Source organism: Corynebacterium sp. MSK012, assembly GCF_030232435.1.
Lineage (GTDB): Bacteria > Actinomycetota > Actinomycetes > Mycobacteriales > Mycobacteriaceae > Corynebacterium > Corynebacterium jeikeium_D.
The window spans coordinates 1-54,074 of sequence record NZ_JASPJU010000014.1; the positions used below are offsets into that span (position 1 = coordinate 1).

47 protein-coding genes and 4 tRNA genes are annotated in these 54,074 nt (G+C 60.4%); 39 read left to right on the forward strand and 12 right to left on the reverse strand.

What is annotated here, in order from left to right:
* Positions 1-199 precede the first annotated feature (199 nt).
* Both QP977_RS09945 and orn read right to left on the reverse strand, forming a co-directional pair.
* A tRNA-His gene (locus tag QP977_RS09945) sits at positions 200-275 on the reverse strand.
* Positions 276-417: 142 nt separating this feature from the next.
* Positions 418-1,071, reverse strand: a complete 654-nt coding sequence (gene orn / locus QP977_RS09950) for an oligoribonuclease (protein WP_016422281.1) — start codon at positions 1,069-1,071, stop codon at positions 418-420.
* On the opposite strand from orn, the gene QP977_RS09955 reads away from it, so the two are divergent.
* Both QP977_RS09955 and QP977_RS09960 read left to right on the forward strand, forming a co-directional pair.
* Positions 1,070-1,258, forward strand: coding sequence for a hypothetical protein (locus tag QP977_RS09955; RefSeq protein ID WP_042388509.1), 189 nt, complete (start codon positions 1,070-1,072; stop codon positions 1,256-1,258). The two genes, orn and QP977_RS09955, sit on opposite strands and share 2 nt — an antisense overlap.
* Before the next feature lie 95 nt (positions 1,259-1,353).
* Entirely contained in the window at positions 1,354-1,998 is a 645-nt protein-coding gene (locus QP977_RS09960; RefSeq protein ID WP_016422282.1) for a TetR/AcrR family transcriptional regulator, read from the forward strand.
* A 58-nt stretch (positions 1,999-2,056) separates the two neighbouring features.
* Here the strand turns inward: QP977_RS09960 and QP977_RS09965 are convergent.
* Positions 2,057-2,129: transfer RNA gene (locus tag QP977_RS09965), tRNA-Arg, on the reverse strand.
* Between the two features lie 86 nt (positions 2,130-2,215).
* Between QP977_RS09965 and QP977_RS09970 the strand changes: the two genes are divergently transcribed.
* The 5 genes from QP977_RS09970 to QP977_RS09990 all read left to right on the forward strand — a co-directional run bounded on the left by QP977_RS09970 (position 2,216) and on the right by QP977_RS09990 (position 8,501).
* The gene (locus QP977_RS09970) at positions 2,216-4,363 is read left to right on the forward strand and encodes a bifunctional copper resistance protein CopD/cytochrome c oxidase assembly protein (RefSeq protein ID WP_049170976.1); all 2,148 of its coding nucleotides are present in this window, start codon (positions 2,216-2,218) and stop codon (positions 4,361-4,363) included.
* A gap of 232 nt (positions 4,364-4,595) precedes the next feature.
* Positions 4,596-5,156 (forward strand): single-stranded DNA-binding protein, encoded by a 561-nt coding sequence (locus tag QP977_RS09975; RefSeq protein WP_049170979.1) that lies wholly within the window; start codon positions 4,596-4,598, stop codon positions 5,154-5,156.
* Between the two features lie 285 nt (positions 5,157-5,441).
* A complete protein-coding gene (ettA, locus tag QP977_RS09980; protein WP_016422285.1) occupies positions 5,442-7,112 on the forward strand; it encodes an energy-dependent translational throttle protein EttA in 1,671 nt (556 codons plus the stop codon).
* A 135-nt stretch (positions 7,113-7,247) separates the two neighbouring features.
* The gene (locus tag QP977_RS09985; protein WP_016422286.1) at positions 7,248-7,691 is read left to right on the forward strand and encodes an acyl-CoA thioesterase; all 444 of its coding nucleotides are present in this window, start codon (positions 7,248-7,250) and stop codon (positions 7,689-7,691) included.
* A gap of 6 nt (positions 7,692-7,697) precedes the next feature.
* Positions 7,698-8,501, forward strand: coding sequence for a DUF8185 domain-containing protein (locus QP977_RS09990; RefSeq protein ID WP_049189871.1), 804 nt, complete (start codon positions 7,698-7,700; stop codon positions 8,499-8,501).
* Positions 8,502-8,519: 18 nt separating this feature from the next.
* Here QP977_RS09990 and QP977_RS09995 read toward each other — a convergent pair whose 3' ends face one another.
* Both QP977_RS09995 and pepN read right to left on the reverse strand, forming a co-directional pair.
* The gene (locus QP977_RS09995; protein ID WP_049193747.1) at positions 8,520-8,918 is read right to left on the reverse strand and encodes a globin; all 399 of its coding nucleotides are present in this window, start codon (positions 8,916-8,918) and stop codon (positions 8,520-8,522) included.
* A gap of 67 nt (positions 8,919-8,985) precedes the next feature.
* On the reverse strand, positions 8,986-11,688 hold the full coding sequence (gene pepN / locus QP977_RS10000; RefSeq protein ID WP_284847275.1) for an aminopeptidase N: 2,703 nt from the start codon (positions 11,686-11,688) through the stop codon (positions 8,986-8,988).
* A 129-nt stretch (positions 11,689-11,817) separates the two neighbouring features.
* On the opposite strand from pepN, the gene QP977_RS10005 reads away from it, so the two are divergent.
* Positions 11,818-12,462, forward strand: coding sequence for a mycothiol-dependent nitroreductase Rv2466c family protein (locus QP977_RS10005; RefSeq protein ID WP_016422291.1), 645 nt, complete (start codon positions 11,818-11,820; stop codon positions 12,460-12,462).
* A 27-nt stretch (positions 12,463-12,489) separates the two neighbouring features.
* Here QP977_RS10005 and QP977_RS10010 read toward each other — a convergent pair whose 3' ends face one another.
* Positions 12,490-13,692 (reverse strand): TIGR04053 family radical SAM/SPASM domain-containing protein, encoded by a 1,203-nt coding sequence (locus QP977_RS10010; protein WP_070827903.1) that lies wholly within the window; start codon positions 13,690-13,692, stop codon positions 12,490-12,492.
* Between the two features lie 232 nt (positions 13,693-13,924).
* Between QP977_RS10010 and QP977_RS10015 the strand changes: the two genes are divergently transcribed.
* On the forward strand, positions 13,925-14,398 hold the full coding sequence (locus tag QP977_RS10015; protein ID WP_070857118.1) for a ribose-5-phosphate isomerase: 474 nt from the start codon (positions 13,925-13,927) through the stop codon (positions 14,396-14,398).
* Between the two features lie 111 nt (positions 14,399-14,509).
* Positions 14,510-15,127, forward strand: coding sequence for a DJ-1/PfpI family protein (locus QP977_RS10020; RefSeq protein ID WP_147719139.1), 618 nt, complete (start codon positions 14,510-14,512; stop codon positions 15,125-15,127).
* Positions 15,128-15,143: 16 nt separating this feature from the next.
* Here QP977_RS10020 and QP977_RS10025 read toward each other — a convergent pair whose 3' ends face one another.
* Complete coding sequence (locus QP977_RS10025) at positions 15,144-16,022, reverse strand: DUF1542 domain-containing protein (protein WP_284847276.1); 879 nt, start codon at positions 16,020-16,022, stop codon at positions 15,144-15,146.
* A 146-nt stretch (positions 16,023-16,168) separates the two neighbouring features.
* The gene (locus QP977_RS10030) at positions 16,169-16,402 is read right to left on the reverse strand and encodes a hypothetical protein (protein ID WP_048734899.1); all 234 of its coding nucleotides are present in this window, start codon (positions 16,400-16,402) and stop codon (positions 16,169-16,171) included.
* A gap of 372 nt (positions 16,403-16,774) precedes the next feature.
* Between QP977_RS10030 and QP977_RS10035 the strand changes: the two genes are divergently transcribed.
* The 4 genes from QP977_RS10035 (at position 16,775) to QP977_RS10050 (ending at position 21,384) form a co-directional block, all read left to right on the forward strand.
* Positions 16,775-16,921: a hypothetical protein gene (locus QP977_RS10035; RefSeq protein WP_242451370.1), complete on the forward strand. Its 147-nt coding sequence runs from the start codon at positions 16,775-16,777 to the stop codon at positions 16,919-16,921.
* Between the two features lie 43 nt (positions 16,922-16,964).
* Complete coding sequence (locus QP977_RS10040) at positions 16,965-18,299, forward strand: glycoside hydrolase family 1 protein (protein ID WP_242458658.1); 1,335 nt, start codon at positions 16,965-16,967, stop codon at positions 18,297-18,299.
* Positions 18,296-19,603, forward strand: a complete 1,308-nt coding sequence (locus tag QP977_RS10045; RefSeq protein WP_016422298.1) for an MFS transporter — start codon at positions 18,296-18,298, stop codon at positions 19,601-19,603. The genes QP977_RS10040 and QP977_RS10045 overlap by 4 nt, the downstream gene beginning before the upstream one ends.
* Positions 19,604-19,863: 260 nt before the next feature.
* Positions 19,864-21,384 (forward strand): alpha/beta fold hydrolase, encoded by a 1,521-nt coding sequence (locus QP977_RS10050; protein WP_141764319.1) that lies wholly within the window; start codon positions 19,864-19,866, stop codon positions 21,382-21,384.
* 38 nt (positions 21,385-21,422) lie between these two features.
* Here the strand turns inward: QP977_RS10050 and QP977_RS10055 are convergent, their stop codons facing one another.
* Positions 21,423-21,635 (reverse strand): hypothetical protein, encoded by a 213-nt coding sequence (locus tag QP977_RS10055; protein ID WP_048735147.1) that lies wholly within the window; start codon positions 21,633-21,635, stop codon positions 21,423-21,425.
* A 186-nt stretch (positions 21,636-21,821) separates the two neighbouring features.
* Positions 21,822-21,896 (reverse strand) — tRNA-Gly (locus tag QP977_RS10060).
* 563 nt (positions 21,897-22,459) lie between these two features.
* On the opposite strand from QP977_RS10060, the gene QP977_RS10065 reads away from it, so the two are divergent.
* The 5 genes from QP977_RS10065 to clpX all read left to right on the forward strand — a co-directional run bounded on the left by QP977_RS10065 (position 22,460) and on the right by clpX (position 26,791).
* Positions 22,460-22,536: transfer RNA gene (locus tag QP977_RS10065), tRNA-Pro, on the forward strand.
* Positions 22,509-23,972 (forward strand): trigger factor, encoded by a 1,464-nt coding sequence (gene tig, locus QP977_RS10070; RefSeq protein ID WP_083295680.1) that lies wholly within the window; start codon positions 22,509-22,511, stop codon positions 23,970-23,972. Before QP977_RS10065 ends, tig begins: the two co-directional genes overlap by 28 nt.
* 140 nt (positions 23,973-24,112) lie before the next feature.
* Entirely contained in the window at positions 24,113-24,685 is a 573-nt protein-coding gene (locus QP977_RS10075; protein WP_016422302.1) for an ATP-dependent Clp protease proteolytic subunit, read from the forward strand.
* A 46-nt stretch (positions 24,686-24,731) separates the two neighbouring features.
* On the forward strand, positions 24,732-25,355 hold the full coding sequence (locus QP977_RS10080; protein WP_369707172.1) for an ATP-dependent Clp protease proteolytic subunit: 624 nt from the start codon (positions 24,732-24,734) through the stop codon (positions 25,353-25,355).
* A gap of 173 nt (positions 25,356-25,528) precedes the next feature.
* Positions 25,529-26,791 carry an ATP-dependent Clp protease ATP-binding subunit ClpX gene (gene clpX, locus QP977_RS10085; RefSeq protein WP_042388518.1) on the forward strand — a complete coding sequence of 421 codons (1,263 nt, stop codon included), beginning with the start codon at positions 25,529-25,531 and terminating at the stop codon, positions 26,789-26,791.
* Between the two features lie 63 nt (positions 26,792-26,854).
* Here the strand turns inward: clpX and QP977_RS10090 are convergent, their stop codons facing one another.
* On the reverse strand, positions 26,855-27,640 hold the full coding sequence (locus QP977_RS10090; protein ID WP_016422305.1) for a TetR/AcrR family transcriptional regulator: 786 nt from the start codon (positions 27,638-27,640) through the stop codon (positions 26,855-26,857).
* Positions 27,641-27,870: 230 nt separating this feature from the next.
* Here QP977_RS10090 and QP977_RS10095 point away from each other — a divergent pair, with 230 nt between their 5' ends.
* From QP977_RS10095 to holA, 20 genes are all read left to right on the forward strand, one after another.
* On the forward strand, positions 27,871-28,854 hold the full coding sequence (locus tag QP977_RS10095) for a malate dehydrogenase (protein WP_016422306.1): 984 nt from the start codon (positions 27,871-27,873) through the stop codon (positions 28,852-28,854).
* Between the two features lie 213 nt (positions 28,855-29,067).
* Positions 29,068-31,803, forward strand: coding sequence for a valine--tRNA ligase (locus QP977_RS10100; RefSeq protein WP_187406470.1), 2,736 nt, complete (start codon positions 29,068-29,070; stop codon positions 31,801-31,803).
* A 224-nt stretch (positions 31,804-32,027) separates the two neighbouring features.
* The gene (folC, locus tag QP977_RS10105; protein WP_231367219.1) at positions 32,028-33,533 is read left to right on the forward strand and encodes a bifunctional tetrahydrofolate synthase/dihydrofolate synthase; all 1,506 of its coding nucleotides are present in this window, start codon (positions 32,028-32,030) and stop codon (positions 33,531-33,533) included.
* Positions 33,530-34,045, forward strand: a complete 516-nt coding sequence (locus tag QP977_RS10110; RefSeq protein WP_049190860.1) for a DUF4233 domain-containing protein — start codon at positions 33,530-33,532, stop codon at positions 34,043-34,045. The genes folC and QP977_RS10110 overlap by 4 nt, the downstream gene beginning before the upstream one ends.
* Before the next feature lie 84 nt (positions 34,046-34,129).
* The gene (gene ndk, locus QP977_RS10115) at positions 34,130-34,540 is read left to right on the forward strand and encodes a nucleoside-diphosphate kinase (protein ID WP_038629458.1); all 411 of its coding nucleotides are present in this window, start codon (positions 34,130-34,132) and stop codon (positions 34,538-34,540) included.
* A 571-nt stretch (positions 34,541-35,111) separates the two neighbouring features.
* Entirely contained in the window at positions 35,112-39,200 is a 4,089-nt protein-coding gene (locus QP977_RS10120) for a translation initiation factor IF-2 N-terminal domain-containing protein (RefSeq protein ID WP_284847277.1), read from the forward strand.
* Positions 39,201-39,583: 383 nt separating this feature from the next.
* Positions 39,584-39,892, forward strand: coding sequence for a 50S ribosomal protein L21 (gene rplU / locus QP977_RS10125; RefSeq protein ID WP_005511541.1), 309 nt, complete (start codon positions 39,584-39,586; stop codon positions 39,890-39,892).
* A 40-nt stretch (positions 39,893-39,932) separates the two neighbouring features.
* Positions 39,933-40,190, forward strand: coding sequence for a 50S ribosomal protein L27 (gene rpmA / locus QP977_RS10130; protein WP_016422312.1), 258 nt, complete (start codon positions 39,933-39,935; stop codon positions 40,188-40,190).
* A 257-nt stretch (positions 40,191-40,447) separates the two neighbouring features.
* The gene (obgE, locus tag QP977_RS10135; protein WP_284847278.1) at positions 40,448-41,962 is read left to right on the forward strand and encodes a GTPase ObgE; all 1,515 of its coding nucleotides are present in this window, start codon (positions 40,448-40,450) and stop codon (positions 41,960-41,962) included.
* Between the two features lie 98 nt (positions 41,963-42,060).
* The gene (proB, locus tag QP977_RS10140) at positions 42,061-43,410 is read left to right on the forward strand and encodes a glutamate 5-kinase (RefSeq protein ID WP_070560958.1); all 1,350 of its coding nucleotides are present in this window, start codon (positions 42,061-42,063) and stop codon (positions 43,408-43,410) included.
* Positions 43,411-43,569: 159 nt separating this feature from the next.
* Complete coding sequence (locus tag QP977_RS10145) at positions 43,570-44,283, forward strand: class E sortase (RefSeq protein WP_038628118.1); 714 nt, start codon at positions 43,570-43,572, stop codon at positions 44,281-44,283.
* The gene (locus tag QP977_RS10150; protein WP_038628121.1) at positions 44,284-44,436 is read left to right on the forward strand and encodes a hypothetical protein; all 153 of its coding nucleotides are present in this window, start codon (positions 44,284-44,286) and stop codon (positions 44,434-44,436) included.
* 14 nt (positions 44,437-44,450) lie between these two features.
* The gene (locus tag QP977_RS10155) at positions 44,451-45,794 is read left to right on the forward strand and encodes a glutamate-5-semialdehyde dehydrogenase (RefSeq protein ID WP_284847279.1); all 1,344 of its coding nucleotides are present in this window, start codon (positions 44,451-44,453) and stop codon (positions 45,792-45,794) included.
* 21 nt (positions 45,795-45,815) lie between these two features.
* The gene (gene nadD, locus QP977_RS10160) at positions 45,816-46,586 is read left to right on the forward strand and encodes a nicotinate-nucleotide adenylyltransferase (RefSeq protein WP_101687695.1); all 771 of its coding nucleotides are present in this window, start codon (positions 45,816-45,818) and stop codon (positions 46,584-46,586) included.
* Between the two features lie 87 nt (positions 46,587-46,673).
* Positions 46,674-47,132, forward strand: coding sequence for a ribosome silencing factor (gene rsfS / locus QP977_RS10165; protein ID WP_048735108.1), 459 nt, complete (start codon positions 46,674-46,676; stop codon positions 47,130-47,132).
* A gap of 2 nt (positions 47,133-47,134) precedes the next feature.
* Positions 47,135-47,842 (forward strand): histidine phosphatase family protein, encoded by a 708-nt coding sequence (locus tag QP977_RS10170; RefSeq protein WP_115597832.1) that lies wholly within the window; start codon positions 47,135-47,137, stop codon positions 47,840-47,842.
* Entirely contained in the window at positions 47,832-49,193 is a 1,362-nt protein-coding gene (locus tag QP977_RS10175) for a DegV family protein (RefSeq protein ID WP_187406473.1), read from the forward strand. The genes QP977_RS10170 and QP977_RS10175 overlap by 11 nt, the downstream gene beginning before the upstream one ends.
* A gap of 126 nt (positions 49,194-49,319) precedes the next feature.
* Positions 49,320-50,114: a ComEA family DNA-binding protein gene (locus tag QP977_RS10180; protein ID WP_242458656.1), complete on the forward strand. Its 795-nt coding sequence runs from the start codon at positions 49,320-49,322 to the stop codon at positions 50,112-50,114.
* Positions 50,098-52,098: a ComEC/Rec2 family competence protein gene (locus QP977_RS10185; RefSeq protein ID WP_187406474.1), complete on the forward strand. Its 2,001-nt coding sequence runs from the start codon at positions 50,098-50,100 to the stop codon at positions 52,096-52,098. Before QP977_RS10180 ends, QP977_RS10185 begins: the two co-directional genes overlap by 17 nt.
* Before the next feature lie 65 nt (positions 52,099-52,163).
* Positions 52,164-53,153, forward strand: coding sequence for a DNA polymerase III subunit delta (gene holA / locus QP977_RS10190; protein ID WP_242458657.1), 990 nt, complete (start codon positions 52,164-52,166; stop codon positions 53,151-53,153).
* Between the two features lie 121 nt (positions 53,154-53,274).
* Here the strand turns inward: holA and QP977_RS10195 are convergent, their stop codons facing one another.
* Complete coding sequence (locus QP977_RS10195; RefSeq protein WP_070866548.1) at positions 53,275-53,709, reverse strand: OsmC family protein; 435 nt, start codon at positions 53,707-53,709, stop codon at positions 53,275-53,277.
* Positions 53,710-54,074: the final 365 nt, after the last annotated feature.

Sequence of the window (54,074 nt, forward strand, 5' to 3'; positions counted from 1 at the left end):
GTGCTCGACGGGTTAACTCCCCGGGAGGTAATCTCTGGTGTTATCCATGATGCAATGACCGCCTGACCCTACCAGGCCATTTTTGTCATAAACGCAGTCAGTAACTTGGATTGGCCCGCCGCCGCCAACCATAAACGCAGTTGCTAAGGCGGAAACACAAAAACCCTCGGCCCGGAAAAACCTGGCCGAGGGTTCTACTTGGGGTGACTGACGGGACTCGAACCCGCGACACCCAGGATCACAACCTGGTGCTCTACCAACTGAACTACAGTCACCATTACCGCATTAAAGGAGCTGTATTCTCAGCTCATCTCTGCAGCGAACTATATGGTAGCCCACAGTGGGCTGGAAACAAAAACAGCAGGTCAACCCGGATAAATTTGGGAAAGGGTGGGGTTTGGGTCGTCGTAAAGCGAGCTAGCCGCGAATCTCACCGTACTTTTCCGTCGATTCCTTGCTTGCGGCAGAAATAGCGTCGCCTTCGGGGCCGGGGTGGGGCAGAAGCATGGCGCGGCGGTAGTAGTCCAGCTCGCGGATCGACTCCTTGATATCTGCAAGAGCTCGGTGAGCGAGACCCTTTTCTGGAGCGCCCTTGAGGACCTGGGGGTACCAGCGGCGGGCAAGTTCCTTGAAGGAAGAGACATCAATCATGCGGTAGTGCAGGTGCTGGTCGAGCTCTGGCATGTAGCGGTGGATGAACTTGCGGTCGGAGGCAATCGAGTTGCCTGCCAGTGGGGCGGTGCGCGGCTCGGGAACCCACTGACGGATGTAGTCCAAAACAGCCTGTTCGGCGTCGGCGACATTAGTCTTGCTGTCGCGAATTTCCTGATCCAGGCCGGACTTCGCATGCATCTTGGTGACGAAATCATCCATCTGCGCCAATTCGGTCTCGGACGCGTGCACGACGATGTCCACGCCTTCCCCGAGGACGTTGAGGTTGGCATCGGTGACGAGAGCCGCGATTTCGACAATGACGTGGCGCTCGGGTTCGAGGCCCGTCATCTCACAGTCAATCCACACGATGCGGTCGAGCTCAGGGGAGAGCTGGAGGTCGGGATCGGGCTGAGCCATGATTTCACCTTTCGCTGAGATTCGGCATGATTCTGCAGTGCGCCTTATTTTGTGCCCGGACTGGGCTGTGGGGCACACGCTGACTACGCCCAGCTTAGCGATGTGGATTGTGCTGTGGTCGGGCGTGTGGATTGCCGTGTGGTTTGTGGAGCGAATTGTGGGGGAAACGAAATTAACTGGAAAGTAAGATCTTAGAATTGGACAACGGGGCATGAACTAAATCGACCTATTTGCCTGATAAAATTACTTCTGAGTTCGGATTCCAACGGGAGAAATAGTTACATGGATGAGACGAGGCGTGTTGGCGACGCTGCTCAAAGCACCACTGCGGCACAGAAACCATCCGTCGATGATGTCATCATTGCCGCTGCGCGCGAAAGCGTAATGACTGTGGGCTTGCGTAGGACTTCGATTGCAGAAATTGCTCGCAAGGCAGGAGTTTCGCGTCCGACCGTATATCGTCGATACGCTGACATTGGTGAGCTTCTGGGGGAAGTGACCAACCGCGAAATCCTGCACATGCTTGAGGGGCTCCGCTATGTCCCTGGCGATTCGCGCGCTCGCATGTTGCTGCGTATTCGAATCGTCGTTCAACGCATCATCGAAAGTGACTTTTTCCCTGGCCTGGTCAAGACAGATCCCGACCGTGTCTTAGAAGCGCTCACTGGAGAGATGAGCGATACACAGCTGGAAATTGTGGAGAAATTCATTCTCCCCGGTGTCCGTCACGGGCAGGAAGACGGCACTATTCGCGAGCACGATCCATATCTGCTGGCGCGCAACATTTACCGTCTGATTCAGACGATGGTGCTGGTGTGGCGCCCGGATGGCAAGGACGCGACGCTAGACAAGGAATCTGTCGAAGAGGTCGTCGACATGGTTGACCGCTACTTGCGCCCGGATCCTGCGGATAACAAGAAGAACTAAGAAGTAAAAACCCGCCTGCATCTGGTATAAAACCAGTTCAAGACGGGGGTAGAAAACGCGCCCCCAGAAGGATTCGAACCCTCGACCAATCGGGTAGAAGCCGACTGCTCTGTCCACTGAGCTATGGAGGCTAGCTAAGAAAAGCATTGTAGCGTCTCTAATGTAGCCAATCACAACCGGTTCTGTTCTAGGGACTTTGGTCGCTAAGCTTAGGGCTATGACTGCCACGACCAAGGCCGAGACCTCTCCGCCTGTTAGCAAGGATAAGAAAGTCCGTAAATCTGCTGGTTGGTACGTTGTTTTTGTACTTATCGGCGGCGTTCTAGCTGGTTTGCTCTCGATGGCGTTCAACATGGATTCGCGCGCCACGTTGGGTATTCCCGATCCCGGCACAATCACCACCTTCGGGTTCCCGTTCGCGAAGGCGGCCGGTGAGCTGCTCGCCTGCCTCGGTGTCGGTTCGTTTATGCTCGCCGCTTTCGGTACGAAGCAGCGTGCCGACGGCACTTTGGGCCTCGACGGCTACACGGCATCCCGCACGGGTATGTGGGCCATGCTCGGCTGGGGCCTCATGGCGCTGATGGAGATTCCGCTGGTGCTCTCCGATGTGTCGGGCCAGCCGCTGTCGACGACGATTCAGCTGAGTAACTGGGCTGTGTCGTTGGAGCAGACCAAGGAGGGCTTGGCGTGGCTGTGGGTAGCTATTTTTGCGGGCATTGTGGCGCTTGGTTCATCGCTGACTCGTAAGTGGATTTGGCAGCCGGTGTTCTTCGCCATCAGCTTGGTGTCGATGATGCCGCTGGCGGTTGTAAGCCACAATGCCTCCGGTGGTGCCCATGACTACGGCACTAACTCCTACATCTGGCACTTGACCTTCACTGTGTTTTGGGTCGGCGGTTTGATGGCGCTGGTTGGCCACGCGCGTCGTCGCGGTGAATGGATGCCAGAGGTAGTGAAGCGCTATTCTTTCGTGGCGTTGGTGGCTTTCATCGCCATGTCTGCCTCCGGCTTCATTAACGCAGCCATCAACATTGACTGGTCTGACCTGGTCAGCAACAACTACGGCATCATGGTGCTGGTCAAGGCCGTTCTCACTATCTTGCTGGGCCTATGCGGCTATGTGCACCGCAAGATCACCATTCCGGAGATTGAGCGCGCTCAGTCGAATCGTCCATTCTGGCGTCTGGCCATTGTCGAGGTCATCATCATGGCGCTGACAATCGGCGTTGCCGTAGCTCTGGGCCGTACTCCGCCGCCACCGAATTTCTCTGAGCAGGCCGGCGGTGAGGGCCTGCCGTCGATTACGCAGATGCAGGTCAAGCTAGGTTACAACCTGGAGATCCCATTCGGTTGGGAGGCCATGTTCACGCAGTGGCGCTTTGACATCTTCTTCGGCTCTGCCGCCATCATTGCCGCGTGGATTTACTTGTACTGGCTCTACTTGCTGAAGAAGCGCGGCGGTACCTGGCCGCTGTCCAACACCCTGTGGTGGCTCGCCGGCTGTGCCACGCTGCTGTTTACTTCGTGCAGCGCGCTGGGCGTGTACATGCCGGCTCTGTTCTCGGTTCACATGATCGCCCACATGCTTTACTCCATGGGCATTCCGGTCATGCTGGTCCTGGGCGGCCCAGTTACGCTCGCGCTGCGTGCGCTGAAGCCGGCCGGCCGCGATGGTCTGCCTGGTATTCGTGAGTGGCTGGTGGTCTTCATCAACAACCCGGTGTCGCGTTTCCTCACGCACCCGGTTGTGGCAACGGTGCAGTTCGTCGCGGGCTTTTACCTGCTCTACATGACACCGATTTACGACTTCCTGGCTGATGAGCACGCGGGCCACGTGTTCATGAACATCCACTTCTTGATCTCCGGTTACATCTTCTACTGGGTCATTATCGGTGTCGATGCTGCACCACAGCAGATTGAGCCGTCGGTCAAGCTGGTCACGCTGATGGGGTCGTTGCCGTTCCACGCTTGGTTCGGTATTTCGCTGATGCAGTCGCAGCAGGTGCTTGCCGAGACCTACTACGCCAGCCTGGATCTCCCTTGGGCAGTGAATCTCCTGGAAGATCAGAACGTTGGTGGTGCCGTCGCGTGGGCTGCCGGTGAGGTTCCGCTCTACATCGTCACCGTTGCGCTGTTTGTACAGTGGCGGCGTTCCGATGAAAAGGATGCAGCCCGCTACGACCGCGTCGCGGACCGCAACAATGATGAGGAGTTGGCCGCTTACAACGAAATGCTCGCTCGCATGAGCCAGCAGGTCGGTGTTGGCGGCGAGGATGAGCGCGATTACTACACCTCGGAGGTTGACGCGCAGCATCCGGTGCACATGGATAATCCGATTGATGCCTCGAAGAGGCGCGGAAGGTAGCGTCGTTAAGCTGATTTTGCATGCTTGACGACGAGGATTGCCGCGACTTCGCCCCTCAACTTCATACGTAGCCTGTGGATAGTTGTCTTTTCGACAAACTTATCCACAGGCTTTTTATGTACCTCTTTCATTTGTTTCTCGAAGCCGGAAAAGTAATTGGCACGGCACGAATGAGACACCTTCGAATTATTCGGCCGCAGTAGGTAAACGCTTTCTTTGGGGGAGGAGCCCGATGTCTGAGGCAGTTATTACCGTGGTGGGCAATGTGGTCCATCATGTGGAAAATCGAAATACCAATTCTGGGGCAAAGGTCTGCAAGTTTTCTGTGGCATCCAGCAAGTCATGGAAGGGGGAGAATGGTTGGGAGCAGTCGGAGACGTCATATTTTGATGTTGAATGTTGGGGCAAGCTCGCCGAGAACGTGAATAACACGGTGTGGAAGGGCCAAGCCGTCATTGTCCACGGTCACGTTCGTACGGATCGCTGGGAGGGCGATGATGGTACGAAGCATCAGCGCCAGAAGATCATTGCTAAGGCGGTAGGTCCGAATCTGCGCCGTCACCTGGCAACGGTGAAGACTATGACTGAGAAGCCGCATGAGTCGCCGACTGGTCTTGGTGAGTCATCGACTGGGGATTCGGAAGCTTCGGTTACTGAGACAGTTGCGTCTCAGGCCGGGGCCGTGCGCACCTTCACTGCTAGTACGGGCGGCGCTGGTGAGGCGGGGAACACAGGTGCAGCTAGTTCGGAGCAGCGAGAAATGGCTGATGCAGGAGTCAGTGCGCCGTTCTAACCCAGGAGCCAGTACATCGTTGTAGAGCGGAATGAGGGGGAGCCGCTGAAAGAGCGGAAAGAGGGGAGGGGTAATTACTGCACGTGAGGTGACGCTGCTGAGAAAGGGGAGGGATCGCATACGATTCGGCAGCGTTATCTCGCAGCTAGTTTTGCTAGGAGCCTGGCAGAGATTTTGGTGGGAAAGGATTGCGGGTACGCCCATGTAGATTGTGCCTTTTGGTTCCTATGCGTAACCTCTACAGGGATTGCTTATTTCCTTTCTACGAGGGGACGAAATTCCACCATGGGTGAGTTCATCTACCAGATGAAAAACGTGCGCAAGGCGCACGGCGATAAGGTTATTCTCGACAACGTCACCATGGCGTTTTACCCGGGCGCAAAGATCGGCGTGGTCGGTCCGAACGGCGCAGGTAAGTCGTCGATTCTGAAGATTATGGCTGGCCTTGATCAGCCGAGTAACGGTGAAGCTTTCCTGGAGCCGGGCGCCACTGTCGGCATCCTGCTGCAGGAGCCTCCGCTGAATGAGGAGAAGACCGTTCGCGGCAACGTCGAGGAGGGCCTCGGCGACATCTTCGAGAAGAAGGCTCGTTTTGAAGCCATCGCCGAGGAGATGGCCACCAATTACACCGACGAGCTCATGGAAGAAATGGGCAAGCTCCAGGAGGAGCTCGACGCCGCTGATGCTTGGGAGCTGGATTCCAAGATTGAGCAGGCAATGGATGCGCTTCGCTGCCCGCCGGCGGACGAGCCGGTTACTCACCTCTCCGGTGGTGAGCGTCGTCGTGTAGCACTGGCAAAGCTGCTGCTCTCCGAGCCGGACCTGCTGCTTCTCGACGAGCCGACTAACCACCTGGACGCCGAGTCTGTGCTGTGGCTCGAGCAGCACCTGGCTAAGTACCCGGGCGCTGTCCTGGCCGTGACTCACGACCGTTACTTCCTGGATCACGTCGCTGGCTGGATTTGTGAGGTCGACCGCGGCAAGCTCTACCCGTACGAGGGCAATTACTCGACTTACCTGGAGAAGAAGGCTGAGCGCCTTGAGGTTGCAGGTAAGAAGGACGCCAAGCTGCAGAAGCGCCTGAAGGATGAGCTGGCGTGGGTCCGCTCGGGGCAGAAGGCTCGCCAGGCCAAGAACAAGGCCCGTCTGGAGCGCTACGAGCAGATGGTGGAGGAAGCCGAGCAGTACAAGAAGCTCGACTTCGAAGAAATTCAGATTCCGACCCCGCCGCGCCTGGGTAACCAGGTTGTTGAGGTCAAGGACCTGGAGAAGGGCTTTGATGGCCGCGTCCTGATTAAGGACCTGTCGTTCACCCTGCCGCGTAACGGCATCGTCGGTGTGATTGGCCCGAACGGTGTGGGTAAGTCCACCCTGTTCAAGACCATCGTGGGTCTGGAGCAGCCGGATTCCGGTGAGGTCAAGGTCGGTCAGACTGTTCAGCTCAGCTACGTTGACCAGGGTCGTGAAAACATCGATCCGGAAAAGACCGTCTGGGAGGTTGTCTCTGATGGTCTCGACTACATCGTGGTCGGCCAGAACGAGATGCCGTCTCGTGCGTACCTGTCTGCATTCGGTTTCAAGGGTGCGGACCAGCAGAAGCCGTCGAAGGTTCTCTCCGGTGGTGAGCGCAACCGTCTGAACCTCGCGCTGACCCTGAAGCAGGGCGGTAACCTGATCCTCCTGGATGAGCCGACTAACGACCTTGACGTCGAAACCCTGTCTTCGCTGGAAAACGCACTGCAGAACTTCCCGGGCTGTGCCGTGGTCATTTCCCACGACCGTTGGTTCCTGGACCGCACCTGTACCCACATCCTCGCATGGGAAGGCAACTTCGAAGAGGGCAAGTGGTTCTGGTTCGAGGGCAACTTCGAGGGCTACGAGAAGAACAAGATTGAGCGTTACGGCGAGGAGGCTGCACGCCCGTCGCGCGTCACGCACCGTCGCCTGACCCGATAATCTGTTTCGCGCGAATCTGATTTTTGCCAACGGCAAAGTCCGGAACCTTGTGGACTGGCTCGCACCAGTGCACAGGTCCCGGGCTTTCGCGTATTCGCAGGCTCGTAGCTCCAGAAAACGCCTATAGTTCTGGGTATGACTGAATCAGCACCATTTCGTACCAACGTCGCTATCCGCTGGTCTGATTTCGATCAGTATGGCCACGCCAACAACACCGCTTTCCTGGAATACGCCCAGCAGGCTCGTCTGGACTTTGTGATGCGCGGTCTCGGCGGCGGGGCAGGGATGCCTGCGGCAGTGGTGCGTCGCCTGGAGATTGACTACGTCCGCGCTATTTTGCCGGACACCCAGGAAGTTGTGGTTGAGACCGAGATCATCAACTTCGGTCGCACCTCTTTCACACTTCGCCAGACAATCTCCGACCAGCATGATCACATCGTTGCTGTGCTCGAAACCGTGATGGTGATGTTTGATCTCAAGACTGCGAAGGCAGTCGAGCTCTCCCCGTCTGCCCGCCGTGAACTGGAGCGTTTTGCAGCTCCCGCAATCGAAGACAACAAGGAAGACCAGGACAAGTAATTCGCCGTGACCACTTCTCATCCCGCTGCCGAGCTGACCTTCGGCACTCCCGATGCCCTGAAGAACCTGGGCGTCCTGGCCCATAAGGCCTACGCCCTCGACGAGAGCACGTTGCTACGCATCCGAGTACGTAAGACCGCCGCCGCTGGTATCAGTTCCTCGTCCGCGCCTAACGCTGCGCCCGCAATGTCGCAGGTATGGGTGAAGACCCCAATCGGCCCGCTCGCCATGCGCACGATTGCGCTGCACGCGCTTCCCGACGACATCATCGTCACCGCCGCGGAGATTAAAGACATCGCAGTGCGTGCCTTTGCGCAGGCAAAAACTGCTGAGGACGGAGAGGAGAAAGAAGCTTCGCTCACCGCGATGCCATACCGCGTGCATGCGCAGTCGGCGTCCTCCTGGCCGGGATTCCTGCCAGTGCCGGAAGGATGGCAGGTTGTCGACTATGTTCCAGCCACTGCCTTCCGGACTCTCGAGAAGCAGGGGCGCGCGGTCGCCGTCGAATCTTCCGGCCCGATGGGCATGCCACCGTCTCTGCTGGACCAAAAGGTTCTCACTGTCAGCGGCGGTACCGGTGAAGCCACTGTTGATACAGGGGAAGGGCAGTCGCAGGAGACGTCGAAAAGCGTGGTGGACGTGACCATGCGGGACGTGTTTGCGCTGTGCACGATGGGCTTTATCCCGGAGCAACCGGATGAAAAAGAGCCGGTGCGCGTGTCCACAAAGGGACGGTGGCACCGGCTGGATGGGCGGTTTGGCTCGATCTTTACGCTCGAGTCCTTTGGCGTGCTGCCGCTGCTGAACTAGCGGCGCAGGGCCTAATTCCTACTGCGCGTCGAAGCGGTTGATGAGCATGTCAGCAACCTGCACCATGTGGTTCCACATGGCTTCGCGCTGGGGGCGGGGGAGCTCGTCATCGGAAATGTCTGCGAGTGAGGCACTCATGATCTCCAGCCAGCGGTCGCGTTCGGCTTCGCCGATGGAAAACGGCATGTGGCGCATGCGCAGGCGCGGATGACCACGCTGTTCGCTGTACGAACGCGGCCCGCCCCAGTACTGGACGAGGAACATGCGGAGTCGATCCTCGGCGCCCTCCCAGTCATCGCTGGGGTACATCGGGCCGATGAGGTCATCGGAACGCATGCGCGTGTAAAAACCATGGACGATGCGATTGAAGACATCCTCGCCGCCGACGGAGTCAAAGAGCGTCTGAGCAGTTGTCATGGCACCAAGTCTATCGACTTGATGCCACGAAAACGATAACGGCCAAAGTGCCGGCCGAAATCACTTGTTACTTCGCGTCGAACTCGCGGGCGCGAAGAGCGAGCTTCACCAGGAACTGCTGCTCAGAGATGATGCGCTTGACCGGCGATGCAGTCTCGTCGCTGTCGAGCAGACGTTGAGCGGCTGCAATTGCCTCATCACTGATCTCCCAGGTGGGGTAGAAGCCCTCGAGCAGCGTCTGTGCCGTCTCGGATGAGAACTGCTTCCACCAGCTGTTGGCAACAGCGAAGAAGTGCTCCGACAGTGAGGTTGCCGACTGCTCCGCGTTGATGGTGGCGCGGGAGTCGTCGTCAAGCGCCTGCGCGAGCACTGCACCCGAGCCCGGCGCGTTGAAGCCGGCCAGCAGGTGGCGAATGACAAGGTTCGATGGGGCGTCGTCGCCGGAGACAGTCGCCTCAGCCCAGACGCGGGACTTGTTGGCGAGCGTCGGCACGGAGGCGCGGCAGGCGATGGCGGCCTGTGCGCCGAGTGCTGAATTGTCGGTCTTTTCAAGCTCTGCGATGGCCTCCTCGCCTTCGAGACCAGCGGAAACCAGAGCCTTCAAGGCGCGCCACTGCATGTCGGTGTCGACAGTGACAGCGGGGAAGCCAGCCTTGTCGGCGTCGCCGGCGTAGATGGCGCGCAGTGCGTCGGCGACGTCGCTATTCGACGAGCCCACGGTAGCCAGAGCGTTAACGAAAACCAGGGCGCGGTCGGCGTCGGTTTCCTTCTTCGCGTAGTCCAACAGACCCTGAGCCAGCAGATCGCGGCCGGTGGACTCGGCCCACTGAGGATCGGCGTAGACGTTGACGGCGCTGACCGCCTGAGCGATGACGCGCTCCAAGACGGAGAGCTTATCCTCGCCCGGGATGCCGCGAAGCACCAGGTTGACGAAGTCGCGAGCGCGCATCTGGCCTGCGCGAACCATCTGCCAGGTGGCGGACCAGCACAGTGTGCGCGCCATCGAATCGGTGAAAGCGCCGATGTTGTCGATGACGGTGGCAAGCGAGCCTTCGTCCAGGCGAATCATGCTGTAGGTGAGGTCGTCGTCGTTAACCAGCACGACGTCGCCAACTGGTGTGTCGACCAGCTCTGGGACTTCGGTGCGTGCACCACGGACGTCGATTTCCACGCGCTTGGTGCGCTCGAGTACGGCATCCGATCCGGTGCCGCGCAGGTTGTAGATGCCCACGGCGACTCGGTGGTCACGGAGTTCACCAGCACCCGGCTCGGCACCTTCCTGCGTGACTGCGAAGGAAGTGTACTTGCCGTCCTCTTGCTGGAACTCCGGTGCCAAAGTGGTGATGCCGGTGGTGGTCAGCCACTGATCGGCCCAGCCGGACAGATCGCGTCCCGAGGCCTCGGAGAGCGCCTCCAAAAGGTCCGCGAAGGTGGCGTTGCCAAAGCGGTGGCGGGCAAAGTGAAGGCGGGCACCGGCGAGGAAAGCATCCTGACCAACGTAGGCGGCCAGCTGTTTGAGCGTGGATGCGCCCTTGGCGTAGGTGATGCCGTCGAAGTTCTGCTCGACGGTGTCAATGTCGCTGGCATCGGCGGCAATCGGGTGCGTCGACGGTAGCTGATCCTGCTTGTAGGCCCAGGCCTTCTCTACGTTGGCGAAGGTGGTCCAGGCGTGGCTGTAATCGGAAACTTCGACCTGAGCGGCGGCGGCCGACCAGGTGGCGAAGGACTCATTGAGCCAGAGGTCATCCCACCACTGCATGGTGACCAAATCACCGAACCACATGTGAGCCATCTCGTGCAGGATGGTGTCGTTGCGGCGTTCGTAGAGGTAGTGAGTGGGCTTGGAGCGGAAGACGTACTCGTCGCGGATGGTCACACAGCCGGCGTTTTCCATCGCGCCCATGTTGTACTCCGGGCAGAAGATCTGGTCGTACTTACCGAACGGGTAGGGCTCACCGAAATGCTTGGCGTAGAAGTCGAAGCCTTCCTTGGTTTCCTTGAACAAGGTGTCGGCATCGAGGTACTCGGCGATGGACTGGCGGCAGTAGAGCCCCAGCGGAATGGTCAGCTCGCCATCCGGCTGGTGCTCGGCAGGGGTCTCCGGGTGCGGTGCGACAGTGCCGGTCCACGAGTCAGTGACCTCGTGCCACGGGCCCGCACAGACTGCGACGAGATACGTCGACAGCGGAACATCCACCGAGAAGTCGAAGGTATCGGCCTCATTGCCGTGGACATCGGTGGTGGCGCCGGTCTTGGCCACCGAGTTGGAAACAACCTTCCAACCCTTCGGTGCCACGACGTGGATTGAGTACGTCGCCTTCAAATCCGGCTGGTCAAAGCAGGCGAACACGCGCTTGGCATCGGCAGTTTCAAACTGCGAGTACAGGTATGTTTCGCCGTCGGCAGGATCCTGGAACCGGTGAATGCCCTGGCCGTTGTTGGTGTAACGGCAGTCCGCGTCGATAACGACGGTGTGGTCGCCTTCGGTCAGGTCCACGTTAATACCGGTCTCGCTGGCATAACGAGCGGCCTCCGTGGCATCGACACCGTCGATGGTCACACTCTTAACAACCGCATCACGCAGGTCAATAAAGGTGGAACCAGCGCGCTTCGCCGTCAGAGAAATTGTGGTCTTGGAAGCGAATGTTGGTGCGCTGTGCGGCGCGCCAACAGGTGCGGTAGTGAGGTCGAGAGAGATGTCGTAGTGGGACACCTCGAGCATGGCCGCACGGTCGGCGGCTTCGGTCCTGGTTAGGTTCGTGGAAGTCATGCGACAAGTGTAACCACGACCCCGGATTGGAGTCAGACTCCGATTATGCGCGGAATGCATGAATGCGAGCCAAAAAATTCCGCCCTATAGTCGTTGATAAGTCAATCAATGCTTTAGGAGGACTTTCACATGAGCAATCGAGACAAGGTCACTTTCTACTTCGACGTTTCCTGCCCGTTTTGCTGGGTGACATCCCGCTGGATTAAGGAAGTCGAAAAGGTCCGCGACATCGAGGTCGAGTGGAAGCCGATGAGCCTGTCGGTACTCAATGAAGGCCGCGACGAGCTGCCGGAAGAGTACAAGTTCATGATGCAGTGCAACTGGACCCCGGCACGCCTGTTTAATGCAGTGTTCTCCCAGGATGGTCAGGAGGCTGTCGACAAGCTCTACACCGCGCTGGGCACGAAGATTCACAACGAAAACCGCATCGATCGCCACGCGCATGTCGACGAGCCGGAGCACGCATTCGACGAACTGATTAAGGAAGCCCTCGCAGAGGTTGGACTGCCGGAAGAGCGCCTGGCACAGGCCCTGACTACCGAGTTCGATGAGCTCATGCGTGAAAACCACGCAGAGGCCATGAAGGAGGTCGGCAACGACGTCGGCACTCCGGTGGTCAAGCTCAACGACGTTGCCTTCTTCGGTCCGGTGCTTACCCGTATCCCACGCGGCGAAGAAGCCGGCAAGATTTTCGACGGCTCGGTTGCCGTCGCCAGCTATCCGTATTTCTTCGAAATTAAGCGCTCTCGCACTGAGGATCCGCGCTTCGACTAAGAAACCTGTAGCAGCTGGGGCATGCGGCTAAGAAACCTGAGCGGCCCCAGCTTCGGCATTCTGCCCGGTGGAGGCCTGCCGTTCTTCTTCGCTCATGGCAGCCCACCGTGGCGGGATGTAGATGCATGTCGGATCGGATGCCGTGTAATCCCCGGTCAAAGCGTAAGCAGTCGAGCGGGATCCACCGCATACGCTGTGGTATTCACAGACGCTGCACTTGCCGTGCCAATTATCAGGATCGCGGAGAGCCTTAAAAGCCGGCGAGTTGGAATAAATCTCTTGGAAGGGTGTTGCCTTTACATTACCGCAGTGCAACGGCAGGAAACCATTGGGGTAGACGTCGCCGATGTGGTCAATGAAGGCAAAACCTGACCCGGAATTGACGGCCATGGGGGAGCGCGGTCGGCGTGGCTTTTCCGGTTCAGCGCCGAGCAGCTTTGTCGTTTCCTCGGTCAAGTAGCGGTAGAGCGCGCCGCCCTCATAGGATGGCAGACCCTTTTCCTTTGCTTCCTCCTGCTGCATGACAACGCGCCGATACTGCGGCGCCTCCGTCGTCTTAATGGCAATTCGGTTGGACACATCCGATAGCCAGTGCAGAACATCCTCGCGTTCCTCTGGTGACAATGCGCCCAAATCTGCGCCGCGACCAGTGGGAACGAGGAAAAAGACGTACCACATCTTGGCTTGCATCTCCATGACGGTCTTCAGCAGCGCTGGTGCCTCATGGATATTTCCCTTAGTCAGGGTCGAGTTGATCTGCAGCCGGTAACCGGCCTCGTTGATGTGCGGAGCCATTTCAAGCGTCTTTTCAAAAGTCCCCGAAAACCCGCGGAACTTATCATGGGTCTGGGCGGTCGCGCCATCGAGCGACATCGACATCGCCTTACCTCCGGCCTCACGCAGCGACTGAATCCGTTCCGGCGTCAACCGCGGAGTCACCGACGGAGACAGCGACATATTCAAACCGTGCTCTGTGCCGAATCGCACCAATTCTTCTAGGTCATCGCGCTCAAAAGGATCGCCGCCGGTGAGCACCACAAGCGGCTTCGGCTTGCTATACGACGCCAAGGTCTCCAGCAGCATCTTGCCCTCGGCGGTCGAAAGCTGGTGAGGATGCGGCTCGTGCTGTGCATCTGCACGGCAGTGCTTGCAGACCAAGCCACAAGCCCGTGTGACCTCCCAAATGACAATAAATGGCTTCTTATTGATGTCATGTCGAACCGTTCGCACCGCCGGTGCGTGATGATTCCCATGGGAGCCATGGGCTTCCGGATCGACTTGGAAGTGAGCTTGCGGCGCAGGAGACACGGTAAAAGCACCCAATTTCCGGTTTCGAAGACGTGCTGAGACGCAAATACAGTCACTTTTCACCCTATTCGGCTGCGCAGGGGGACGTCGTCAAGCACTACCTAAAACGGGTGCAGACGCCGTGGAATCCGTGGGAACCGCTAAACTTGCTGCCATGCGTATTTACCTTGGTGCAGACCACGCCGGTTTTGAAATGAAGAACCTGATTAAGGCCCACCTGGAGAAGGCTGGCCACGACGTCGTTGACTGCGGCGCTCACACTTACGACCCTGCAGATGACTACCCAGCATTCTGCATTGAGGCGGCTTCCCGTACCGTCGCCGATCCGGGCAGCCTGGGCATCGTGCTCGGCGGTTCCGGTAACGGCGAGCAGATCGCTGCTAACAAGGTCAAGGGCGCTCGTTGTGCGCTGGCTTGGTCGGTGGAGACCGCAAAGCTTGCCCGCGAGCACAACAATGCTCAGCTGATTGGCCTCGGCGGTCGTATGCACTCTGAAGAAGAGGCTCTGGCCATCGTCGATGCTTTCGTTTCCCAGCCGTGGAGCGAGGAGGAGCGCCACCAGCGCCGCATCGACATTCTTGCAGAGTACGAAAACACTGGCGTCGCCCCGGAGCTGCCGAAGGCTTAAGAGGCCACTGTTCTCCATCTGGGGGATAGGTATAGGAAAGGATAGGGGCTGTTTCCAGAATATTCTGGAAACAGCCCCTATCGTGTGCTTAGGCGGAGTAGGAATTGGCCTATGGCAAATCCGGAAGCACACCGCCGAGTAACTGTTGTACTGTTCCCCGGGTTCGAACTCTTAGACGTTTTTGGGCCGGTTGGCCTTTTTGGTCATGTCCCAGAGATTGAGGTCGAATATGTCGCCGACATTGCCGGTTCGATAACCAGCGCTCAGGGGGCGGAGGTTATCGCCACGCGCTGCACCGCTGAACTCGAGGCAGTCGATATTCTCCTGGTGCCCGGTGGAGCAGGGAGCAGAACACTAGTTGAGGATGCAGAGTTTTTGGACTGGCTTAAGCACATCGGGTCCCGGGCGCGGTTAGTGGCATCGGTCTGCACGGGGTCGGCACTGCTAGCTGCGGCTGGGCTACTTGAAGGAAAGCGGGCAACTAGTAATAAGTTGGCTTTTGATTGGGCTACCTCGTTCGGAAACGAAGTGACGTGGGTGAAAGCGGCTCGATGGGTTGAAGACGGAGATCGCTGGAGCTCATCAGGAGTCGCAGCAGGTATGGATATGGCTGTTGCTTTAATTAGCAGCATCCTTGGCAAGGAAGCTGGTCGATTCGCCGCCAGAAAAATTGAGTATCGGCCTCAGACAGACGGCACTGTCGATCCTTTTGCGGATTTAGCGAAATAGCGGCGCCGGGCTTTTTCTAAATATCGAAACCGTCGAATCCGCCGTCGAAAAATCCGCCGTCGCCGCCGCCGTCGCCGCCACCGAAGAGGCCGTCGAAGAAGCCTCCGCCGTCGCCTGCGTCACCGGCATCTGCACCGCCGCCACCGAAGTCGCCGCCAAGGTCATCTCCACCGAAATCGTCGCCACCGAAGTCTTCGGCTCCAAAGTCCTCGGTGCCGCCGAAGTCGTCAGCGCCGGTGCCCATGCCGCTGGCGAACTCATCAGCGCCGTAGGCAACACCGGCCATACCGTGGAAGAGGGTAGAGAACAGCAGCATCGAGCCTGCGGTCCAGACACCGGTGCGGAGCGCGGACTTCCACCAGGGCTCGGAGTACCAACCGGCCGGAACCGGACGGCCAGCGACACGACCACCGGGGTAGTAGTTCGGAGTTTCCGGGGTGGCGTATGGAGAGGCGGTAACCGAGTGGCCTTCGTGCTCAATGGTGCGAGTTTCGGTCACAGAACCAGCGGCCTTCTGACCCTCCAGCGGTGGCAGTGTCGGCCCCGCCGGCAGGCCCATAATTTCGCGAGCCGCATTGATGTAGTGCAGGCCCTCCAGCGCCGATTCGCGGGCCATTCGCGCCTGTGCCGGGGTGCGCGCAGTAGAAATCTGCGAGGAAGCGGCATTGTAGCGCTCGGATGCGTCAGCAAGAGCCTGCGTGGAAGCCGAATCGGTGCCAGCCAGGTTCAATACCTGTGAGCCCAGTCGCTCAATCCATCGGCGGGCGTCTGCGACGGCGTCTTCCAATTGATTGTTCTGGCGAGCATCAAAGGCCCTGTTTGAACGGTTTTGAGCCATCGACGCGATGATAATTGCGCCGCCGACGGTGATCGCGATCAGAATTAAAGCCCCCATGGGCTAGGCCTCCAAAAAGGAAATTGCGGGTACTGCTTGTAATTACTTGAGATAACGCATGTAGAGCGAAAAAAGTTCCCGAGCTTACATATCTGTCCGACAGATGTAGCTCGGGAACCAGGAAATGATTGGGTATGGGTAGGTATCTATGATTCGGCGGAGTCGGTGCTCTTGGTGCGGCTCTTCCGATTGGCGTGCCATGCGCGAACTTCTTCGGAATCCCACAGGGTCAACCCATGAAGCTTCGCGACGGGTTCAGGAGCCTTCTTGCGGCCAGCGTAGCTGGTGAAAGTGCCACGTGCGGTGCCGGAAAAAGCAGCGCATTCGACCGCGGTCCATAGTTCGTGTCCAGTATCGGCATCGATAATGGTGGGCTTCATGGTGCCCAGAGTACCCGTAGCACTGGATCCTGAACAGAGGTCAGAAGAATTTCTGGTCCCCGGACGTCGGCTCAGAAAGTAAAAACCGGGAGCAATGCGCCCGGTTGCGTGGAGGGGATGACGGGAATCGAACCCGCGTCTTCAGCTTAGAAGGCTGACAAGTGGGGTTCCTAACGTGATTTTTGATTTTTTTGGGGGGACATCGTCAACAACGGGCCGGGGCTCCGATTCGTTCCAGGGGGAGCGGATTTTTCGCGAACGATCCGGTTGCTCTACTCGGTTGCTTTACGACGACCCCGTCGACGCGCGAAACCCATAACATTTTGTTGGAAAACCAAAAACTAGGCGTGATGTGTGACATAGGATGTCGGCATGTCAACCAATGTGCCTGCCAATGACCGAACTCTCCATCCTCAGCCGCGCACGTCGCCGCTCGCGAAGCCGTTGCATCACGACGTCGATCTGCGGGGTCTGCTGATCGGCACGGCGTCGGCCGCCGGGCAGATCGAGGGGCGGTGACGAGAACAACGACTGGTTCGATTGGGCCCGCGAGCCCGGCAACATCGCCGATGGTTCGACCCCGCTGCGCGCCACCGACCACTGGAACCGGTGGCGGGAGGACAACGAGCTCATGGCGTCGCTGGGTCTGCCCATCGCTCGCATCGGCGTGGAGTGGGCGCGTATCGAACCGCGGCCGGGGGAGTTCGACCATGCGGTGCTGGATCGCTACCGTGAGGAGATTGCCGACCTGCGGGACAAGGGGATTCGTCCGCTGGTGACGCTCCATCACTTCGTCAATCCGCTCTGGTTCGCTCGGCGCGGCGGCTTCACCTCCGATGAATCGCCGGCGGCTTTCCTGCGCTATGCGGAGACGACCGTGCGGGCGCTCGACGACCTCGTCGACGAGTGGATCACCGTCAACGAGCCGAACGTGTACGCCACCCAGGCGCACATGTTCCGCTCGGGCCCGCCGGGCAACCGCTCGTGGGGCGACACGATGGCCGTGCTGCGCAACATGGCGGTGTCCCACATCCGCGGTTACGAGGTCATCCACGGCATCCAGGGGGATCGGGCGAAGGTCGGCATCGCCCACCACGCACGGGCGTTCGCGCCGCGCAATCCGCGCAACCCCATCCACCGCGGCCTGGCGCGGATCAATCGGCATCTGTTCCAGGACATCGTCGCCGACGCGCATCTGGCGGGGAAGTTCCATCCGCTGCTGGGCGGGGCGAAGGTCGGCCGCGGGTTGCCGTCGGGCCGCCACCACGACTTCCTGGGCCTGAACTACTACTCGCGCACGGCCGTCGACAAGTTCGACGACGGCACCTTCGTCGGGGCTCCGGTCAACGACCTCGGGTGGGAAATCCACCCCGAGGGCCTGGTCGAATGCGCCCGCGACCTGAACGAGCGTTTCGGCGGACCGGTCTGGATCACCGAAAACGGCACCTGCGATCTCGGCGATCTGGAGCTGTCGGTCGGTGGCGTGGACGCGGGCGTCGAAAAGCCGAATCCGGCCGGGGACTACGCCAACCCGGACGCCGGGGCTGCCGACCGCAGGCTGGAGTCGTTCCGGCCGCGGTTCATCCTGGAGCACCTGCGGGCCATCGCCGAGTCGGACGTGCCCATCGAGCGCTGGTACCACTGGTGCTTCGTGGACAACTGGGAATGGGCCGACGGCGAAGAGCCGCGATTCGGCATCGTCCACCTGGACTACGAGACGCAGGAACGGACGATGAAGCCGTCGGGCCACCTGCTGGCCGAGCTGGCCCGCACCGGGCGGATCACCCCGGAGCTGCACCGGCGCTACACCGCAGGCCGTCGTTACCCCGTCGCGGACGAACACACCGACCCCAACGTGCGGGCGCAGCCGCCGGAGCCGGATGGGGTGCAGGGATGAGCTCCTCCGAACACGCCGGCTCCTCCGAACGCGCCATCTCCGACGTCGGGCGTTTCACCGCCGACCCCGCCCAGCGCACGCCGGTGACCACCGGCTGGATCGTGCGGTACGGCCTGCTGTACCTGGGGCAGAACATCTCGTGGGCAGCGCCGACGCAGCTGTTGTTGGCGCAGCAGATCCTCATCTGGCATCCGGGGGAGAAGGAGGAGAAGTTCGCGCTCCTCATGGCGGTCGGCGGGTTCTTCTCCATCATCGGGCATCCGCTGGCCGGGTGGTTGTCGGACCGCACGGACACGCGCTGGGGCCGCCGCGCCCCGTGGATCCTCTTCGGCGGGCTGGCGGCGGCCGGGTCGCTGGTGTTCCTGGGCGCCGCGCCGGGCTTCATGGCGTTGACCATCGGGTGGGCGGTGTTCCAGCTGGCCATCGCGGCGTCAATCAACGCGGCCCAGGCGGTGGCGCCGGATACGGTGCCGGACAATCAGTACGGCGTGGTCTCGGGTGTGCTGGGGCTGACGTACACCCTCGGCGTGGTGCTGGGCACCGTCGTGGCCACGGTGTTCGACCTGGGGCTGGCGTACATCGTCACCGCGGCGCTGCTGCTGGTGCTCATCGGCCAGTTCCTGCCGGGCTTCCGCGACGTGTCCCGGGTGCGGTCGCAGGCGGCCGCATCTCCGGTGCTTGACGACGCCGGCGGGGACGCTGACGCCGTGGTGCCCGCCGTCGCCGAGGTGCCCGGAGGGCTCTACCGCGACTTCACGTGGGTGTTCATCGCCCGGTTCCTGGTGACCACGGGCAACTCGGTCGCGTTGTTCTACCTGTTCTATTACCTGCGCGATCACATCGGCCACCCCGATCCGGATGCCGGCGTGCTCGTCCTCACCGGCGCGTATGCCCTGTGCGTCATCGTCACCGCGATCCTGTCGGGCAAAGTGTCCGACAAGATGGGCAAGCGCCGGGTGTTCGTGGCGTTGTCGTCGATGGGCGTCGCCGGGGCCTGCGCGATCATGGCGTTCGCCGGGAGCTTCGCCATGGTCGTCGGCGCGGCGGTGCTGTTGGGTCTGTCGTGGGGCGTGTTCATGGCCGTCGATCAGGCCCTGATCAACCAGGTGCTGCCCAAGGCCGATGAGCGCGGGCGTGACGTGGGCGTCATGAACCTCGCCGTCGCCGGCCCGAACATGGCCGCCCCGGTGCTCGCCGCCTTCGCGTTGGCGAACCTCGGCGGGTACCCCGGCCTGTACGTTTTCGCGGGCGCGCTCACCGCCGTCGGTGCGGTGCTGGTGTACCGGGTGCGGTCCGTGCCCTGATCTCCGTGCGTTGAACAGCGTGCGGCCGGTGCCTTAATCTTCGTGCCTTGAACGGCGTGCGGTCGGCGTTACGGTTTGATACCGTTCGTTGCAGTCGATGAAAGGTGTTTATCCCCGTGCGCCCCACGAAGAAGTTGTCCCCCGCCGCATTCGGCGCAGCGTCCCCCGCCGTCTCCTCTGTGGAGACCGGTGCCGAGGCCCGGTCCGCGAGCCGAGTCTCAGCGGCCCCGTCGTCCCGGACGTCCTTCGTCCGCAGGGCGTTGGCCCCGGTCACGGCGCTCGCGCTGGCGGGCACGTTGCTGTCGGTGCCGCAGGCGTCGGCCGGCGGCTCCGCCGGTCCGGCCGATCTCGGCGGGTTGGACTGGGGCGCGTGCCCGACCGCGGCGATGACCGCGCCGGGCACCGTGTGCGCGGACATCGACATGCCACGTGATTATTCCGACCCGGAGGGCGCGACGATTTCCCTCACTGTCAGCCGGGTTCCGGCGACGGGGGAGCGCCGTGGCGTCATCGCAGGCAATCCGGGCGGCCCCGGCGGCGACGCGTTGGGAATGTTCTCCGACGAGGCCGTGAGGATGCCGACCGCCGTCCGGGAGCACTTCGACCTCATCGCCGTCGAGCCGCGCGGCCTGGCCTGGGGCACCCCGCTGAACTGCAACGTGGCGGACATCCCGATGACGGGTCTGCTCTCCGGGCAGGTCGGCGCGATGTACGCCTCCTGCGAAGCCAATGAACCGGGATACGCGGCGACCATCACCACGGAGAACACCGCTCGCGATCTCAACCATGTCCGCGACGTGCTCGGCCAGGACGTCATGCACCTCTACGGCCTGTCCTACGGCACGGATCTGATGAGCACGTACGCGACCCTGTTCCCGGACAAGACGGGCCGGATGGTGCTGGATTCCTCGGTCGATCCTGCCGACCGTTACTTTCGGCTCGGAGACTCGCGCGAGCCGTGGCGCCGCGAGGCTCTCAACGCGATGTTCCAGTGGATCGCCGACCGTGACGACGAGTACGGCCTGGGCACCACCGCCCTGCAGGTGTACGCGCGCTGGTCGCAGCGCATCAACGAGGAGGTTGGCGCGCCGGGTCAGGTCTACCCGCCGCCGACGCAGGTGGGCGACGTGCCCGCCGCCTTCGCCGACGACCCGGAGGCGTTCATGCAGCTGGCCGACGGCGTTCTGCCCGTCGCGTGGCGCAGCCATTCCTTCGCGGCGAACCTGATGCGCCCCGGCGCCGGCAATCAGTCGGTGCTGCTGCAGCAGACCTTCGCGGCGACGTACTCGGAGAGCATGTGGCCCGACATCGCCGACGCCGTGGTCACCGGCGAGGTGGAGACCCCCGAACTACCCGAGGGCGTGACCCCGGAAGACATGATGGCGCAGACCGAGGCGATGGGAACCATCGAGCGGGCGATCATCTGCAACGACAACGTCACCGCCGCCGACCCGTCCCGCATTCCCCGCACGTACCTCGACCAGTTCACCGGCGGCGACATCTTCCGCCTCAACGCCGATGCGCTGTCGTCGGGGCAGCTATGCCTCGGCTGGCCGGGGCAGGGCGCTGCCGTGGAACTCAGCGGCGACGCCCTCGAGTCGAAGCCGCTGCTGCTCCACTACGACCGCGATGCGGCGGTGACCGGCACGGGCGGCCGCGCGATGCAGGCGGTCATGGGCGGCGAGCTCATCGAGCTGCCGGGCCACGGCCACGGCGTGCTCGTCGCCCACAACGACGCCGACGAGATCGCCAACGTCGTCGCCGCCCACTACTTGGGCTGACCGGTCATGCCGGGCTGACCGGTCCGAGATTGGGCCGGCTACTTGCCCTTCGCCTCGTGGCCTTTCTGCCACTCGCGCACGTCGTCGGAGTTCCGCGGGTTCAGCCCGTGGAGCTTCGCCGCCGGCACCGGCGCTTTGCCACGGCCCGCATAGCTGGTGAACGTGCCGCGCGCGGTACCGGTGAACTCCGCGCATTCGGCGACGGTCCACAGCTCGACGCCGGTGTCCTTGTCGATGATGCGAGGATTCATGCCGCCGGGACTAGTTGTGCGTGACGACGGCAAAAGACCCGACATGACAGTGCCACCGACTTGTTACCGACGCTGTATGAAACCGTGACGCGCGCACGCGGTCGTGACATGCCTGTGACGGATTTCGGGACGGATCCCGTCAAAAAGAAGAACACCCTCCGACGCTGGCCGGAGGGTGCTTTCACATGGAGGGGATGACGGGAATCGAACCCGCGTCTTCAGCTTGGAAGGCTGAGGTATTAGCCACTATACGACATCCCCATAGACAGAAATCCGGTTTAGATGCGCACTCGCCTCAACCAGACCGTGTCTTGGTACAAGGCATATTAACTCGTTAAAGCGCACATACAAAAATCGATGCCAGGTTTTTCTCGAAGGATTTAAAGAAAAGTGGCTGTGGCCGGGAAAAACAGAAAATGAAACTAAAGCAATATGGGGTATATGAAACAGGCGTATAGCCGTTGATTACACTGTCACACGACTCAACAAAGGGGCAGTCGTTTTAGGCGGCTTCTTTGGAGGGTCGGCCGACGAATGGAGTGTTTGCAGTAAACGAGGCCGCCAAAAGCAGTGCCGAGGTGATGCAAACGCCCTGTGATATGCATGGATTTCATGAAACCAGTAGTAGTTGGCAGGTTGGCTCTCGATGGCGTCGTAAAGCGTTTTCAGACAGAGTAATGGCCTGGTTGAACGCGTGGTTTTGTGATTTCGTTAATCGTCAGGTAAATCTATACGGGTCCGTTGTGGAAACGCGATTTCGCGACTATGAGGGCCCCGGTGCAGATGCTCCAAAGGGGTTTCTGCTAGGTTTCGAATGACGCATACGGGGTATGGCGCAGCTTGGTAGCGCGTCCGCTTTGGGAGCGGAAGGCCGTGGGTTCAAATCCCGCTACCCCGACCAGTATCACGGGCACTCCCGTGGTCTATGAATTAATCATCGAGTTGCAGGAGAGTGCACCAGTGAAGTCTTCCGTTGAGAAGCTCAATGAGACCCGAGTGAAGATTACCGTCGAGGTCCCGTTTGACGAGCTGAAGCCAGAGTTCGACAATGCCTACAAGGCACTGGCTCAGCAGGTCCAGATTCCGGGCTTCCGTAAGGGCAAGGCACCGGCAAAGCTGATTGAGGCCCGCTTCGGCCGCGGCCCAATCCTGGAGCAGGTGCTCAACGACATGGTTCCGTCCCGCTACGACGAGGTCGTTCGTGAGGAGGAGCTGAAGGTTATCGGTCAGCCTGAGGTTGACATCACCAAGCTGGAAGACGGCGAGCTCGTCGAGTTCACCGCTGAGGTCGACGTCCGTCCGGAGATTGGGCTGCCGAAGTTCGAGGACATCGCAGTTGAGGTTGACCCGCTGGTCGCCGACGAGGAAGCTGTTGAGGCTGAGCTGCAGAACCTGCTCGCTCGCTTCGGCACCCTGACCGGCGTTGAGCGCGCAGTTGAGAAGGATGACTTCGTCTCCATCGACCTGTCCGCCACTATCGACGGTGAAGAGCTGGAAGAGGCTTCCACCGAGGGACTGTCCTACCAGGTTGGCTCCGACGATCTGATTGACGGCCTGGATGAGGCTGTTGTTGGCCTGTCCCAGGGCGAGTCCAAGGAATTCACCACCAAGCTGGTTGCTGGCGAGCACGAGGGCGAGGACGCTCAGGTCACCGTTACCGTTCAGTCCGTCAAGGTCCGCGAGCTGCCGGAAGCTGACGACGACTTCGCTCAGATGGCTTCCGAGTTCGACACCATCGAGGAGCTGAAGGAAGACCTGGCACGCCAGGTCGAGAACACCAAGAAGGGCGAACAGGCTCAGCAGGTCCGCGACAAGGTCCTGGCTGCCGCAATGGAGCAGACCACAATCGCTCTTCCGGAGGGTGTTGTCAAGGAGCAGGTCGAGGGCCAGCTGCAGCAGCTGCTGGGTCAGTTCGGCGGCGACGAGAAGGTTCTGAACTCCATGCTGGAGGCCCAGGGCACCACTCGTGAGCAGTTCGACGAGGACTCCAAGAAGTCCGCTGAGGAAGCTGTTCGCACCCAGCTGTTCCTGGATGCACTGGCTGAGGAGATCCAGCCGGACGTTTCCCAGCAGGAGCTCACCGACCACATCCTGTTCACTGCTCAGTCCTACGGCATGGACCCGAACCAGTTCATCCAGCAGATTCAGCAGTCCGGCCAGCTCGGCAACCTGTTTGCAGACGTTCGCCGCGGCAAGGCTCTGGCCACCTCGATCCTGAAGGCTTCCGCCAAGGACACTGAGGGCAACGAAATCGATCTGAACGAGTACTTCGGTGAGGTCGAAGCTGAGGCTGAGAAGGCTGAGTCCGACAAGGCTGAGGACAACTCGGCTGAGTAAGCCCCGCCGTTAGCGCGACGCATTCCTTATGCTGCAACGCTTATAGCGAACAAGGGCCGTTCCTGAAACAAAGGGACGGCCCTTTTCGTTACCCTCTAGTGAACGACAAACTCGCACACGTACGAAGAAGGAGTACACAGATGAGCGATAACGCCCAGATGTCGACGAACACGGTTTTCGACAAGCTGCTCAAGGAGCGCATTATTTGGCTGGGTGAGCAGGTCGACGACGAGATTGCCAACAAGCTCTGCGGTCAGATGCTGCTCCTGGCAGCTGAGGACCCGGAGGCGGATATCTCGCTGTACATTAACTCCCCGGGTGGCTCCGTCACCGCCGGCATGGCCATTTACGACACCATGCAGTTTGTTCCGTGCGACGTGGCTACCTACGGCATGGGCTTGGCAGCTTCCATGGGTCAGTTCCTGCTCGCCGCAGGTGCTAAGGGCAAGCGTTACGCACTGCCGCACGCCCGCATTATGATGCACCAGCCATCTGCAGGTATTGGCGGTACCGCATCCGACATCACCATTCAGGCTGAGCAGTTCGCTGCCACCAAGAAGGAGATGGCTCGTCTGATTGCGCAGCACACCGGTCAGCCGGTCGAGCGCATTGAGGAAGACTCGGACCGCGACCGCTGGTTTACCGCAGCTGAGGCTAAGGAATACGGCCTGGTTGACCACGTCGTGACCGCTCTCAAGGACACCGCACGCTAAAAGCGGACAGTAGCGAATAATTAGAGGCGATTTAATCAACATGGAGATGAACAATATGCAGATGCCGCAGTCGCGCTACGTGCTTCCTTCTTTCGTGGAGCACTCCAGCTTTGGTGCTAAGGAATCCAACCCATACAACAAGCTCTTCGAAGAGCGCATTATCTTCCTCGGCTCCCAGGTCGATGACACCGCCGCTAACGACATCATGGCGCAGTTGCTGGTGCTTGAGGGCCTGGACCCGGATCGTGACATCACGATGTACATCAATTCCCCAGGCGGCTCCTTCACCTCGCTGATGGCCATCTACGACACGATGCAGTACGTGCGTCCCGACGTGCAGACCGTGTGCCTGGGCCAGGCTGCCTCCGCGGCAGCCGTGCTGCTCGCTGCGGGTGCACCGGGTAAGCGTGCAGCTCTGCCGAATGCGCGCGTTCTCATTCATCAGCCGGCTACCCAGGGAATCCAGGGCCAGGTTTCCGACCTGGAGATTCAGGCGAACGAAATCGAGCGCATGCGCAAGCTGATGGAGGAGACGTTGGCTCGCCACTCCGGTCGCACTGCAGAGCAGATCCGCAAGGACACCGACCGTGACAAGATCCTGACCGCTGAAGAGGCCGTCGAGTACGGCATCATCGACCAGGTCTTCGAGTACCGCAAGCACAACGCCTAAATGGGGACATGGTCTCTTTGGAGTGCTGCGCACTGGCCGTCGTAAAGCACCGGGCGAGATCGCGTGAAATTCGCCTCGCCCCTGGCGTGGAAGCCGGTATTTGCGCACACTCACGGTAGGCTGGTCTGAAGCAGTTATTGGCAACGAAGCGGAAAGGCGGCGGCGGGAGCCTCATGGCGCGTATGCAAGAAAGTGCGGATTTGCTGAAGTGCTCTTTCTGTGGAAAGAGTCAGAAGCAGGTCAAGAAGCTGATTGCCGGACCTGGTGTGTACATCTGTAATGAGTGCATCGAGCTCTGCAACGAGATCATCGAAGAGGAGCTCAACACCGGCGGCGAGGCAACTGGCAACGACGACCGCCTGCCGCGGCCGATGGAAATTCGCGACTTCCTCGATGAGTACGTCATCGGCCAGGACATGGCTAAGCGCACCCTAGCGGTAGCGGTCTACAACCACTACAAGCGCCTTCGTGCTGCGGAGACCAAGTCGGACAACGACGTCGAGCTGCAGAAGTCGAACATCCTCTTGCTGGGGCCGACTGGCTGCGGCAAGACTTACCTCGCGCAGACACTGGCTCGCAAGCTGGATGTGCCGTTCGCGATTGCTGACGCCACCAGCCTGACCGAGGCCGGCTATGTCGGTGAGGACGTGGAGAACATCCTGCTGAAGCTGCTGCAGGCGACTGATTTCGACGTCGAGAAGGCACAGCGCGGCATCATTTACGTCGATGAGATTGACAAGATTTCGCGCAAGTCCGAGAACACTTCCATCACTCGCGATGTCTCCGGTGAAGGTGTGCAGCAGGCGCTGCTGAAGATTCTCGAGGGAACCGTAGCCGCCGTGCCCCCGCAGGGTGGGCGCAAGCTGCCGAACCAGGAGTTCATTCAGTTCGACACCTCCAACGTCCTGTTCATCGTCGCCGGTGCGTTTGCCGGTCTGGAAAAGGTCGTTCAGGAGCGCGTCGGCAAGAAGGGCCTGGGCTTCGGCGCAGATGTCACCTCGGCTAACGACGAGGACATGAAGGATCCATTCCGCGACGTACTGCCGGAGGATCTCGTTCGATTCGGCCTGATTCCTGAGTTCATTGGCCGCCTTCCCGTTATCGCATCGGTCACCAACCTCGATGAGGACGCGCTGGTTCGTGTACTCACCGAGCCGAAGAACTCCCTGGTTCGCCAGTACCAGCACCTGTTCGACATGGACGGTGTGCGCCTTACCATCGACGATGAGGCACTGCGCGCCATTGCTGCCAAGGCGATTAGCCGCAATACCGGCGCCCGTGGTTTGCGCGGCATCATGGAAGAGATCCTGGTTCCCGTGATGTTCGAGGTACCAGAGCGTGACGACGTCGCGGAGGTCATTGTCCACAAGGAATGCATCACGGACGGTGCAGCGCCGGAACTCGTTGAACGCAGCGAGGATAAGAAGACTGCGTAAAGGTAGCTAAAAACCCGGTTAGAGTAGCCGCTCTAACCGGGTTTTTGATGTCTGTATGGAGCCCTAGTCGTCCATGCCGTAGATGTCGCGGTAATCCGGGGCATCGTCAGTAGTCAAGTCCTGAGTCTCTGGGTTGGGCTGATCGCCGTAGACCTCTGCGCCAAGCGCGGACGAGTTGGCGCCATGGGAGGCCAGCAGGGAAGTGTACGAGCTGCCCGGTTCGTTGCGAGGCGAGGACGTCAACAGGCTGGTCACAGTGTCCTGAGCGAACTCACGCAGCTTGTCCGACAACACTGTCGACTGCATTTCAATGCCGTAGAGGTTTTCAAAAGTCCGCTGGTGCAGGGTGGGGAAGGTGGCCAGCGACAGCACGAGAATATAAAGATCAAGTGCGGAAATATCAGTGCGGAATGCACCATAATCGCGACCGAGCAACAAGATGCGGTCAAACTCCAAAACAATTGGGCTCTGACCACCAAGCCCAGTCACGCCTTCTAGCGGCAGGACCGGATGTAGGTTTTCCTGGATGATGAACCGCACGGCGAGCGGGTTCGCCGAGAAGTAGTCATAGATAACACCGACCACATGCTGCAGGGCTTCCACCGGCACATTGGAGTGCGGGCGCAGGTCGTCGTCGTCAGGCCTTACGGTCTCCAGCACATGTGCCCACGTCGCCCTGTAGAGTCCCAACTTGTCACCACAGTGGTAGTGAAGCATGCGCTTGGAGACACCAGAGGCGGCAGCAATGGCATCCAAACGGGCATCTGCATACCCCTTTGCGGTGAATTCTTGAAGTGCTGCCACCAAGACTGCATGGGGGATTGCATCAGAGGAGCCTGGAGACTTCATGAAAATCCTTTGCTTGGACTAGAGGGCGACTACGGGGTTTTGGCTATCTAACGGGGGTGAAATTGCTCGGTCGCGGACTTCTTTCTAGTGAAATGAGTACATGACCGTAAGTCATGCCTAATGCTATCCGTTTTTCAGAATTGGCCTGAGCCCGTCGCCCCCGTCTGCGCCAATTCTGTAGTCGCATTAGAGTGGGCAGCGAATTGATTCTCTCTCGAGAAAGGCCTGAAGTGAACAAGACTCCCGTAAAGGTTGCAGTTACCGGCGCCGCCGGACAGATCGCTTACTCCCTGCTCTTCCGCATTGCCAGCGGTTCGGTTTTCGGCCCTGAGACCCCGGTTGAGTTGAACCTGCTGGAGATCACTCCGGCGCTGCACGCCACCGAAGGCGTCGCCATGGAGCTGTTTGACTCCGCCTTCCCGCTTCTGACTGGCATCAACATCACCGATGATCCGGCAAAGGCATTCGACGGTGCCAACGCCGCCTTCCTGGTCGGTGCAAAGCCGCGCGGCAAGGGCGAGGAGCGCTCCGCACTGCTGGGCGCCAACGGCAAGATCTTCGGCCCGCAGGGTGCTGCACTGAATGATCACGCAGCAGACGACATCAAGGTTCTGGTTGTCGGCAACCCGGCCAACACCAACACCATGATTGCCGCATCCCACGCTAAGGACATCCCGGCAGAGCGCTTCACCGCCATGATGCGCCTGGACCACAACCGTTCCCTGTCTCAGCTGTCGGAAAAGATTGGTGTTCCGACCACTGAGATCAAGAACATGATTGTCTGGGGTAACCACTCCGCAGACCAGTTCCCGGACATCACCTACGCCACCATTGCAGGCGAGAAGGTCTCCGACAAGGTGGACGCTGCGTGGGTCGAGCAGGACTTCATTCCGCGTGTCGCCAAGCGTGGCGCAGAAATCATCGAGGTCCGTGGTTCCTCCTCCGCAGCTTCCGCTGCCGCAGCCGCAGTTGACCACATGCGTGACTGGGTCACGGGTACCCCAGAGGGCGAGTGGGTCTCTGTCGCCCTTCCGTCCGATGGCTCCTACGGCATCGACGAGGGCCTGGTCGCTGGTGTTCCGTGCTACGCCAAGGACGGCGAGTGGGTTCGCGTTGAGGGCCTGGATCTCTCCGAGGTTCAGCGCGCTGGCATCGAGCGCAACGTCAAGGCACTGCGCGAAGAGCGCGAGGCTGTTAAGGACCTGCTGGTCTAAGAGCTGTTCAACGGCCGTTTAGAGGCGCTCTCTTGTGATGATTTCACAAGAGAGCGTTTTTATTTTGCGCGGTAATCGCGGTTTGGCTCGGAGCGGGAGAAAGGCTTGAATTAGGCGGTGTATAAGTCGCTGATGGCAGATATGGGTGGGGCGCAAGGGCCGTCGTAAAGCCCCTGGAAAACCAAATCCGGGCAAGGCGCTAAGATGTGACGCGTGACTGAGAACAACGTGGACCTAAACAGAGCAGATAAGTTGCCCAAGTCGTGGAACCCGGCTGACGTGGAGTCGGACCTGTACCAGGGCTGGGTAGACGCTGGCTATTTCGAGGCTGATCCGTCTAGCTCCAAGCCGGCTTACTCTATTGTGCTGCCCCCGCCGAATGTGACGGGTCAGCTGCACATGGGCCACGCACTGGACCACACTTTGATGGATGCGCTGGTGCGCCGTAAGCGCATGCAGGGCTACGAGGTGCTGTGGCTGCCGGGTATGGACCACGCGGGTATCGCAACGCAGACCAAGGTCGAGGCGATGCTGAAGGAGTCCGAAGGTAAGGACCGCTTCGATTATGGCCGCGAGGAATTCGTGGAGAAGGTCTGGGAGTGGAAGCACGATTACGGCGGACGTATCGGCAACCAGATGCGCCAGATTGGTGACTCCCTGGATTGGTCCCGTGAGCGCTTCACTCTGGACGAGGGCCTGTCCCGTGCGGTTCAGACGATTTTTAAGGAATTGTTTGACCGCGGCCTGATTTACCGCGCCAAGCGCATGGTCAACTGGTCGCCAGTGCTGCAGACTGCAATCTCGGATATTGAGGTCAAGTACGAGGACGCTGAAGGCGAGCTCGTGTCCTTCCGCTACGGCGATGGGGAAGACTCCATTGTTGTGGCGACGACTCGTGTGGAGACGATGCTGGGTGACGTGGCAATTGCCGTGCACCCGGAGGATGAGCGCTACACGCACCTGGTGGGTAAGGTTCTGGACCACCCGTTCCGCGAGGACCTGAAGATTCAGGTCATCGCCGATGACTACGTGGACCGCGAGTTCGGTACAGGCGCGGTGAAGATCACGCCGGCGCACGATCCGAATGACTTCGCCATGGGCCAGCGCCACGACCTGGATATGCCGGAGGTCATCGACACCACTGGCCGTATCTTCAACACCGGCACGCGTTTCGACGGCATGGATCGCGCGGAGGCCCGTACCGCGCTGACGGAGGCTCTGCGTGAGCAGGGGCGCATTGTCAAGGAGGTCCGCCCGTACGTTCACTCGGTTGGTCACTCGGAGCGCTCGGGTGAGCCGATTGAGCCGCTGCTGAGCTTGCAGTGGTTCGTTAAGGTCGATGAGCTGGCCAAGATGTCCGGCGATGCTGTTCGCGAGGGCGACACGGTTATTCACCCGGCTTCGCAGGAGCCGCGCTGGTTCGACTGGGTCGATGACATGCACGACTGGTGTATTTCCCGTCAGCTGTGGTGGGGCCACCGCATCCCGATTTGGTACGGCCCGAATGGCGAGGTCGTCTGTGTCGGCCCGGATGATGAGGTCCCGACGGGCGACGGCTGGACGCAGGATCCGGATGTGCTGGATACCTGGTTCTCCTCTGCGCTGTGGCCGTTTTCCACGATGGGTTGGCCGGACGCCACCCCAGAGCTGGAGAAGTTCTACCCGACATCCGTGCTGGTCACCGGCTATGACATTCTGTTCTTCTGGGTCGCGCGCATGATGATGTTCTCGACCTTTGCTGCCACCCTGGCTGATTCACCGCTGGGTAAGGGGCGCGACGGTCGTCCGCAGGTGCCGTTTAAGGATGTCTTCCTGCACGGTCTGGTCCGCGATGAGCAGGGTCGCAAGATGTCGAAGTCCCTCGGCAATGGCATTGACCCGCTGGACTGGGTCCGTGACTACGGTGCGGACGCACTTCGCTTCACGCTGGCGCGTGGCGCTAACCCGGGCTCTGACCTGCCGGTCGGTAATGACGCCGCTCAGAGCTCCCGTAACTTCGCCACCAAGCTGTTCAACGCCACCCGCTTTGCGCTGATGAACGGGGCCCACGTGGGCGAGCTGCCGGACCGCGACCAGCTCACCGACACCGACCGCTGGATCCTGGACCGCCTGGAACAGGTCCGCGCCGAGGTTGACGCTGCGCTGGATAAGTACGAGTTCTCCAAGGCCAACGAGGCCCTCTACCACTTCGCATGGGACGAGGTCTGTGACTGGTACCTGGAGATGACCAAGGTTGACTTCCCGCGCCTGAACGACGGCGAAACCATGACCGAGGAGCAGGCCGCCCGCGCCGCCTCCACGCGTCTGGTTCTCGGCCGCGTGCTGGATACGCTGCTGCGTCTGCTGCACCCGTCCATGCCGTTCGTCACGGAGACGCTGTGGAAGGCGCTTACCGACGGCGCGGAGGGCTTCGAGGACTCTCTGGTTATTTCCGCCTGGCCGGATGCCACCATGACCACCGACGGCGCTGCTGTCGACGAGGTTGCCGCACGTCGTATTGCCGATGCCCAGAAGTTGGTCACCGAGCTGCGTCGTTTCCGCAATGACCAGGGTGTGAAGCCGTCGCAGCGCGTGCCGGCACGCATGAACCTGGCGGATGCTGATCTGGCTGCTCAGGAAGAGATGATTCGTTCGCTGGCTCGTGCTGAGGCACCGGAGGATGGATTCACCGCTACCGCTTCCATTGAGGTGCGCCTGTCTCAGGCCACGGTTCTGATCGAGCTGGATACCTCCGGCACCGTCGACGTGGCCGCTGAACGCAAGCGCCTGGAAAAAGACCTGGCCAAGGCCGAGAAGGAACTGGCCGGCACCGAAAAGAAGCTCGGCAACGAGGCCTTCCTGTCCAAGGCTCCGGAGCAAGTCGTGGAGAAGATTAAGACTCGCCACCAGTTCGCACTGGAGGAGATTGACCGCATTAAGGCTCGTTTGGAGGGACTTCCGCAGGCATGACCGAACCACGGGATATCGAACCTCGGGGTGCTGAATCACACGATGAGATTGCAGGGGAGATTCGTTTGAATCTTGGCGGCGAGGACGATTCGGTGGCGCAGGAAGAGTCTGCGGTGCGAGAAGAGTCCACCGCAGCGCCTGAGTTCGAATTCGATCCGGCTGACTCCCAGATCGTCGAGGACCTTGAGCCTCGCGAAATCGCCGGTGTGATGGCCGATGACCGCATGCCCGATGACATGCGCCTCGGTGAGGTCTCCGTGTCCGAGGAAGGCCTGAGCCTGCCGGTCGATGTGGACCGCCCGGTCAATGAGCCGGCCCCGCTGGAGGCCACCGCCGAGGAGCTGCGTGAGCTCGCAGAGGTCGAAGCCGAGCTGGATCAGCGTTGGCCGGAGACCAAGATCGACCCATCGCTCGAGCGCATCGAGATGCTGATGGACATCCTCGGCCATCCCGAGCGTGCCACTCCGGTCATTCACGTTGCCGGCACGAATGGCAAGACTTCCACTGTGCGCATGATTGAATCGCTGGTGCGCGCTCTCGGTCGTCGCACCGGCCGCACCACCAGTCCGCATCTGCAGCTGGTTACCGAGCGCATCGCCATCGATGGCCAGCCCATTCATCCACGCGATTACGTGCGCATCTGGCGCGAGATTCAGCCCTACGTGGAAATGGTTGACGCCAAGTCCGCCGAAAAGGGCGGCCCGCAGATGAGCAAGTTCGAGGTCCTCACGGCCATGGCCTACGCTGCCTTCGCCGACGCTCCTGTCGATGTTGCCGTGGTGGAAGTCGGCATGGGTGGCACATGGGATGCGACCAACGTGGTGGAGGCCGACGTGGCAGTCATCTGCCCAATCGGTCTCGATCACACGGAGTACCTCGGAGATACCCTGGCTGAAATCGCTTCTGAGAAGGCCGGCATCATCAAGTCGCGGTGGAATAAGGACGACTTGCTCACGCCACCGGACAATGTCGCCATTGTCGGCGAGCAGGAACCGGAAGCAATGGACGTCGTTTTGCGACGTGCCGTGGAAATGGATGCCTCGGTCGCCCGTGCTGGGGTTGAGTATGGCGTCGTCAGTCATCAGCTGGCGGTCGGCGGGCAGAACCTGACGCTCAAGGGCCTGGCCGGCGAGTATGACGACATCCATCTGCCGCTGCACGGTCCGCATCAGGCGCGTAACGCAGCCACAGCACTGGCTGCGGTGGAGGCGTTCTTCGGCGCAGGTCCGGGGCGTCCGCTCAACATTGATGCGGTTCGCGAAGGCTTTGCGACGGTCGCATCGCCCGGCCGCCTGGAGCGCGTGCGCTCGACCCCGACGGTGTTCATCGATGCCGCCCACAATCCGCACGGTGCCCGTGCGCTACGCACGGCCCTCTCCGCTGAGTTCGACTTCCGCCGTGTCATCGGTGTGCTGTCGGTGCTGGGGGAGAAGGATGCTCGTGGGCTGCTGGTGGAGCTGGAGCCTTACTTCGAAGAAGTGGTTATTACCCAGAACACATCGCCGCGTGCGCTGCACTACGACGACCTGGCTGACCTCGCGGAGGAGATTTTCGGCGAGGAGCGCGTGCATCGCGTACCGACTCTGCCGTCCGCCGTTGAGCTAGCTGTAGCGCTGGCTGAGGAAACCGACACCGGAGACGGTATTGTCTCTGGTTCCGGTGTGATCGTCACTGGATCTGTTGTCACTGCGGGCGAAGCCCGGACACTATTTGGAAAGGACCCGCAATGAGCGAATCTCAGGCGAGCCAGCCACAGGGCAATGGCGCGGAGGATTACACCGCTGCCGACCGCGAGGCCCTGCGCGCCTACCGCGAGGGGCGTGACCTGAGTGAGGGCGGCAAGTATGGCCCGCTCGGTGCGGGACACGATCCGGCTAAGGACCCGCTGAAGGGTCTGCGCGGTGTTATGTCCGGCACGCTGATTATGCAGGCTATTTCGGTGCTGCTTGGTCTGACTGTGGTCACGCGCATTCCCGACGGCCAGATTAACCAGACCTTCTCGGTTACGTACATCACCATCCTGGGCTTGGCTCTGATTGCGATGGCCTTCCTGCAGAAGCAGCCTTGGGCACTGAAGGCGAACATTGTGCTGCAGGTCTTTGGTGTGCTGGCTATCTTCACGCACGTGTCTATGGGCGTGGTGGGTATTTTCTTCGCCCTGGTGTGGGCCTACATTCTGCATCTGCGGAAGAACCTCCTCCAGCGTATGGAGCGCGGTCTGTTGACCACCCAGCACTCGTAAGTCTCCCGCGCTCGTAGTCGCGACTTTCACCCCGCTGCACCACCACTCCGGTGCAGCGGGGTTTGTCATAGTATGATGCTCACCATGACTGAACGTACTCTTATTCTGATCAAGCCGGACGGCGTTTCCCGCGGTCTGGTCGGCGAAGTTATCTCCCGCATCGAGCGCAAGGGCCTGAAGCTGGTCGCGCTTGACCTCCGTGTTGCTGACGAGGCAACTGCGAAGGAGCACTACGCAGAGCACGTCGATAAGCCGTTCTTTGGTGAGCTGGTTGATTTCATCACCTCTGCACCGCTGGTCGCTGGTGTTATCGAGGGCCCGAACGCAATCGCTGCGTGGCGTCAGCTCGCTGGCGGCACCAACCCGGTTGAGGCCGCAACTCCGGGCTCCATCCGCGGTGACTTCGCACTTGAGGTTGCTAACAACGTTGTTCACGGTTCCGATTCTCCGGAGTCCGCTGAGCGCGAGATTGGTATTTGGTTCCCGAACCTCTAAACGTTGACGGTTCAGCATTGACCCGTGAGCGTTGAACTGGCGCCGAACTGAGCAAGCAATTGTTTGCCGGTTCGGCGCTTTTTGCTTGTCGACGACCGTGGGGCGGCCCTTCAGCGGGCTGCACGTGTGAATGCGGGCACGGGCTGCAAATGTGAAACTGTAGGAGTTTATGACACTTTCCGGCAATTTTTCAGGCCATTTCTGTCATAAACGCAGTCAGTAACTCGGATTGGCCCGCCGCCACCAATGTCGGTGCGCGCCACCTGCTCGATATGTGCGACAATGGACAGCAGCAGTAGTGCTCGGGAGTTCGCTCCGGTGGATGAGATATTCCGCCTGTGATCGCTGAATCCCTGAGTCAGCCGGTAGGCCTGCCAATAAGACTTTCATAATTGTTCATCGTTTTCGGCCCTCTATCTGCGTATTTGGCGCAAATGAAGTGGCTGTCGCAACATCGTTGCTCCGCCTGGTTTCCAAGGCCACAACGGATGTAGGCGCACATGGAATGACAAAGAGTGTGCTTCCTGTTGTCGGGTTTTGCGTGGTGGGGTGTCAAGGAGAAACAAATACAGTGGCAAATTTCAGCCAGGATGTTGTCGCTAAGGCACGCGAATTTGATCGTGAGTCAGCGGCTCTGAAAACCCGAGTCCACCACCTGGCCAAGAGCTTGGGGTTGACCTCGAAGGAAACCATCGAAGCACTGGGGCACGCGGGGATCGTCGTAAAGTCCGCTGCGTCCACCATTAATCAAAATCAGCTCGACGCAGTGCTGAATTTCATCGGTGATCATCCAGAGGATGCCTCGCTTGACGACGGATCTACTGCGACCAAGCCAACCGGCGAAGAGCCGGCCGCGAAGGAAAAACAGTCGGCAGGTAAGCCGAACGCGGCGGATGAGAAGTCGGACGAGCAAACCGCAGCTAAGTCCGAGAAGAAGCCAGCTGCGAAGAAGAGCGGCAAGAAGTCGGCTGCGAAGAAGGACACAAAGAAGGCTGCGCCGAAGGCAGAAAAGAAGGCCGACCAGAAGGCAGCTCAGAGCGAAGCGGAGTCGGACGCAGCGCCTGCCGAGGAAGTGACCGAGAAGAAGGACACCAAGAAGTCCTCGGCTAAGAAATCCTCGGCAAACCAGAGCGCAGAGAAGCAGGCTGAAGAGAAGCAGAGCGCAGAGAAGAAGAGCACGACTAAGAAGCGAGCAACGCGTAAGCGGGCTGTGAAGAAGACCGCTGGCGCTCCGGAAGAAACCGCTGCGAAGGACGAGCAGAAGGACTCGAACTCGGTCGTCGAGGAAGCTGTTGAGGCTGTAGTTCAGTCGTCGTCGAAGAAGGCTGCAGATAAGAATGCTTCCGATAAGAAGGCTGCCGACACCGTAGCCGAGACCGCTGAGAAAACCTTCGCTGAGGAAGCTTCCGCCGAAGCACCTGCTGCAAAGAGCGCTGCAGTGACCACACGTCGTGGTCGCCGAGTTCGCCGTGCGGTCCGCACGACCAGCGCTCCAGCAGCAGAGGAAATTCAGGAAGCGCAAGAGCCGCAGAAAACGCAAGAGCCGCAGGATACGCAGGCAACTCAGAGCGAAGCCCTGCAGGACATCGAGCCGCCGGTAGTTCCGGAGCCGCCGGTTGCGGAAGAGCAGACCGCGTTTGCGCCTATCTTCCTGGCTCCGCAGGCTGTTCCGGCCTCGGCCAAGGATTCGGCCACCGAGGATGCAGCTTCGGCTGACAGCGGTGCCTCCAACCAGGGCACCGATGACAACGCGGGGGAGGGGCAGGACGGCTCGTCGTCAAGCGAAACGGAGCGACAGCCGCGCCCGCGTCGTCGCCGTCGTGGACGTGGGCGTCGTAATGATGACGCGCAACAGGCGGAGAAGACCACCGAAAACACAGAGCGCGAGGAAGAGGAAACCCGCGAAGAGGTCGAGGAACCGCAGGCGATTAAGGGATCGACTCGCCTGGAGGCGCAGCGACGTCGCCGTATCGAGCGTCGTGAGGAATCGCGCAAGCGCCACGTAATCTCGGAGGCGGAATTCCTGGCTCGTCGTGAGTCGGTGGAGCGCACGATGGTGGTGCGTGAGCGCAAGCGCCATGACCACGCGGGCATTGTCACTGAGGTGGGCGTGTTGGAAGACGACCTGCTGGTCGAGCACTTCGTTACCTCTGACACGCAGACCACGCAGATCGGCAATATCTATCTCGGTCGCGTGCAGAACGTCCTGCCCAGCATGGAAGCGGCGTTCATCGATATCGGAACCGACCGCAACGGTGTCATTTACGTAGGTGACCTGAACTGGAAGCTGCTGGGCACGAAGTCGCGTTCGCGCAAGATTGAACATGCGCTGAAGGCCGGCGACCAGATTCTGGTCCAGGTGTCCAAGGACCCGATTGGTCACAAGGGTGCGCGTCTGACCACCCACATTTCGATGGCTGGTCGATTCCTGGTGTACGTGCCGGGCGGCCGTAGCGCGGGTATTTCCCGCAAGCTGCCGGAGCCGGAGCGCAAGCGCCTGAAGTCGATTCTGAGCGAGGTTACGCCGGAGGGCTCGGGCACGATTATCCGTACCGCAGCCGAGGGTGTGTCCAAGGAGGCCATCGAGGCCGACATCAAGCGCTTGGAGACGCAGTGGCAGGAGATCTGGGAAGCCTCCGAGGCGGCGAAGGCCAAGCGCGGAGCAAAGCCAATCGCGCTGTACGAAGAGCCGGACATGCTGGTCAAGGTCGTCCGCGACGTCTTCAACGAGGATTTCTCGCGCCTCGTGGTGGAGGGCGATCGCCCGTGGAACACAGTGACGGACTACATCGGCGACCTGGCACCGGAGCTGGAGCCGCGACTGCAGCGCTACTTCGCCAAGGAGCACGGCGGCGCCGATGTCTTCGAGCACTTCCGCATCGATGAGCAGCTGGCCAAGGCACTCGACCGCAAGGTCTGGCTGCCCTCGGGTGGCACGCTGGTCATCGACCGCACCGAGGCCATGACGGTCATCGACGTCAACACCGGTAAGTTCACCGGCGCTGGCGGAAACCTGGAAGAGACGGTCACTCGCAACAACCTGGAGGCCGCTGAGGAAATCGTCCGCCAGATGCGTCTGCGCGATCTGGGCGGCATGATTGTCGTCGATTTTATCGACATGGTGCTGCCGGAAAACCAGGATTTGGTGCTGCGCCGTCTGAAGGAGGCCCTGGGCCGCGACCGCTCGCGTCACGAGGTCTCCGAGGTCACCTCGCTCGGCCTCGTCCAGATGACTCGCAAGCGTCTGGGCACAGGCCTGCTGGAGACCTTCTCCACGCCGTGTAGCTGCTGCAATGGCCGCGGTCTGATTATCCACATCGATCCGGTTGAGCAGGACAATCAGGGCCGTGGCCACAAGAATGGCCGTCGCAACGACGAGCAGGACAAGTCCAAGCGCCGCAACAAGTCGCGCTCGGAGCACAATCCGGCCAACCACCCGGCCGCGCTGGCCATGCACCGCGATCAGAGCGACCAGGCAGGCTCTTCCAAGGCAACGCGTGACGACGACACGGAGACCAACCAGCGCGATAAGGACGCAGCCGACAAGCGTGTCGCAGCTGCTGTCGAAGCTGTCATCGTCTCTTCTGAGAACGATGAGCCGAAGCCGCCGCGTCGTCGCCGGGTTCGTAAGAGCCAGGGCCGAAACGATGAGCAGCGACAGAACGGCCGTGGCCGTCAGGAGCGCCGCGAGCGTACTGAGCAATCGGAGAACTCCAATGACCTGGCTGCTCTGGCTGCCGCAGCTGTTGCGGAAGCCCGTGAGAAGGACCCAGAGGAGCCGTCGGATGACCGTTACATGCCGCAGGAGGGGCAGCGCCGCCGCCGTCGGGCTACGCGTCGCCGTGTAGCGGAGCATGTTGCCGTTGATTCGGCTGCACGCGACGCTGATGACCGCGACGAAGAATATGGTGATCGTCGCAAGCGTTCGGAGCGCCCGACCCGTGCTGAGCGTGCCGAGCGCACCGATAACGGTGGAGGCCGTGGCGAGGCTGAACGCTCCAGCAGCGCTAGCGCTCGACGTCGCCGTCGTCGCGCTGTGCGTCGTACTGCTGTGGATGAAACCACTGCGCCTCAGGCTGAGTCTCAGGCAGCTTCCACCACAGATGTGAGGGAGCCAGCCAAGGATGGCAAGGGCGGCAACGCTAACAAGACCGGTAAGGCTGTGGCCGAGGAGTCCCAGACCTATGAGGAGGCGAAGGAGGCGTTCGAGCGTTCTCCACGCCGTCGTCGTCCGACGCGCGGTAACTCCCGCTCGGATCGCGCACCGCGTCGCGAGGACTTCGAGTCCACTAAGCCAAAGGCGGACGCTGAAGGCAGCAAGGGCGGAGATCGTGCGAAAGACAACCGCGATGACAGCAACCGCAGCACCAACCGCAGCGCCAACCGCAGTGGCGGTGGACGCCGCTCGGGCAAGTCACGGGTTGAGGTCGTAGCAGTCCAGGGCACGGGAGCTCGCCGTAATCGCCGTCGGGCGGTGCGCAGGGTCTCGTCGCAAAGCGATGCCGAAGCGACTGCGCCGAAGCAGCGACAGGGCGCTTCAAACCGCGCTACTAAGCCAGAGCAGAAGCAGGCTAATTGCGGTGCTGCGGCGCCGGAGACGAAACCGGCCAATCGTCGTCGCCGCGTGCGTCGTGCGGTGCGCCGAAGTGGCCAGAACTAGAGATTGGAAATCTGAAATAAGGCCAGATAGAAGGTTGTTTTCCGTTCCCTAAAGCAGGGGGTGGAAAGTGGCTTCGGAAACTGCCCGGGAAGACCGTGAAAACCGATGGGGGACAGGGTCTTACTCGGGCAGTTTGTAATTTAGGGGGATTTTTCGCTACTCTTGACCAGTCGCTGATTAGTAGGCGTATCTGGTCATGCCCACTGGTGCTTGAGGCGCTGGTGGTAAGGAAACGGCCAGAGCGGGGAAATCTACTCGGATTTGGCTTTCGGGTATGTCCCTGAAGTGTTCTGCACACGCAACTAATCGCAATTCCATTGTCCAGTCAAGGAATTACAAAGATTCCTTGAGTCGAGTTTCTCAGATAAAGGGGTAGCCCTCCTATGTACGCGATCGTCAAGACCGGCGGCAAGCAGTACAAGGTTGCCGAAGGTGACCTCGTCAAGGTCGAGAAGATCGAGGGTGAGCCGGGTTCGTCCGTGGCTCTCACCCCGGTTCTGCTCGTCGATGGCGCAGATGTCATTGCGGATGCCGACAAGCTTGCCAACGTTACCGTTAACGCAGAGATCGTCGAGGCCGCTAAGGGCCCGAAGATCCGCGGCATGCACTACAAGAACAAGACTGGCTACAAGCGCCGCTACGGCCACCGTCAGCCGCTCACTGTTCTGAAGATCACCGGCGTCTCCAAGTAAACCGCCGAAATTCCAATTAGCTTTTCCCTAGGAGAAAATCATGGCTACTAAGAAGGGTGCATCCAGCACCAGCAACGGCCGCGACTCCGAAGCTAAGCGCCTCGGCGTGAAGCGCTTCGGCGGCCAGCAGGTTAAGGCAGGCGAGATTCTCGTTCGTCAGCGCGGTACCTCGTTCCACCCGGGTGAGAACGTTGGCCGTGGCGGCGACGACACTCTCTTCGCTCTGAAGGCAGGCGCAGTCGAGTTCGGTACCCGCCGCAACCGCCGCATTGTCAGCATCGTTGAGAATAACTCCTAAGAACAACCCCCGGTTGTCCACATAGGATTACTGCAACGTTGAATATGAGGCAGGTTTAACTGCCTTGCAGAAGAGCCGATTCCTTTCCCACTGCGAAAGGTAATCGGCTCTTTTGTTGTTTATGTACTGTTTCGCGCTTTTAGGTTGCGAGGCAGCGTTTTGTTACCGCCTAGACTTCTGCCCGTCGGCTCGCTTAAATTAGGGCATTACTCCAGGCACTAGATGATGGCTCTCCGCTCGGAAGTGTGTGTGATTTTATGTCTCGTTTTGTAGATCGTGTCGTACTGCATTTGCAGGCCGGCGACGGTGGTCACGGCTGTAACTCGGTGCTGCGTGAAAAGTTCAAGCCACTCGGCGGTCCCGATGGCGGTAACGGCGGCCACGGTGGCGACATTGTGCTGGCCGTCGACCCGCAGATTCACACTCTGATGGACTTCCACTTCCATCCCCATATCAAGGCTGCCAACGGTAAGCCCGGCGCGGGTGATCACCGCAATGGTGCTCGCGGCGAGGACCTGGTTCTCGGAGTGCCGGAGGGCACGGTTGTGATGACCGAGGATGGGGAAGTGCTGGCGGACATGACCGGTAAGGGGGCCCGCTTCATCGCCGCTGAAGGCGGTTACGGTGGTCTGGGCAACGCAGCGCTGGCGAACAAGAACCGCCGTGCGCCGGGCTTCGCTCTCCTCGGTGAGCCTGGCGAGGCCAAGGATCTTGTCTTGGAGCTCAAATCCATGGCAGACGTTGGACTGGTGGGCTTCCCGTCGGCCGGAAAGTCGTCGCTGGTCAGCACCTTGAGCGCTGCTAAGCCGAAGATTGGTGACTACCCATTTACCACGCTGCAGCCGAACCTGGGTGTAGTCAACGTTGACTACGAGTCCTTCACCATCGCAGATGTGCCGGGTCTTATCCCGGGGGCTTCTGAAGGCCGTGGACTTGGGTTGGACTTCCTGCGTCACATTGAGCGCTGTGCTGTTCTCGTGCATGTGGTTGACGCTGCTGCTCTGGAGGGCGACCGCGATCCGGTCTCTGACATCAAGGCGTTGGAGACGGAACTCGCCAACTACCAGTCGGTGCTGAAGGCCGACGTGGGGCTTGGGGATCTCGCAGAGCGTCCCCGCGTCATCGTGCTGAACAAGATTGACCTGCCCGATGCTCGCGAAATGATTGACATGCAGCGCGAGGAACTGGAGAAGTTCGGCTGGCCAATTTTTGAGATCTCCACGGTGACGCACGAGGGGCTCAAGGAGCTGACCTACGGCCTGAAGGATCAGATCGCCGCCTACCGCAAGGCGCATCCGTTGCCGACAGAGCAGGAGCCCCGTGCGGTCATCCGTCCGGAAGGGGTGCGTGGCAAAAAGCGCGAAGGCGCGGACTTCACCATCGAACGCGATCCGAATACCCCAGACGGGTTCATTGTGCGTGGGCGTAAGCCGGAGCGCTGGATTAACCAGACGGACTTCGAAAACGACGAGGCAGTCGGCTACTTGGCTGACCGCCTGGCCAAGCTTGGTGTTGAAGATGCCCTGGCAAAGGCTGGGGCAACAGTTGGCTGCCCGGTGACGATTTCCTATCTCACCTTCGAGTGGTACCCGCAGCAGGTCGCGGGCACCGATGACTTCGTGCCGAGTGGCCGTGGTACCGACGATCGTCTCTATGTCAACGAACGCACCAGCGCCGAGCAGCGTAAGCGTGCATCACAGGCCCGCCGTGGTCTGATTGACGAGTACGATTTCGGGGATGGCGAAGAGGCTATTCGCGACCGGTATTCATAGGCGCGGGCGCCAGCGTCGTCGGCAAGCGAAGACTTCAAACTTGCATTTTGCCATTGATTGTTTAAACAATTATATGGTCAGAATTAAATGAGACCGTCATGTTTTCCATCAGTGAAATGAGTGAGTCAGTTATCCCTTCCGACACCGTTGCCAACGATGTTGACGTCACTGGAGCAGATGCATTAGATGCCCCGGTAGCTACCGCGCCGAAGTCTGAATCGGACGCGCCGATTTCCCGTGAGGGGGTCGACGAGCTGCTTCACGACAATCCCGAGTCCACCATCGCTGAGATTGAAAAGGCGACTGAGAATTTATCTCCGGGAACCAAAGGCGGTTTCGATTCCGAGACTCGTGAGGCAATTCGGACCGCGAAGCGTGTCGTGGTGAAGATTGGTTCTTCCTCGTTGACTGGATCTGACGGTCGTACCGATCCGGAGCGCATCGACTTCATCGCCGATGCTTTGGAGAAGCGTATGGGCATTAGCGATGTCATCGTTGTGTCCTCCGGCGCGGTGGCATCCGGAATGGGGCCACTGGGGCTGACTTCGCGTCCCACTGATTTGGCGACCAAGCAGGCGGCTGCAGCTGTGGGGCAAGTGCGCCTGGCACAGGAGTGGGGACGCTCCTTCCTACGCTATGGTCGCACTTCTGCACAGGTGCTTTTGACCTCGGACGATGCAGGTGTGCGTTCGCGTGCTCGCAACGCCCAGCGCACTATCGACCGCCTGCGCCAGCTGGGCGCGGTGCCAATTGTCAACGAAAACGACACGGTCGCGACCTCGGAGTTCCGCTTCGGCGACAACGACCGCCTCGCCGCGCTGGTCAGTCACCTGGCGTACTGCGATGCATTGATTCTGCTTTCCGACGTCGACGGCCTCTACGACCGCAACCCGGCCGATCCAGGTGCAACCTTTGTGCCGGAGGTGCGCAGCGGTAACGACTTGCGTGGTGTTATCGCTGGTGACGGCGGTGCGCTGGGCACCGGTGGTATGGCCTCGAAGGTCTCTGCCGCACGTCTGGCTTCGCGTGCGGGTGTGCCGGTGTTGCTGACTTCGGCGTCCAACATTGAGCGAGCACTGGACCAAGCAGATGTGGGAACCGCTTTCGCCGCGAAGGACAACCGCCTGAGCGCCTGGAAGTTCTGGATGCTCTACGCAGCGGACAGCTCGGGGCTGCTTCGCCTGGACGCCGGTGCGGTCGACGCCGTAACCCGCATGCGTAAGTCGCTGCTCCCGGTCGGTATTACCTCGGTTGACGGCGAGTTCTCCGCTGGTGACATCGTCGATCTAATCGGTCCTGGTGGTGAGGTCATCGGTCGCGGCGAGGTCAATTATGACTCCGAGGAACTGCTGGGCATGATCGGCTACCACACCGAAGAATTGCCGAATGACATGCAGAAGCCTGTCGTCCATGCCGACTACCTGTCGGATTTCGCTTCCCGCGCTTAGGAGGGTGTTGCGCTGAGAGCTGCAGCGCTTAAAGACGCATACCTCGGCGCGCCCGGATAGAGGTGCCTCGGCAAAGACTGGCCGAGTGCGGACTGGCTGGGGGAGGACTGGCTGAGTGCAGACTGCCTGGGTGAGGAACTTTCGGGCATAATCCTAAGTGTGTTATCGAAGATTATTGGCGTCATCGGCGAGTTGCTCTTGACAGCTGGAGTGCTGGTGGCGCTCTTCGCCTTTTATCTGCTGTACTGGTCTGGTCTTGAGACCGGGAAAGCTCAGCAGCAGGCTCGTGATGAGCTGCAGCAGGCATGGTCCACACCGGCGTCGGCTCCAGCTCCGGCGCCAGAAGGCACGGAGCCAGCTGTTGAGGGCTCCTGGATGCCTGGCTCCGCGGTGGCGTTGATTTCCGCTCCGAAGGCCGGTTTTAGCGATTTTGTCGTATTTGAAGGTGTCTCCCAGGAAGTTTTGCGCAGTGGCCCCGGCCATTATCCGGGCACAGCCCTGCCGGGGCAGGTGGGCAACAGCTCTTACGCCGCTCACCGTGATGGCCACGGAGCTCCCTTTGACAACATTGACCGCCTGCAGACGTGCGATGACATCACCGTAGAGACGCGTGATGCTATTTACCGCTACAAGGTATTGCCGGTCGACGGTATGGCTGGCGCAGGGGAAAGCTTCGACTGCGTGCCAGAAGGAACTAACGTCCCCGAGATTCCCGGCCAGCACATTGTCACTCCGGACCGGGCCGATGTCCTCAATCCGGTCGGTGACGCCACTCTACTTACGCTGACTACCTGCCATCCGCAGTGGGACAACACTCATCGGCTCATTATTCACGCGGTTCTCGCCGGTGTTGAGACCAAGGAGGTCAACTAGATGTACGCAGCTTTTTGGCGATCCCTGCCAGGGCCGTGGTGGGTGAAAGCGATCATCACCATCGTGATTGCCGTCATCGTGTTCCTGCTGTTGATGAATTACATCTTTCCTTGGGCTGCTGAGCTAATTCCCTCAAATGATGTCTCACTCTAGTTATGCTGGTAGGCATGACTGCTCAAACGAACGAAACTGCTAACACCAATCAACAGGGCATTGCCGAGGATTCGGCTCTTAGCCCGGAGCGTGCTGCTGAGCGCGCCGAGGTTTTAGATAAGGCACAGCGTGCCAAGGCTGTCGCGGGAGAGCTGTCGCGCTTTACGTCGGCACGCAAGAACGAGCTCCTGCTGGCCGCAGCAGACGCGCTGGTTGCCCGTACTGAAGAGATTCTGGTGGCCAATGCCAAGGACATCGAGGCCGGTAAGACCCGTGGTTTTAGTGACTCCCTGCTGGATCGCCTGCGTCTTGACGCCGATCGTGTTGAGGGTATTGCCGGTGGGCTTCGTCAGGTTGCGGCTCTGCCGGATCCGGTAGGCGAGGTGCTGCGCGGAAGCACTCTTCCCAACGGCATTAAGCTCTCCCAGGTCAGCGTCCCGCTGGGTGTGATGGGCATGGTCTACGAGGCTCGCCCGAACGTTACTGTCGATGCCTTTGGTCTGGCGCTGAAGTCGGGCAACGTGGCCTTGCTGCGCGGCTCCAAGTCGGCCGTCCACTCCAACACGCAGCTGGTCGCGGTTTTGCGTGAGGTGCTGGCCAACCACGATGCACCGGAGGACCTTGTCCAGCTGCTGCCGTGTGAGACCCACGATTCCGTGCAAGATCTCATCACTGCCCGCGGCCTGGTTGACGTAGTGATTCCGCGCGGCGGTGCCGGTTTGATTGAGGCCGTTGTGACGAAGGCAACGGTGCCGACCATCGAGACCGGTACCGGTAACTGCCACATCTACATCGATGCCTCCGCCGATATCGACGAGGCGATTGCGCTGATGATTAACGGCAAGACCCGCCGTCCGAGCGTCTGTAACGCCACTGAAACGGTTCTCATTGACTCGGCGCTGTCCGCGCAGGATCAGGTCCGCATTTTGGACGCGCTTGCCGACGCTGGCGTTGCGGTCCACGGCGATGTCGATAATCTGGCGGCCTCTGGGTGGACTGGTGAGGTCATTCCTGCGACGGCGGAAGACTGGTCGGATGAGTACCTCTCGCTAGACATTGCAGCGCGCATCGTCGACGGTGTGGTGGCCGCGACGAATCACATCACTGAGTACTCCTCGGGCCACACGGAAGCTATCTCTGCACGTGACTGGGGCGTGTGCCAGGAGTTCGTCGACCGTGTTGATGCTGCTGCCGTCAGCGTCAATGCCTCCACTGCATTCACCGATGGTGAGCAGTACGGTTTCGGCGCAGAGATTGGTATTTCCACTCAGAAACTGCACGCCCGTGGGCCCATGGGGCTGCCGGAGCTGACCAGCAGCAAGTGGGTTCTGGCTGGTCGTGGACAGACTCGTCCGTAGTGCCCAGGTAAAGTGCCAGTCATGATTAAGCGCAAGAAAAGTGTGCGGTCGCGAGTACACGCCGCGTTGACAGCGAAGTCGGCGGACGCGCCCCGGCAGCGCATTGGCGTAATGGGTGGCACTTTTGATCCCATCCACAATGGTCACCTGGTTGCCGCCAGCGAGGTGGCAGACCGTTTCGACCTTGACTTTGTGCTTTTCGTGCCCACGGGTGAACCGTGGCAAAAGCGCGGCCGGAAGGTCTCTCACAGCGAAGACCGCTACCTGATGACGGTCATTGCCACTGCGTCGAACCCGCAGTTTTCGGTCTCGCGGGTTGATATTGATCGGCCGGGTGCGACCTATACCGTCGATACGCTGCGGGATTTGAAGGTCATCTATCCCAACGCGGATCTGTTCTTCATTACCGGTGCCGATGCGCTGCAGAAGATTATGACGTGGCGGGACTGGGAGGAGATGTTCGACGCAGCAACGTTCGTCGGTGTCACTCGCCCAGGGGTTCACCTGCGGGCAGAGGACTTGGAAGGAATCGACGCTTCACGGTTGCACCTCATCGAGATTCCCGCGATGGCTATTTCTTCTACCGATTGTCGAAAGCGTGCGGAGGCAGGACGCCCTGTTTGGTACTTGGTGCCGGATGGCGTGGTGCAGTACATCGCTAAGCGGGGTCTGTACCAGTCTGCTGAGGGCACGGTTGGTTCTGTGGGCCCCGCATCGGTGAACTCGGCCTCCGAGGATGCGGCGCCGGTGGCTGCGGCGTCGGTGGATGCGAAGTCCGATACCGCGGACTGAAAGTTAGCAAAATCCCGCTGAGACGGTAAGTTACAAGTACAAACGCTGTTTTTCACGACTTTTAATCACAAGGAGCTGAAGTCTTTCGTGACTGCACAACCACGCGCCATTGAGCTGGCGACCGCCGCGGCGAAGGCCGCCGATAGCAAAAAGGGTGAGGACGTCGTTGTTCTCGATGTCTCTGGCCCGGTGGTGATTACGGACGCATTCGTCCTGGTCAGTGCTGACAATGAGCGTCTGGTTGCCGCAATCGTCGACGAAATTGAGGACGATCTGCGTGACCTCGGCGCAAAGCCGGTTCGCCGCGAAGGTGTCCGTGAGGGACGTTGGGCGCTGCTGGATTACGGCGACATTGTCGTGCATGTCTTCCGCAGTGAAGAACGCGACTTCTACGGCCTGGATCGACTGTGGCGCGATTGCCCGCGCATCGAGGTCGAGGGCGTCGAGCAGCCGAGCAACGAGGACGGCGAAGATTCCGCCCGCAATGCTCGTTCCATCGACGAGATTCCGCTGGCTGCCGAAAACCCGGACACGGACGAGTTTTAACTGTGGCGGGCTCACGCGAGGCACATGTTGCCGCTCGACGTCGCCTGATTATGCTGCGGCACGGGCAGACGTCGTATAACGCTACCGGCCGCATTCAGGGACAGCTGGACACGCAGCTTTCCGACGTTGGCCGCGAGCAAGCCCGTACTGCGGCGCAGTACCTGGCGGAGGCTGAACCGCGAATCACAAAAATCGTGTCCTCCGACCTGACCCGGGCAGCTGACACCGCCCGCGCGCTAGCTGAGGCCACCGGCGCAGAGTTGAGTTTTGATAAGCGCCTGCGTGAGACCAACCTCGGTGAATGGCAAGAGCGCACCTACGACGAGATTGACTCCGCGTTTCCCGGTATGCGTGACCACTGGCGTCATAACCTCAACTGGGCACCCAAGGGCGGCGAGACCCGCTTTGAGGTCTCCAACCGAATGCTGGCAGTCATTGCTGAGCTAGCAGCTAACCCCGATTGGGAGTCGGACACCTTTGTGCTCGTGTCCCACGGTGGTGCCATTGCTGCCGCTACCGCAGCCCTGCTGCAGCTGCCGCGCGACTATTTCAGCACGTTTAACGGCCTGGGCAACACTGCGTGGGTTGACATGGAGCAACGCACGCGCGTCAATGGTGAGACCTCTTGGTACCTGAATGCTTTTAATGCGAAGGTTCGCGCGCGGGAATCGCAGGTTTCTGATTCTTCAGGAGGCCGCCATGCCCGGTGACGGTCGCGTTCGCATTGTTGTCGATGACACTGCGTGCCTGATGCCCGAGGTTGCCCGCAAGCTCGATATCACCGTGGTTCCCATCGGCCATGACATCAATGAAGACGCCGTCACCACGTCGGCAGTCAGTCCGCTGAAGCTGTGCGCCGCATATGCGCGTGCGCTGGAACGCTCCAACCAGGACGGCTCTGACGCTGGCGTTGTTGCCCTGCATCTTGGTAAGGGAATGTCCGCGACCTGGTCTAACGCCGTCACGGCTGCCGGTGCGCTCGACCGCGTGACCGTTATCGACACCGATACCGTAGGAGCTGGAGTCGGTGCCGCTGCCATCGCTGCAGCCAAGGCCGCAAGAGCCGGGGCTAGTCGTGATGAGGTTGCTGATGTAGCCCGTGATGTGCTGCAGCGCTATCGACTCTGGTTGTTTGTACCAAAGCTTGATTCGCTGCGCCGTGGTGGTCGCATCTCCGCGGGCCAAGCGATGCTCTCTACGGCTCTCGCTATCAAGCCCATCGTCGGCATTAAAGATGGCTCACTGGCACTCGTCGCCAAGTGCCGCACAGAAGCGAAGGTCAAGCAGCGGATGGTGGATTTTGCCACGAAGATGGTGCGGTCTGCGTCATCGGCGAACCGTCCGCCTGCAGTATTGCTGCATCATTCCGACGCGCTTGACGACGTCCACGAGCTCCAGGCCATGCTTGCCGAAGAGCTACCCGACGATACCCGGTTTAGAATCCTGGATTTGCCGGAGTCGCTTGCTGCTCATGTCGGGCAGGGAGCCTATGCAGTTGGCATGGTTTCCGGTGGCTCGATTGATTCGGATGCCATGGATTTTGAAGCAGAGATGGGAGTAACTGCGCTGCTCCACAGGGTGGAGGAGAGTGACGCGGCTACTGTTGAAGCTGAGGTTACCGACGCAGTGGAAGATGATTCCGGGAACATAGGCAATTCCGGTGACTGTGCTGACATGGAAAGGGCGGATGGCTCCGTTGGTTCAGCTGAAACCGCTCACGCCACTGACTCGGATGAACCAATCACCGATCAGGCCGCGGTGAAAGTAGTTGAGAATCCGGCTGCTAGTCGCAACCGCAATAAGCGTATCCATCGCACAGTCGTGACTAATGAACAGGGAATTCCGCTTTTCACCACGGCTGTTTCTAAATTGCCAACGTGGAGTGAGAACCGCCAAGCAGCCCTGGATAAAGCTGAGCGCCTGGCGAAGGCTATCTCTGATTTGGCGCTGCGCGATAAGTCCGATCCCGAGGGAGCTGTATTTGGCAACGAAGGGGAGAAATCGCAGGAGTCGTCGTCAAGCGACAAGCGTGATGATGACGGCGATGAGACGAAGATATAGCGGCTGAACTGAGCAGATGATGTGGCCTGTGGATAACCTCCACAGGTCATTTTTTATCCACAGATGACGCTTCGACAGGTGCTTTCGCGGGAGTGCGGTGTGGGGCGGGGCGCTAGTGTGCGCATCGTGACGAATTTGCGGAATCGGCTGGCGGACTACTTGGAACCGATTGATCAAGACAAGCGCATGGCGGTGGACTTTTCCGTGCGCCGGGCGGTGGTGACGCCGCGGGTGGCAATGGCTGCGTGCATTGTGATTGCGGTGTTGGCCCTGGGAGCAATTGCGGCGGTGGTATGGCCGTCGTCGCCGCAGGTAGAGATGCCTGCGGTGCGGGACGCGGCTGTCGCGGGGACGACACCGGAGACGACCGAAACCTCAGCGGAGACGCCGGGCGGTGCGGGGAAGGAGACTAACGCTCAGGCACAGGCGGGGCCGTTGATTGTGTCGGTAGTGGGGTTGGTCGTGAATCCAGGCGTGGTGGAGGTGCCAGCGGGCGCGCGGGTGGTGGAGGCAATTGAGCGTGCGGGTGGGCTTTTGCCGGAGGCTAATCCTGCCAGTGTGAACCTGGCGGCGCCGTTGGTTGATGGTCAACAGATTGTGGTCGGGGCAGAGGCGCTGCCAGCAGGGACGGCGGAGGGCGGGGCCGATGTTTCTGGCGGTTCTGGCACCGATGTTTCTGGTGGTTCTGGCGCCGGTGCTGCAGGCGGGGCTGGCCCGGGCGGCTCGGACGGACAGATCAACATCAACACCGCTACTGCTACTCAGTTGGAGGAATTGCCCGGAATCGGACCCGCAACGGCGACCAAAATCATCGACTTTCGAGAAAAGAACGGGCCTTTTGCGAGTATCGACGCACTTGAGGAGGTTCCGGGAATCGGCCCGGCGAAGGTAGAGGCTCTGCGCGATGTCGCCACCGTCTGACCTGCGCGCTCGTGCTGGGCTCGATGTGCGGCTAGTGCCAGCAGCGGTGTTGGCGTGGGCGACTGCGGTGGCAGTGATCATGCGCCCAGAATGGGCGATAGTTGTGGCACCGTGCGCAATCGTGACTGCGGTGGTGTTGCCGTGGGCGTGGCAGCGTTGGTCGTGGCGATGGGGAAGAGGCGCGGTGACATCCGGCTGGCGAGCGATCGCCACTATCCTGGTGCCAGCTGTGTCGGTGGCCAGCGTTGCGGTAGCCATGCGAATCCGCATAGCGCGAGCCCGAGCCCACGAGCTCCATCACGACATTGGCAGGATGGCGAAAGTGCAGTTGCGCCTGGTCACGGAGCCGAAAGCAACCGAGTTCGGGGCCAGTGCGAAGGCACGCATCGAGGGCCTTCCTGGGCAGGTGACGGTTTTTGGCGACGAGTCACTGTTGTCGGTCACGAGAGACACCGTAGTTGAATCCACAGCCGGTATACGTGCGGCCAACAAACCCTGCATCAGCGGAATCCAGCTGAACCTACGCGGAGATGTTGAGGTCATTGCGCCACCACAGGGGCTTGCCGCTGACGTGAGGCAGCAGCTCTTTGACTCGGCGCAGAATCTCCCCTTTGGCCCCGACCGCCTCATTCCCGCCATGGCCATCGGCGATGAGCGTGGCTTTAGCCTCACCGACGGCGACATGATGACCGCCTCCGGACTTTCGCATCTGTCGGCCGTCTCTGGAGCCAACGTTGCACTTGTTGTCGGGGCTGTCGTGGCGGTCTTCTCCTGGGCTGGGCCGCGAGTGCGAGTCGCAGTCGCCGCGGTTGCCCTGTATGGGTTTGTAGCAATCGTGGGCACAGAACCCTCAGTGCTACGCGCAGTGGTCACCGGCTGCATTGGGCTGTTGGCTATTCTCGTAGGACGAGCTGGCCAAGCGATCGCGGCGCTATCGGCTGGCATTATTGGGTTGATTCTCCTGGCACCAGACCTATCGGTATCAGTGGGTTTCGCCCTCTCGGTCGCGGCCACCGCCGGGCTAGTCCTTCTTGCCGAGCCCCTTGCCAGACGTCTGTCCGCCACCACCGTTATGGGGACTTGGCCTGCCCCAGTAGTCCGCGCCATCGCCGTATCGATTGCCGCACACGTGGTCACCATGCCCGTATTGGCGCTTCTCATCGGCGAAATCAGCCATATCTCACTGTTGGCGAATCTGCTCGCCGCGCCCGCCGTCGCACCCGTTACTATCGCCGGTTCGCTCGCTGCCGTTGCCGCCGCATTGCATCTCAATTGGCTGGTCAACGCTCTGCTCTGGTGTGCTGCACCATGCGCGTGGTGGATCTATCAAGTCGCACGCCTTACTGCAGACATCGTCACGCCCGCCACTGGAACGGTCACGTTGGTCGTCTCCTGCACGCTTACAATCACATGCTTGACGACGCTCTGGGCGCGGCCCCGTCTTGCGCTTCGCGCTGGTGGCTTTGCAGTTGTCCTGGCCGCCTGTAGCTACGCCGTTATTTGGGTGTTCGGCCTCGACATTGCGCGTGCCCCACAGGGGTGGAAGCTTGCCGCCTGTGCTGAGAAAAACCAGATTGTTCTCATTCACGCGGGCGCTGTCGAAGGGCCCGTCAGCTATGGCGCTTCTGTAGACCGCTCTGCGCGAGATCCGGACAGCAGCTCTGCACCAACCTCGCTCAGCCGGCAGTGCCGAATTGCCCTCAGAATCACCGAGGAAATGACATGGCATACCCAGGGGCTCGATCCAGCCGTTGATAATCCCACGACAGGAACCGTGGTGGTGGAGTCCCCTTCGTATATCGCTGAGGCCGTGAGCGGCAGAGTTCTCCAAATACGTAGCTCACCGCAGTGGTTTGTCGCCCGCGAGTGTGGTCCGCGCGTGCGAGAAATCGTAATGACCCCGGAGCACATTCCTGTGGTGTGTCCGCAGCGAGATGGGCCACAAGCTCTCTATTCAAATGGTGACGTCTGGCGAGGGAGGTGAAATCCGGGCTGTCCCGTAGGCTAGAAATAACAGTCGCAGGAATCAACGCGGAAAAGAGGTCGGGATTGAGCGCCGTCGCACCCGTGAATTTGATTGTGGGCAAAGAGGAGCTGCTGAAAGACCGCGCCCGTCTCGCCATTGTCGCTGCCGTCCGCGCGCAGGCAGCAACGGAGTCCGATCCGGGCGGACGCTCGGTGCCTGTGACCACCATCCGCGCAGGGGACATGACCACTGTCGATGCCGTGGAGCTCTTCAGCCCCTCGTTGTTTGGGGATGACCGCATTGTGGTTGTCACCGACTGCCAGGATGCGGGTAAAGAACCCGCCAAACTGTTGATGGATTCTGTTAAAGATCCCGCGCCGGGCATCACGTTGATTCTCCTTCACACCGGTGAGGGACGTCAGAAGAAGATGGTGGCTGACCTGCGTAAGCTAGGCGTCCGCTTTTTCGAAGCACAACCGCTCAAGAGAAACGACTTGCCCGGTTTCGTTGGCGAAGAGTTCGCCTCACACGGGGTTAAGGTGCGTCGCGATGTCATTGATACCGTCCTGGATGCGGTCGGTTCGGACCTCCGCGAGTTGGCCACTGCCATTTCCCAGCTCTGTGCGGACACCGCGGGCAAGGTCACTTCGGAGGCAGTGCGCACCTACTACGGCGCGTCAGCGGAGGTCTCGGGCTTTGAGATTGCCGAGCTCGCGCTGCGCGGTCGCGGTGGGGAAGCGTTGGCCAAGATGCGCCGGGCTTTGCAGCTGGGCATGGCACCGGCACTGCTGTCGGCTGCAATCACGGGAATGGTCGGTGATGTAGCTCGGCTCCACGGCGCGCGTGGTGTCAATGCGCGTAGAGATGCCCACCGCTATGGCATGCCGCCGTGGAAGTTGGAGAAAACTCAGCGGTTGGCCTCTGCCTGGTCAACCCCTGCGGTTGCTCGCGCTGTGGTTGTCGCGGCACAGCTGGATGCGGACACGAAGGGAGCCTCGTCGACACCGGAGTTATCGCTGGAACAGTCGGTGCTTCGTATCGCGGAGCTGGCGCATTCGTCCCATCGGCGTTAAATAGTTCGGGTCCCCGTGGGAGCTTCAGTTCTGTGGTGACAGGCGAAACACCGCGAAGAACACGGTGATTGTGTGGCCGTCCTGCTCAGCAGGCTGTTTCGCTAGCGTCGATGATTTTCAGCTATGCAAGCTCGAAGGAAGATGTAGCCGGGTTGGACAGCGTGTCCTGGACTGGGCAGTGGGATTCGACAAAGTCGAGGAATGCAACTAGTTCTTCCCTCGTGTTGTCGGCATCAATGTGGAAGCGGGTGTGAATCTCGGAGAAACCAATCTTCGCCTCCGGGTTCTTCCCCATGAAACCATCTGGATCGAGCACACCAGAGCACTCGACCTTGACATCGTTGAGCTTGATGCCCTGGGCAGCGGCGAATGAGCGGACGACGATGCACTTGCAGGCACCGAGGGAGCCGAGCAGCGCCTCGACCGGGTTCATGCCCTTGTTGGTTCCCCCGAGGTCAGTCGGCTCGTCCAGGGTGAAGCTCATGTCGCGAGAGGTCACCGTGGTTTCGAGGTTGGTAGGGGCGTGCGCAACGGTCGTGAAAGTTGTCTTCGGCATGAGTTTCCTTCCTGTAGAAATTGTGCTGTCCGCATGTGCTGGCCGCAGGTTGGTGTGCTGGAACCGAAGCGATGGAAATCAACAACCAACAGTGTGGGAGGCGGGGTCCACGGCCAGCCCAACGGGCTGCAAATGTGAAACTGTGTAAGTTTATAGCACTTTCAAGCCATTTTTCAGGCGGTAGGGTCAGGCGGTCATTGCATCATGGATAACACCAGAGATTACCTCCCGGGGAGTTAACCCGTCGAGCACGACTCGCGGCCGGTTATTCAGCAATGCTTCGGCCTGGGCGACCTCTTGGTCGGTGACATCGGTAAAGTTGGTGCCTTTGGGGAAATAAAACCGGATATCCCGGTTCATCCGCT

Excerpts from the sequence above, each read along its gene's own strand:
- QP977_RS09955 (WP_042388509.1), top strand. The coding sequence starts at position 1,070 with ATGATTTCACCTTTCGCTGAGATTCGGCATGATTCTGCAGTGCGCCTT.
- orn (WP_016422281.1), bottom strand. The coding sequence starts at position 1,071 with ATGGCTCAGCCCGATCCCGACCTCCAGCTCTCCCCTGAGCTCGACCGC.
- QP977_RS09960 (WP_016422282.1), top strand. The coding sequence starts at position 1,354 with ATGGATGAGACGAGGCGTGTTGGCGACGCTGCTCAAAGCACCACTGCG.
- QP977_RS09970 (WP_049170976.1), top strand. The coding sequence starts at position 2,216 with ATGACTGCCACGACCAAGGCCGAGACCTCTCCGCCTGTTAGCAAGGAT.
- QP977_RS09975 (WP_049170979.1), top strand. The coding sequence starts at position 4,596 with ATGTCTGAGGCAGTTATTACCGTGGTGGGCAATGTGGTCCATCATGTG.
- ettA (WP_016422285.1), top strand. The coding sequence starts at position 5,442 with ATGGGTGAGTTCATCTACCAGATGAAAAACGTGCGCAAGGCGCACGGC.
- QP977_RS09985 (WP_016422286.1), top strand. The coding sequence starts at position 7,248 with ATGACTGAATCAGCACCATTTCGTACCAACGTCGCTATCCGCTGGTCT.
- QP977_RS09995 (WP_049193747.1), bottom strand. The coding sequence starts at position 8,918 with ATGACAACTGCTCAGACGCTCTTTGACTCCGTCGGCGGCGAGGATGTC.
- pepN (WP_284847275.1), bottom strand. The coding sequence starts at position 11,688 with ATGACTTCCACGAACCTAACCAGGACCGAAGCCGCCGACCGTGCGGCC.
- QP977_RS10005 (WP_016422291.1), top strand. The coding sequence starts at position 11,818 with ATGAGCAATCGAGACAAGGTCACTTTCTACTTCGACGTTTCCTGCCCG.
- QP977_RS10015 (WP_070857118.1), top strand. The coding sequence starts at position 13,925 with ATGCGTATTTACCTTGGTGCAGACCACGCCGGTTTTGAAATGAAGAAC.
- QP977_RS10020 (WP_147719139.1), top strand. The coding sequence starts at position 14,510 with ATGGCAAATCCGGAAGCACACCGCCGAGTAACTGTTGTACTGTTCCCC.
- QP977_RS10025 (WP_284847276.1), bottom strand. The coding sequence starts at position 16,022 with ATGGGGGCTTTAATTCTGATCGCGATCACCGTCGGCGGCGCAATTATC.
- QP977_RS10030 (WP_048734899.1), bottom strand. The coding sequence starts at position 16,402 with ATGAAGCCCACCATTATCGATGCCGATACTGGACACGAACTATGGACC.
- QP977_RS10035 (WP_242451370.1), top strand. The coding sequence starts at position 16,775 with ATGTCAACCAATGTGCCTGCCAATGACCGAACTCTCCATCCTCAGCCG.
- QP977_RS10045 (WP_016422298.1), top strand. The coding sequence starts at position 18,296 with ATGAGCTCCTCCGAACACGCCGGCTCCTCCGAACGCGCCATCTCCGAC.
- QP977_RS10055 (WP_048735147.1), bottom strand. The coding sequence starts at position 21,635 with ATGAATCCTCGCATCATCGACAAGGACACCGGCGTCGAGCTGTGGACC.
- QP977_RS10075 (WP_016422302.1), top strand. The coding sequence starts at position 24,113 with ATGAGCGATAACGCCCAGATGTCGACGAACACGGTTTTCGACAAGCTG.
- QP977_RS10080 (WP_369707172.1), top strand. The coding sequence starts at position 24,732 with ATGAACAATATGCAGATGCCGCAGTCGCGCTACGTGCTTCCTTCTTTC.
- clpX (WP_042388518.1), top strand. The coding sequence starts at position 25,529 with ATGGCGCGTATGCAAGAAAGTGCGGATTTGCTGAAGTGCTCTTTCTGT.
- QP977_RS10090 (WP_016422305.1), bottom strand. The coding sequence starts at position 27,640 with ATGAAGTCTCCAGGCTCCTCTGATGCAATCCCCCATGCAGTCTTGGTG.
- folC (WP_231367219.1), top strand. The coding sequence starts at position 32,028 with ATGCCCGATGACATGCGCCTCGGTGAGGTCTCCGTGTCCGAGGAAGGC.
- QP977_RS10110 (WP_049190860.1), top strand. The coding sequence starts at position 33,530 with ATGAGCGAATCTCAGGCGAGCCAGCCACAGGGCAATGGCGCGGAGGAT.
- ndk (WP_038629458.1), top strand. The coding sequence starts at position 34,130 with ATGACTGAACGTACTCTTATTCTGATCAAGCCGGACGGCGTTTCCCGC.
- rplU (WP_005511541.1), top strand. The coding sequence starts at position 39,584 with ATGTACGCGATCGTCAAGACCGGCGGCAAGCAGTACAAGGTTGCCGAA.
- rpmA (WP_016422312.1), top strand. The coding sequence starts at position 39,933 with ATGGCTACTAAGAAGGGTGCATCCAGCACCAGCAACGGCCGCGACTCC.
- obgE (WP_284847278.1), top strand. The coding sequence starts at position 40,448 with ATGTCTCGTTTTGTAGATCGTGTCGTACTGCATTTGCAGGCCGGCGAC.
- proB (WP_070560958.1), top strand. The coding sequence starts at position 42,061 with ATGTTTTCCATCAGTGAAATGAGTGAGTCAGTTATCCCTTCCGACACC.
- QP977_RS10150 (WP_038628121.1), top strand. The coding sequence starts at position 44,284 with ATGTACGCAGCTTTTTGGCGATCCCTGCCAGGGCCGTGGTGGGTGAAA.
- QP977_RS10155 (WP_284847279.1), top strand. The coding sequence starts at position 44,451 with ATGACTGCTCAAACGAACGAAACTGCTAACACCAATCAACAGGGCATT.
- nadD (WP_101687695.1), top strand. The coding sequence starts at position 45,816 with ATGATTAAGCGCAAGAAAAGTGTGCGGTCGCGAGTACACGCCGCGTTG.
- QP977_RS10175 (WP_187406473.1), top strand. The coding sequence starts at position 47,832 with ATGCCCGGTGACGGTCGCGTTCGCATTGTTGTCGATGACACTGCGTGC.
- QP977_RS10185 (WP_187406474.1), top strand. The coding sequence starts at position 50,098 with ATGTCGCCACCGTCTGACCTGCGCGCTCGTGCTGGGCTCGATGTGCGG.
- QP977_RS10195 (WP_070866548.1), bottom strand. The coding sequence starts at position 53,709 with ATGCCGAAGACAACTTTCACGACCGTTGCGCACGCCCCTACCAACCTC.